The 55,515-nt window shown below is 71.1% G+C and carries 59 protein-coding genes and 1 tRNA gene; 36 read left to right on the top strand and 24 right to left on the bottom strand.

Going from position 1 to position 55,515, the window contains the following annotated elements; genetic code table 11:
• Together WBN91_RS07230 and WBN91_RS07235 are read left to right on the top strand one after the other, a co-directional pair.
• Positions 1-818, top strand: an 818-nt coding sequence (locus WBN91_RS07230) for a tetratricopeptide repeat protein (RefSeq protein ID WP_337729368.1), incomplete at its 5' end; no start/stop codon positions are given.
• Positions 819-1,256: 438 nt separating this feature from the next.
• On the top strand, positions 1,257-1,550 hold the full coding sequence (locus tag WBN91_RS07235) for a hypothetical protein (protein ID WP_337729339.1): 294 nt from the start codon (positions 1,257-1,259) through the stop codon (positions 1,548-1,550).
• A gap of 495 nt (positions 1,551-2,045) precedes the next feature.
• On the opposite strand, the gene WBN91_RS07240 is transcribed toward WBN91_RS07235, so the two are convergent.
• Positions 2,046-2,807, bottom strand: coding sequence for a GntR family transcriptional regulator (locus WBN91_RS07240; protein WP_337729316.1), 762 nt, complete (start codon positions 2,805-2,807; stop codon positions 2,046-2,048).
• Positions 2,808-3,207: 400 nt separating this feature from the next.
• On the opposite strand from WBN91_RS07240, the gene WBN91_RS07245 reads away from it, so the two are divergent.
• From WBN91_RS07245 to WBN91_RS07265, 5 genes are read left to right on the top strand one after another with little or no spacing between them, the layout of a single operon-like run.
• On the top strand, positions 3,208-3,648 hold the full coding sequence (locus WBN91_RS07245; RefSeq protein WP_337729315.1) for a hypothetical protein: 441 nt from the start codon (positions 3,208-3,210) through the stop codon (positions 3,646-3,648).
• Complete coding sequence (locus WBN91_RS07250) at positions 3,645-4,055, top strand: hypothetical protein (RefSeq protein WP_337729314.1); 411 nt, start codon at positions 3,645-3,647, stop codon at positions 4,053-4,055. The genes WBN91_RS07245 and WBN91_RS07250 overlap by 4 nt, the downstream gene beginning before the upstream one ends.
• Positions 4,056-4,069: 14 nt before the next feature.
• Complete coding sequence (locus tag WBN91_RS07255; protein ID WP_337729318.1) at positions 4,070-5,407, top strand: replication initiator; 1,338 nt, start codon at positions 4,070-4,072, stop codon at positions 5,405-5,407.
• Positions 5,404-5,631 carry an excisionase family DNA-binding protein gene (locus WBN91_RS07260; protein WP_443217673.1) on the top strand — a complete coding sequence of 76 codons (228 nt, stop codon included), beginning with the start codon at positions 5,404-5,406 and terminating at the stop codon, positions 5,629-5,631. The genes WBN91_RS07255 and WBN91_RS07260 overlap by 4 nt, the downstream gene beginning before the upstream one ends.
• Positions 5,631-6,803 carry a tyrosine-type recombinase/integrase gene (locus WBN91_RS07265; protein WP_337729313.1) on the top strand — a complete coding sequence of 391 codons (1,173 nt, stop codon included), beginning with the start codon at positions 5,631-5,633 and terminating at the stop codon, positions 6,801-6,803. Before WBN91_RS07260 ends, WBN91_RS07265 begins: the two co-directional genes overlap by 1 nt.
• A 95-nt stretch (positions 6,804-6,898) precedes the next feature.
• Here WBN91_RS07265 and WBN91_RS07270 read toward each other — a convergent pair.
• Positions 6,899-6,969, bottom strand: a tRNA-Gly gene (locus tag WBN91_RS07270).
• A gap of 37 nt (positions 6,970-7,006) precedes the next feature.
• On the opposite strand from WBN91_RS07270, the gene dcd reads away from it, so the two are divergent.
• The gene (dcd, locus tag WBN91_RS07275; RefSeq protein WP_337724748.1) at positions 7,007-7,588 is read left to right on the top strand and encodes a dCTP deaminase; all 582 of its coding nucleotides are present in this window, start codon (positions 7,007-7,009) and stop codon (positions 7,586-7,588) included.
• A gap of 7 nt (positions 7,589-7,595) precedes the next feature.
• Here dcd and WBN91_RS07280 read toward each other — a convergent pair whose 3' ends face one another.
• Positions 7,596-8,600, bottom strand: a complete 1,005-nt coding sequence (locus tag WBN91_RS07280) for a cation diffusion facilitator family transporter (protein ID WP_337724747.1) — start codon at positions 8,598-8,600, stop codon at positions 7,596-7,598.
• A gap of 84 nt (positions 8,601-8,684) precedes the next feature.
• On the opposite strand from WBN91_RS07280, the gene WBN91_RS07285 reads away from it, so the two are divergent.
• The gene (locus WBN91_RS07285) at positions 8,685-9,065 is read left to right on the top strand and encodes a phage holin family protein (RefSeq protein ID WP_337724746.1); all 381 of its coding nucleotides are present in this window, start codon (positions 8,685-8,687) and stop codon (positions 9,063-9,065) included.
• Positions 9,066-9,121: 56 nt separating this feature from the next.
• Here the strand turns inward: WBN91_RS07285 and WBN91_RS07290 are convergent, their stop codons facing one another.
• Positions 9,122-11,398 carry a (Fe-S)-binding protein gene (locus WBN91_RS07290; RefSeq protein WP_337724745.1) on the bottom strand — a complete coding sequence of 759 codons (2,277 nt, stop codon included), beginning with the start codon at positions 11,396-11,398 and terminating at the stop codon, positions 9,122-9,124.
• 129 nt (positions 11,399-11,527) lie between these two features.
• On the opposite strand from WBN91_RS07290, the gene WBN91_RS07295 reads away from it, so the two are divergent.
• The 3 genes from WBN91_RS07295 to WBN91_RS07305 are packed head-to-tail and all read left to right on the top strand — an operon-like array spanning position 11,528 to position 13,024.
• Positions 11,528-11,854: a DMT family transporter gene (locus WBN91_RS07295; protein WP_337724744.1), complete on the top strand. Its 327-nt coding sequence runs from the start codon at positions 11,528-11,530 to the stop codon at positions 11,852-11,854.
• Positions 11,847-12,428, top strand: coding sequence for a TetR/AcrR family transcriptional regulator (locus WBN91_RS07300; RefSeq protein WP_337724743.1), 582 nt, complete (start codon positions 11,847-11,849; stop codon positions 12,426-12,428). Before WBN91_RS07295 ends, WBN91_RS07300 begins: the two co-directional genes overlap by 8 nt.
• Positions 12,429-12,451: 23 nt before the next feature.
• Positions 12,452-13,024, top strand: a complete 573-nt coding sequence (locus tag WBN91_RS07305) for a hypothetical protein (RefSeq protein ID WP_337724742.1) — start codon at positions 12,452-12,454, stop codon at positions 13,022-13,024.
• Positions 13,025-13,160: 136 nt separating this feature from the next.
• Here WBN91_RS07305 and WBN91_RS07310 read toward each other — a convergent pair whose 3' ends face one another.
• Positions 13,161-16,616 (bottom strand): glycosyltransferase, encoded by a 3,456-nt coding sequence (locus tag WBN91_RS07310; protein ID WP_337724741.1) that lies wholly within the window; start codon positions 16,614-16,616, stop codon positions 13,161-13,163.
• 352 nt (positions 16,617-16,968) lie between these two features.
• Here WBN91_RS07310 and WBN91_RS07315 point away from each other — a divergent pair, with 352 nt between their 5' ends.
• A complete protein-coding gene (locus WBN91_RS07315) occupies positions 16,969-17,754 on the top strand; it encodes a DUF4097 family beta strand repeat-containing protein (RefSeq protein WP_337724740.1) in 786 nt (261 codons plus the stop codon).
• Here WBN91_RS07315 and WBN91_RS07320 read toward each other — a convergent pair.
• On the bottom strand, positions 17,751-18,314 hold the full coding sequence (locus WBN91_RS07320; RefSeq protein ID WP_337724739.1) for a DUF5655 domain-containing protein: 564 nt from the start codon (positions 18,312-18,314) through the stop codon (positions 17,751-17,753). The genes WBN91_RS07315 and WBN91_RS07320 overlap by 4 nt on opposite strands.
• 168 nt (positions 18,315-18,482) lie before the next feature.
• Here WBN91_RS07320 and dnaK point away from each other — a divergent pair, with 168 nt between their 5' ends.
• From dnaK to WBN91_RS07340, 4 genes are all read left to right on the top strand, one after another.
• Positions 18,483-20,333: a molecular chaperone DnaK gene (gene dnaK / locus WBN91_RS07325; RefSeq protein ID WP_337724738.1), complete on the top strand. Its 1,851-nt coding sequence runs from the start codon at positions 18,483-18,485 to the stop codon at positions 20,331-20,333.
• Positions 20,330-21,034: a nucleotide exchange factor GrpE gene (gene grpE, locus WBN91_RS07330; RefSeq protein WP_337724737.1), complete on the top strand. Its 705-nt coding sequence runs from the start codon at positions 20,330-20,332 to the stop codon at positions 21,032-21,034. Before dnaK ends, grpE begins: the two co-directional genes overlap by 4 nt.
• Positions 21,035-21,055: 21 nt before the next feature.
• Complete coding sequence (dnaJ, locus tag WBN91_RS07335; protein ID WP_337724736.1) at positions 21,056-22,234, top strand: molecular chaperone DnaJ; 1,179 nt, start codon at positions 21,056-21,058, stop codon at positions 22,232-22,234.
• 84 nt (positions 22,235-22,318) lie between these two features.
• A complete protein-coding gene (locus WBN91_RS07340) occupies positions 22,319-22,747 on the top strand; it encodes a heat shock protein transcriptional repressor HspR (protein ID WP_337724735.1) in 429 nt (142 codons plus the stop codon).
• A 169-nt stretch (positions 22,748-22,916) separates the two neighbouring features.
• On the opposite strand, the gene WBN91_RS07345 is transcribed toward WBN91_RS07340, so the two are convergent.
• From WBN91_RS07345 to WBN91_RS07355, 3 genes are all read right to left on the bottom strand, one after another.
• The gene (locus WBN91_RS07345; protein ID WP_337724753.1) at positions 22,917-24,020 is read right to left on the bottom strand and encodes an FAD-binding oxidoreductase; all 1,104 of its coding nucleotides are present in this window, start codon (positions 24,018-24,020) and stop codon (positions 22,917-22,919) included.
• Positions 24,021-24,506: 486 nt separating this feature from the next.
• Positions 24,507-24,887, bottom strand: coding sequence for a VOC family protein (locus tag WBN91_RS07350; RefSeq protein WP_337724734.1), 381 nt, complete (start codon positions 24,885-24,887; stop codon positions 24,507-24,509).
• A 42-nt stretch (positions 24,888-24,929) separates the two neighbouring features.
• Positions 24,930-25,307 (bottom strand): VOC family protein, encoded by a 378-nt coding sequence (locus tag WBN91_RS07355; protein WP_337724733.1) that lies wholly within the window; start codon positions 25,305-25,307, stop codon positions 24,930-24,932.
• A 131-nt stretch (positions 25,308-25,438) separates the two neighbouring features.
• Between WBN91_RS07355 and clpB the strand changes: the two genes are divergently transcribed.
• The 6 genes from clpB to WBN91_RS07385 all read left to right on the top strand — a co-directional run bounded on the left by clpB (position 25,439) and on the right by WBN91_RS07385 (position 31,548).
• On the top strand, positions 25,439-28,021 hold the full coding sequence (gene clpB, locus WBN91_RS07360) for an ATP-dependent chaperone ClpB (RefSeq protein WP_337724732.1): 2,583 nt from the start codon (positions 25,439-25,441) through the stop codon (positions 28,019-28,021).
• A 117-nt stretch (positions 28,022-28,138) separates the two neighbouring features.
• A complete protein-coding gene (locus tag WBN91_RS07365) occupies positions 28,139-28,834 on the top strand; it encodes a hypothetical protein (protein ID WP_121224211.1) in 696 nt (231 codons plus the stop codon).
• Positions 28,831-29,610, top strand: a complete 780-nt coding sequence (locus tag WBN91_RS07370) for an SDR family NAD(P)-dependent oxidoreductase (protein ID WP_337724731.1) — start codon at positions 28,831-28,833, stop codon at positions 29,608-29,610. The genes WBN91_RS07365 and WBN91_RS07370 overlap by 4 nt, the downstream gene beginning before the upstream one ends.
• A gap of 278 nt (positions 29,611-29,888) precedes the next feature.
• Positions 29,889-30,242: a hypothetical protein gene (locus WBN91_RS07375; RefSeq protein ID WP_337724730.1), complete on the top strand. Its 354-nt coding sequence runs from the start codon at positions 29,889-29,891 to the stop codon at positions 30,240-30,242.
• On the top strand, positions 30,239-31,126 hold the full coding sequence (locus tag WBN91_RS07380; protein WP_337724729.1) for a WXG100 family type VII secretion target: 888 nt from the start codon (positions 30,239-30,241) through the stop codon (positions 31,124-31,126). The genes WBN91_RS07375 and WBN91_RS07380 overlap by 4 nt, the downstream gene beginning before the upstream one ends.
• A complete protein-coding gene (locus tag WBN91_RS07385; RefSeq protein ID WP_337724728.1) occupies positions 31,123-31,548 on the top strand; it encodes a hypothetical protein in 426 nt (141 codons plus the stop codon). Before WBN91_RS07380 ends, WBN91_RS07385 begins: the two co-directional genes overlap by 4 nt.
• Before the next feature lie 390 nt (positions 31,549-31,938).
• On the opposite strand, the gene WBN91_RS07390 is transcribed toward WBN91_RS07385, so the two are convergent.
• The gene (locus tag WBN91_RS07390; protein ID WP_337724727.1) at positions 31,939-32,511 is read right to left on the bottom strand and encodes a hypothetical protein; all 573 of its coding nucleotides are present in this window, start codon (positions 32,509-32,511) and stop codon (positions 31,939-31,941) included.
• A gap of 53 nt (positions 32,512-32,564) precedes the next feature.
• Between WBN91_RS07390 and pyrE the strand changes: the two genes are divergently transcribed.
• The 6 genes from pyrE (at position 32,565) to WBN91_RS07420 (ending at position 37,200) form a co-directional block, all read left to right on the top strand.
• On the top strand, positions 32,565-33,119 hold the full coding sequence (gene pyrE / locus WBN91_RS07395; RefSeq protein WP_337724752.1) for an orotate phosphoribosyltransferase: 555 nt from the start codon (positions 32,565-32,567) through the stop codon (positions 33,117-33,119).
• Complete coding sequence (locus WBN91_RS07400) at positions 33,119-33,808, top strand: hypothetical protein (RefSeq protein WP_337724726.1); 690 nt, start codon at positions 33,119-33,121, stop codon at positions 33,806-33,808. The genes pyrE and WBN91_RS07400 overlap by 1 nt, the downstream gene beginning before the upstream one ends.
• 56 nt (positions 33,809-33,864) lie before the next feature.
• Entirely contained in the window at positions 33,865-34,254 is a 390-nt protein-coding gene (locus tag WBN91_RS07405; RefSeq protein ID WP_337724725.1) for a DUF2784 domain-containing protein, read from the top strand.
• A 246-nt stretch (positions 34,255-34,500) separates the two neighbouring features.
• The gene (locus tag WBN91_RS07410; RefSeq protein WP_337724724.1) at positions 34,501-35,286 is read left to right on the top strand and encodes a hypothetical protein; all 786 of its coding nucleotides are present in this window, start codon (positions 34,501-34,503) and stop codon (positions 35,284-35,286) included.
• 131 nt (positions 35,287-35,417) lie between these two features.
• The gene (locus WBN91_RS07415) at positions 35,418-36,104 is read left to right on the top strand and encodes a TrmH family RNA methyltransferase (protein ID WP_337724723.1); all 687 of its coding nucleotides are present in this window, start codon (positions 35,418-35,420) and stop codon (positions 36,102-36,104) included.
• Between the two features lie 25 nt (positions 36,105-36,129).
• On the top strand, positions 36,130-37,200 hold the full coding sequence (locus WBN91_RS07420; RefSeq protein WP_337724722.1) for a glycoside hydrolase family 76 protein: 1,071 nt from the start codon (positions 36,130-36,132) through the stop codon (positions 37,198-37,200).
• On the opposite strand, the gene WBN91_RS07425 is transcribed toward WBN91_RS07420, so the two are convergent.
• Both WBN91_RS07425 and WBN91_RS07430 read right to left on the bottom strand, forming a co-directional pair.
• Positions 37,181-37,951 carry a sugar phosphate isomerase/epimerase family protein gene (locus tag WBN91_RS07425; protein ID WP_337724721.1) on the bottom strand — a complete coding sequence of 257 codons (771 nt, stop codon included), beginning with the start codon at positions 37,949-37,951 and terminating at the stop codon, positions 37,181-37,183. The two genes, WBN91_RS07420 and WBN91_RS07425, sit on opposite strands and share 20 nt — an antisense overlap.
• Before the next feature lie 13 nt (positions 37,952-37,964).
• The gene (locus WBN91_RS07430; RefSeq protein ID WP_337724720.1) at positions 37,965-38,921 is read right to left on the bottom strand and encodes a LacI family DNA-binding transcriptional regulator; all 957 of its coding nucleotides are present in this window, start codon (positions 38,919-38,921) and stop codon (positions 37,965-37,967) included.
• A gap of 67 nt (positions 38,922-38,988) precedes the next feature.
• Between WBN91_RS07430 and WBN91_RS07435 the strand changes: the two genes are divergently transcribed.
• Complete coding sequence (locus WBN91_RS07435) at positions 38,989-39,813, top strand: PfkB family carbohydrate kinase (RefSeq protein WP_337724719.1); 825 nt, start codon at positions 38,989-38,991, stop codon at positions 39,811-39,813.
• Positions 39,795-40,430 carry a nucleoside/nucleotide kinase family protein gene (locus WBN91_RS07440; RefSeq protein WP_337724718.1) on the top strand — a complete coding sequence of 212 codons (636 nt, stop codon included), beginning with the start codon at positions 39,795-39,797 and terminating at the stop codon, positions 40,428-40,430. Before WBN91_RS07435 ends, WBN91_RS07440 begins: the two co-directional genes overlap by 19 nt.
• A 1-nt stretch (position 40,431) precedes the next feature.
• Here the strand turns inward: WBN91_RS07440 and WBN91_RS07445 are convergent, their stop codons facing one another.
• A complete protein-coding gene (locus tag WBN91_RS07445; RefSeq protein WP_337724717.1) occupies positions 40,432-41,100 on the bottom strand; it encodes a DedA family protein in 669 nt (222 codons plus the stop codon).
• A 92-nt stretch (positions 41,101-41,192) separates the two neighbouring features.
• On the opposite strand from WBN91_RS07445, the gene WBN91_RS07450 reads away from it, so the two are divergent.
• A complete protein-coding gene (locus WBN91_RS07450) occupies positions 41,193-42,563 on the top strand; it encodes an FAD-binding oxidoreductase (RefSeq protein ID WP_337724716.1) in 1,371 nt (456 codons plus the stop codon).
• Here WBN91_RS07450 and WBN91_RS07455 read toward each other — a convergent pair.
• The 6 genes from WBN91_RS07455 to WBN91_RS07480 all read right to left on the bottom strand — a co-directional run bounded on the left by WBN91_RS07455 (position 42,556) and on the right by WBN91_RS07480 (position 47,454).
• A complete protein-coding gene (locus WBN91_RS07455; protein WP_337724715.1) occupies positions 42,556-43,491 on the bottom strand; it encodes a hypothetical protein in 936 nt (311 codons plus the stop codon). The genes WBN91_RS07450 and WBN91_RS07455 overlap by 8 nt on opposite strands.
• A gap of 185 nt (positions 43,492-43,676) precedes the next feature.
• Positions 43,677-44,420 (bottom strand): DedA family protein, encoded by a 744-nt coding sequence (locus tag WBN91_RS07460; RefSeq protein WP_337724714.1) that lies wholly within the window; start codon positions 44,418-44,420, stop codon positions 43,677-43,679.
• Positions 44,421-44,429: 9 nt separating this feature from the next.
• Complete coding sequence (locus tag WBN91_RS07465; RefSeq protein ID WP_337724713.1) at positions 44,430-44,618, bottom strand: hypothetical protein; 189 nt, start codon at positions 44,616-44,618, stop codon at positions 44,430-44,432.
• A gap of 21 nt (positions 44,619-44,639) precedes the next feature.
• On the bottom strand, positions 44,640-45,791 hold the full coding sequence (gene nagA, locus WBN91_RS07470; RefSeq protein WP_337724712.1) for an N-acetylglucosamine-6-phosphate deacetylase: 1,152 nt from the start codon (positions 45,789-45,791) through the stop codon (positions 44,640-44,642).
• Positions 45,788-46,681, bottom strand: a complete 894-nt coding sequence (locus WBN91_RS07475) for an ROK family protein (protein ID WP_337724751.1) — start codon at positions 46,679-46,681, stop codon at positions 45,788-45,790. Before WBN91_RS07475 ends, nagA begins: the two co-directional genes overlap by 4 nt.
• Before the next feature lie 194 nt (positions 46,682-46,875).
• Complete coding sequence (locus tag WBN91_RS07480; RefSeq protein WP_337724711.1) at positions 46,876-47,454, bottom strand: SigE family RNA polymerase sigma factor; 579 nt, start codon at positions 47,452-47,454, stop codon at positions 46,876-46,878.
• 68 nt (positions 47,455-47,522) lie between these two features.
• Here WBN91_RS07480 and WBN91_RS07485 point away from each other — a divergent pair, with 68 nt between their 5' ends.
• Positions 47,523-47,807 carry a YciI family protein gene (locus tag WBN91_RS07485; protein WP_337724710.1) on the top strand — a complete coding sequence of 95 codons (285 nt, stop codon included), beginning with the start codon at positions 47,523-47,525 and terminating at the stop codon, positions 47,805-47,807.
• A gap of 20 nt (positions 47,808-47,827) precedes the next feature.
• Here WBN91_RS07485 and WBN91_RS07490 read toward each other — a convergent pair whose 3' ends face one another.
• Together WBN91_RS07490 and WBN91_RS07495 are read right to left on the bottom strand one after the other, a co-directional pair.
• Positions 47,828-48,712, bottom strand: a complete 885-nt coding sequence (locus tag WBN91_RS07490) for an SDR family oxidoreductase (RefSeq protein ID WP_337724709.1) — start codon at positions 48,710-48,712, stop codon at positions 47,828-47,830.
• 82 nt (positions 48,713-48,794) lie between these two features.
• Complete coding sequence (locus WBN91_RS07495; protein WP_337724708.1) at positions 48,795-49,724, bottom strand: aldo/keto reductase; 930 nt, start codon at positions 49,722-49,724, stop codon at positions 48,795-48,797.
• A 107-nt stretch (positions 49,725-49,831) separates the two neighbouring features.
• Here WBN91_RS07495 and WBN91_RS07500 point away from each other — a divergent pair, with 107 nt between their 5' ends.
• The gene (locus WBN91_RS07500) at positions 49,832-50,659 is read left to right on the top strand and encodes an LLM class F420-dependent oxidoreductase (RefSeq protein WP_337724707.1); all 828 of its coding nucleotides are present in this window, start codon (positions 49,832-49,834) and stop codon (positions 50,657-50,659) included.
• Between the two features lie 319 nt (positions 50,660-50,978).
• Here WBN91_RS07500 and WBN91_RS07505 read toward each other — a convergent pair whose 3' ends face one another.
• Positions 50,979-51,263 (bottom strand): DUF427 domain-containing protein, encoded by a 285-nt coding sequence (locus WBN91_RS07505; protein WP_337724706.1) that lies wholly within the window; start codon positions 51,261-51,263, stop codon positions 50,979-50,981.
• Positions 51,264-51,356: 93 nt separating this feature from the next.
• Between WBN91_RS07505 and fbaA the strand changes: the two genes are divergently transcribed.
• Entirely contained in the window at positions 51,357-52,391 is a 1,035-nt protein-coding gene (fbaA, locus tag WBN91_RS07510; RefSeq protein ID WP_337724705.1) for a class II fructose-bisphosphate aldolase, read from the top strand.
• Positions 52,392-52,448: 57 nt separating this feature from the next.
• Here the strand turns inward: fbaA and WBN91_RS07515 are convergent, their stop codons facing one another.
• Both WBN91_RS07515 and WBN91_RS07520 read right to left on the bottom strand, forming a co-directional pair.
• Positions 52,449-53,618 carry a serine hydrolase domain-containing protein gene (locus WBN91_RS07515; protein WP_337724704.1) on the bottom strand — a complete coding sequence of 390 codons (1,170 nt, stop codon included), beginning with the start codon at positions 53,616-53,618 and terminating at the stop codon, positions 52,449-52,451.
• 63 nt (positions 53,619-53,681) lie between these two features.
• Positions 53,682-54,812, bottom strand: a complete 1,131-nt coding sequence (locus tag WBN91_RS07520) for a hypothetical protein (protein ID WP_337724703.1) — start codon at positions 54,810-54,812, stop codon at positions 53,682-53,684.
• A gap of 289 nt (positions 54,813-55,101) precedes the next feature.
• Here WBN91_RS07520 and WBN91_RS07525 point away from each other — a divergent pair, with 289 nt between their 5' ends.
• Complete coding sequence (locus WBN91_RS07525; protein WP_121224264.1) at positions 55,102-55,509, top strand: DUF3151 domain-containing protein; 408 nt, start codon at positions 55,102-55,104, stop codon at positions 55,507-55,509.
• Positions 55,510-55,515: the final 6 nt, after the last annotated feature.

Consider the following 55,515-nt stretch of genomic DNA (forward strand, 5'->3'; position numbering starts at 1 on the left):
GCTTGCCGGGTGAGGCGCGGCCGTTGGCTGAGCGTGCGCTGGTCATCGATGAGGCTGCCTACGGTCCCGACCACCCGAGCGTCGCCATCAGCCTGAACAACCTCGCCCTCGTGCTGAAAGGTCTCGGCTTGCCGGGTGAGGCGCGGCCGTTGGCTGAGCGTGCGCTGGTCATCGATGAGGCTGCCTACGGTCCCGACCACCCGGACGTGGCGATCCGCCTGAGCAACCTTGCCCTCGTGTTGCAAGATCTCGGCCTGCTGGGTGAGGCGCGGCCGTTGGCTGAGCGTGCGCTGGCCATCGGTGAAGCCGCGTACGGCCCCGACCACCCGAGCGTCGCCATCAGCCTGAACAATCTCGCCCTCGTGTTGCAAGATCTCGGCTTGCCGGGTGAGGCGCGGCCGTTGGCTGAGCGTGCGCTGGCCATCGATGAAGCCGCGTACGGTCCCGACCACCCGACCGTCGCGATCCGCCTGAACAACCTCGCCCTCGTGCTGCAAGATCTCGGCCTGTCAGGCGAGGCGCGGCCGTTGGCCGAGCGCGCGCTGGCCATCGGCGAAGCCGTGCACGGCCCCGACCACCCGGACGTCGCCATCAGCCTGAGCAACCTTGCCCTCGTGTTGCAAGATCTCGGCCTGCTGGGTGAGGCGCGGCCGTTGGCTGAGCGTGCGCTGGCCATCGATGAAGCCGCGTACGGTCCCGACCACCCGACCGTCGCGATCCGCCTGAACAACCTCGCCCGCATGCTGCAAGATCTCGGCCTGCCCGGTGAAGCGCATCCCCTTGTTGTCCGCGCTGACAGGATTCGCGCAGGCAGCTAGCCGTTGCACCCTGCCTTCGGTGCCTCGCGTGTCGCACCCCGTGGGTCTTCAGGCACACGTCGGCGCGACCGAGGACATCGCCGGAGGCTGTGCGGATGCCGGCGCGGGCCATGTGCGAGCGGTTCAGAGAGGTGGGGCCGGGCGAGGGTGATGAAGACGACGGCGCGGCGGGCTGGGATGCACGCGAGTTGCACGGTGGGCTTCGGACCCGATCACGCCGAAGGCCCAGATCAGACCGGTGAACCGGGCTTGACCTGGGCCTTCGGCGTCCGAGCGGGTGACGGGAATCGAACCCGCCTCTACAGCTTGGGAACCCGATCTTGCGACCCTGGTAGAAGCGGTGACCTGCGGAGGAGTTCGGTCCTGAGTGTCCGGTGCTGACCGCTGTTGGCCAGTGCTTACAGCACGCGAGCAGCACGAACCCAATAGCCTGACCAGATGGAGCTGCAACTGACCCTACGGTTCAACATCGATGATCCGGCAAGTGGCACGACCAGGCGCTTCGTCAAGTCCGTAAACGTCAGGATGCCGCACGTGCCCCGCATCGGGGAGGCGGTTGTCATTCCAGGCGACACAGTGGGGACGAACCTCGGAGCTCGACGGGTTGAGGATGTGATCTACGCACCGGACGGAACCGTGATCTTGGACTTGAGGCTTGACGGCCTCACGAACGATGTCGAATCGCAGGTCACGGTGTTACGGGCTGGAGGGTTCCGCGAGCTTGAAAAGTGAGGGGCTTCGTGTCATCCCGTCGGCCTGGCGTAGCCCTATCACGCGAGTTGGGGGCCTGCGACATGCCCGGTTGACCGGCGGGTGCGGTGTCAGGCTCGCAGGCCCCCGGCTCGCGTGATAGCCCTTCGGGAGGCCGTCGGGATGACACGGACCCCGGTCCCCGCTGGGTCGGGAGTGGACCGCTGCTCTTGGTCATCCTGTTGGTCTGCCGCGCGGCGAGCGCTTCTTTGATCTTTCTTCCCATTGCGGTGGCTGGTGGGGTCGGTCGGCCGCTGTCCCGCTCGCCCGGTCCCGGCCCTACCTCCCGTCGCCGGGCGCGGGTGGGGTGGCGGAGCCGGGGCCCCGCCCGCTTGCCCGAGCGACACAGGGGCGGGGCCGATAAAGGACCTGGCGAGCGGGGACGGCACAGTGCGGCCGAGCGGCCCCGCCAGGGGCCGCCTTGAACCAGTAGAGAAAGTCCTCACCAAAGTGAATCGCCTGTTGGCGGCGAGATGATCACTCGTCCACAACGGGGATGCGGTAGGTCAGGCCGTAGCGGTCGCCAGGCACGACGATGTCGCAAGTCTCCACCGGGCGGTCGTCGGCGAGGAACGTTCGCTCGATGCTGAGGACGTGGACGCCTGGTGGGATCGCAAGGGCCTCGACCTCCCAGGGCAAAGGCGCTCGGGTTGTCACGGACTCGGTGGCCTCCGTGACGCGAACGCCGATCCTGTCCATGCGTCCGATCACGCCGAGTCCGGCGAAGGGGCCTTCCTCGGGGCGCTCGATCGGCGTGCCCATCGTCAAGGCCGCTGGCTCGTAAGAGGTGGAGACCTGGATCGGACGCCCGTTGGCGAGGAACCGGTAGGAGGTCTCCATGACCGGGTCGTCCGGCTCGATCTTGAGCCTCGCGGCGATGCTCTCGGACACTTGGGTCAGGCGTGAGCTGGCTTCGATGTCGGCGGTCGCACCCGCGCGCTTGGCGTCGTCGGCGAACTCTCCGGTCTGCTTGCGCCTGCGGTAGCGGTCGCGGGCCAGTCGCTCGATCTGCTGACGTGGACGAACGAAGCTGCCCTTGCCCGAGTGGCTGATGACCAAGCCTTCGCTGCGCAGCACGCCGATCGCTTGTCGAGCAACGATTCTCGACACGCCGTACTCGCTCATCAGCTCCGACTCCGAGGGCAGCTTCGTCCCGGCCGCGAGCGTGCCGTCAATGATCTTGCTGCGGTAGTCGTTTGCGATCTGCGCGTACGCCGGGGTGCCGGTCCAGCGGGTCACCTGGTTGGCCTCCTCTTAGGTGCAGCCTGTCATACCAAGTAGCTTAGCTTCACCCGTTCGGCCTACTGCGACAGCTTAGCTGTCATACCTATTATGATAGGTGTCAGTTGGTGGCTGGCCACCAACAAAACGGCCCGGACGGGGCGGCTACCCCGAACCGGGCCACGGGCTCGACGGGCGGCTACCCGTGAGACCTACGCGCAAACCTGGACGGCAAGCGCTCAACTGAGCGTACAGCGCGTAGTGGATCGGGACCAGCCGTGTCGTCCTTCGTGAGGGGCTGGACATGTCGGCTGTTTTGGCTGGTCAGGTTGTAGAGGTGACGTTCGCGCAGGAGCGGGCGGTGCCGGATACGTGCAGGGTGATCGGGTCGCCTGTGGTGCCCGGGTGTGCGTGTGAGGTGGGGACGCGGTCGGCGTTGGAAGCGTTCTACGCGGCGGTGATGGTGCGGCTGGCGGACGGGTCGCAGCACTTGCTGAACAGCGGGGTGATCCGCGCGGCGCTGCACGCTTCGGGCCGCAAGCTCCCGATCCCGTCGTGCGGTGAGACGGCGTTGGTGGCCCTGGTGGAAGGCGTCGAGAACGCTGGGGTGGAGCGGCTGCGCGAGTTGGGTCGGCGGGACCGGGAGAACAACGCGGCCGTGCTGGCGAACCGCATTGACGCGGCCCGGTACCGGCAGGTTGAGCGCGAGCTGTGGGGTTCGGCGAACCGTCAGGGCGAGGTGACGTTGGCATCGCTCGCCCTGTTCAAGCTGCTGACGGACCGGCTGACGGTGGCCTGCGTCGAGCACGAGATCCCGGCTCCGCGTGCGGCGGTCGAGTCGCTGGCGGTGGCCCGATGACCGCTGTCCTGGGTGGTGGGCGTGTTGCCCATGATGTCGGGTGTCTGCGGTTCCGGTTCAGCGACACGAACCCGATCACGGGCAGGGCGTACTGGTGGTCGCGGTTCGACGACCTGCCCTACTGCGTGTCGCTGGTGGTCGAGGACGAGTTGGGCCTGTCCGAGCACGCCTGGAACAACCTGGTGCGCCAGGAGGCGGCGGAGAAGTTCGTGGGCACGGGCTACTACTCGTTGCCGTTGACGGTGGACCGGCCGCTGCGTGCGCCCCGGTCGGGGGACGGTCCGGCGGGGCTGTGCCCGGACTGTTGGGGAACGTGCGAGCAGATCGACACCGACGGGTCGATGACCGGCACCGTGGGGGCCACGTTCGTGTGCTCCTGTGCGTCGCTGTCCCGGAGTTCCCGATGACCCCGGCCGCACTTGTGTCGCGCTTGTCCACTGAGGACGAGCGGCTGACGAACTTCCTGCGCTCCAACGGGTATCGGTCGTGGCGGGACCGTGTCGAGTCGGTGGGCGGTTGCGCCCGGCCGGTGCGGCTGGTCGGCTCCACCCGGATGGAGACCGGCTCGACCGGGACCGTGGTGGACGGGTTCGAGGGAACCATGTTGGTGCCCTGCGGCAACCGGCGTGAGGCGGTGTGCGAGCCGTGCTCGGCGCGGTACGCCTCGGACACCTTCCACCTCGTCCGGGCGGGGTTGACCGGTGGCAAGGGCGTCCCGGAGACCGTGACGGAGCAGGTGCGGGTGTTCGCCACGCTCACGGCCCCGTCGTTCGGGCCGGTGCACAACCAGCCGCGTACCCGGTCGGGGAAGGCCCGGCGGTGCGCGTGCGGGGAGTTCCACCACGACGCGGACACCCGACTTGGGACGGCGTTGGACCCGGCGTCGTACGACTACGTCGGGGCGGTGCTGTGGCAGGCGCACTCCACGGAGTTGTGGCGGCGGTTCACCATCACCGTGGCCCGCCAGCTCGCGGCGGTGCTCGGCATCCCGGCCGGTGAGCTGCGGGAGCACGTGCGGGTGTCCTACGCCAAGGTCGCCGAGTACCAGCGGCGCGGCCTGGTCCACTTCCACGCCGTGATCCGGGTGGACGGTCCCGGCGGTCCCGGCACACCGGCGCCGGTCGCGGTGACGGCGGACCTGCTGTGCGCGGTGGTGCGTTCCGCGGCTGCCTCGGTCACGGTCACCACCAAGGACACCCCGGAGCTCGGGGCGCGGACGCTCGGCTGGGGCGACCAGGTGGACGCAGAGCCCATCGCCGCGCACACCCCGGACGACCCTCAGGCGGTGCTGCACGACCGGCGGGTCGCGGGGTACATCGCCAAGTACGCCACCAAGGGCACCGGGGCTACCTCCGGAGTGGACTCGCGCATCAAGCGGGAAGAGGCAATCGCGGACCTGGACGTCTCCGAACACCACCGCATCATGATCGCCACCGCCTGGTGGCTGGGCGGCCTGGTCGAGTTCGAGGCGCTGAACCTGCGGCGCTGGGCGCACATGCTCGGCTTCCGGGGCCACTTCCTGACCAAGTCCCGCTACTACTCGACCACCTTCACCAGCCTGCGTGCCGCCCGCGCCGCACACCGGCTCGCCGAACACCTCGACCGGCTCGGCATCACCGACACCGACGACGTGGTGATCGTCAACGACTGGGCCATGACCGGCGTCGGCTACCGCACCGACGCCCAACGCGAGTTGGCCCACGCCATCGCAACCCGCAAGCTCGCCCGACGCATCGGCGCTGACGGAGGTGCGGCATGAAGTCCGTGACGACTGAGCACTACTCGGTGTCCGAAGCGGCGGCGTACCTGAACACCTCCGTCCGGTTCGTCCGGCGGCTGATCGCGGACCGCCGCGTGACCTTCTACAAGGTCGGCCGGTACGTGCGGTTCAAGCGGGCCGACCTGGAGGCGTTCGTGCAGGCCGGGAAGGTCGAGCCGATCACCGCTGCCTCCGTGCGGCGCGACCTGAGGAGGGCCGGCTAATGGGGCGGAAGGGACGCCGGCGGTTCGGCTGGATCCGCAAGCTGCCCTCGGGCCGCTTCCAGGCGAGCTACCTGGGGCCGGACGGCCAGCGGCACAACGCGCCGAACACCTTCGCCACCGAGCGTGAGGCAGAGCGCTGGTTGGTCGAGGTCGAGAGCGCGATCATGCGGCGCGAGTGGCTGGACCCGGACCGCGCCAAGGTGACCTTGCAGGAGTATGCGGAGAGCTGGGTGGATGAGCGGCCCGGCCTTCGTCCCCGGACGGTTCACCTGTACGGCTGGCTGCTGGAGAAGTACGTGACGCCCCACCTCGGCGGCGTCCAGCTCGGCCAGCTCGACACCCCGATGGTCCGGCGCTGGCGGGCGGACCTCCTGCGGTCGGGCGTGTCGGAGACCGTGACCGCGAAGGCGTACCGGCTGCTGCGGGCCGTACTCATGACAGCGACCAACGAGGACCGGATCATCCCGCGCAACCCGTGCCAAGTGCGCGGAGCGGGTTCCGAGAACCCGGACGAACGGCCAGTGCTGACCGTTGCCCAGGTGTTCGACCTGGCCTCGCGGATGGCTGACCGCCGCTACCGGGCGTTCGTGCTCCTGGCGGCCTTCGCCACGCTCCGGTGGGGCGAGATCACGGCGCTGCGGCGGGTGGACATCGCGCCCGACGCCAGCTCGGTGCGGGTCGCCGGGGCGTTCGTGGAGCTGCCCGGTCGCGGCCTGGTGTACGGGCCGCCCAAGTCGCGGGCTGGCCTGCGGTCGGTGGCGATCCCGGAGGCGATCCGGGCTGACCTCCTGGCGCACCTGGACGAGTTCACCGGCCCGGCCCCGGACGCCTGGGTGTTCGTCGGCCAGAAGGGCAACCCGCTTCGTCGTGGCGACTTCAACCCGCGCACGGGGTGGAAGAAGGCGGTCGCGGACATCGGAGTGCCTCATCTGCACTTCCACGACCTGCGGCACACGGGCAACACCCTCGCCGCGCGCACGAAGGCCAGCACCAAGGACCTGATGGCGCGGATGGGGCACGACAGCCCGAGGGCGGCGCTGATCTACCAGCACGCCACCACGGAGGCGTCGCGGGAGATCGCCAACGCGCTTAGCGAGCTGGTGGAGCGCGAACGTGGCGGAGGTAACGATGACGAGGAGGGCGGCGCTGCGGTGCCCGTTCCGGTCGGCTGACCGCACGTGGACAGCACGGTGACGCTCAGACCCGATCACGCCGAAGGCCCAGATCAGACCGGTGAACCGGGCTTGACCTGGGCCTTCGGCGTCCGAGCGGGTGACGGGAATCGAACCCGCCTCTACAGCTTGGGAAGCTGTCGTTCTACCAATGAACTACACCCGCGTGCTGCGGCACCGATCATACACATAGGCTGTCCCCCGTGTTGTTGAGTGACCGAGACTTGCGCAAAGAGGTCGACTCGGGCCGCCTGGTGCTGGAGCCGTTCGACGACGTCATGGTGCAGCCGTCCAGCATCGACGTTCGTCTCGACCGGTTCTTCCGGGTGTTCAACAACACCCGGTACACCCACATCGACCCGGCGGTCCAGCAGGACGACCTGACCTCCGTCGTCGAGGCGCAGGACGACGAGCCGTTCGTGCTGCACCCCGGGGAGTTCGTGCTCGGCTCGACGTTCGAGCTGGTCACCCTGCCCGACGACCTCGCGGGGAGGTTGGAGGGGAAGTCCTCGCTGGGACGTCTCGGCCTGTTGACGCACTCGACCGCCGGGTTCATCGACCCCGGGTTCTCCGGACACATCACGCTGGAGCTGTCGAACGTCGCCAACCTGCCGATCACGCTGTGGCCGGGCATGAAGATCGGGCAGCTGTGCCTGTTCCGCCTGACCAGCGCCGCCCAGCACCCGTACGGGTCGGCGCAGGCCGGCAGCCGGTACCAGGGGCAGCGCGGGCCGACGCCGTCGCGGGCCTACCTGAACTTCCACCGCACGGACACCCGCCGCTAGAGCGGGGCTAGAGCAGGTTGCCGTATCGGGCCAGGACGCGGGAGCGCAGTTCCGGGTCGGTGCGCGGCACGGGCTCCAGGAAGACCTCGTCGAGGTCGGGCCATCGGGCGCGCAGGTCGGCGTCGATGCGCACGCACGCGCGTTCCAGATCGGCGGCGCCGAGGGCGTCGTCGAAGTCGAGGCGTGCGCACAGCAGGACGCGGTCGGTGCCGACGGCCATTGTCAGCAGGTCCACGACCTGCTCGACCTCCGGCACGTCCCGCAGGTACGCCCACACCGCCCGCACCAGCTTCGGGTCGGCCTGGCGACCGATCAGCAATCCCCGGTTCGTGCTCGCCAGCACGAACGCCGCGACCGCGAGCAGCAGGCCGATCAGCAGCGACGCCACGCCGTCCCACACCGACGACCCGGTCAGGTGGTGCAGGCCCAGGCCCGCGAACGCCAAGAGCAGACCGGTCAGCGCGGCCGAGTCCTCCATGAACACGGTCTTCACGGTCGGGTCGTCGGACACGCGCAGGAACGCGAGCGCCGACCGGCCCTCGGTCCGCGCCTCCCGCCGCACCTGCCGCACGGCCTGCGTCCACGACACCGACTCCAGCGCGAACGCGATCGCCAGCACCACGTACCCGACGCCGGGGCTGGTCTGCTCGACCGGCTCGCCGAACACCGTGCTGAACCCCTCGTAGAACGCGAACACCGCGCCGGACACGAAGATCGACACGGCGGCCAGCAGCGACCAGAAGTACCGGTCCTTGCCGTACCCGAACGGGTGCCGCCGGTCCGCCGGCCGCTCGGACCGGCGCAGCGCGGTGAGCAGCAGGCCCTCGGTGAACGTGTCCGCGACCGAGTGCCCGGCCTCGGCCAGCATCGCGGCCGACCCGGTGATCACGCCCGCGATCGCCTTCATCACCGCGATGGCGAAGTTCATCGCCAGGGCGAGCAGCACGGTGAGCGTGCTCTCGCTCTTCACCGGCTCAGTGGCGGCCTCAGCCGGGTCGGGCGTGGTGGTCATGGGACCGAAGGTAGGACCGGATGCCCCGATCCGCAGGCCGCGCCTGCCCCGTTCGGAGCACACCGGCGGCTAGCCTTCCGCGGCATGGGCATTCTGGTGCAGGTGCTGGTGACCGCGATCGCGGTCTGGTTCTCCACGGTCATCCCGGGCATCGACCTGGGCGAGGGCTCGACCCCCGCGAAGATCGGCACGCTGATCGGCGTCGCGCTGCTGATCGGTCTGGTGAACGCCGTGGTGAAGCCGCTGGTCAAGTTCTTCGGCTGCGTCTTCTACATCGTGACGCTCGGCCTGATCGGCCTGGTGGTCAACGGCCTGCTGTTCTGGCTCACCGGCTGGCTGGCGGGCGAACTGGGCCTGCCCTTCACGGTGACCGGCTTCTGGCCCGCGTTCTGGGGCGCGATCATCGTGGCCCTGACCAGCTGGATCCTGAACATCGTCTGGGACCGCGTCCGCAGCGACGACTGAGACACGCGAAAGGCCCCGGTCCACAGTGGACCGGGGCCTTCTCGCGTACAGCGGGCTCAGTGCTGGGTGCCGGCCTTGTCCTCTTCGGTCAGCGGAGTGCCGGAGCCGACCTCGTCGGTGGGCACGTCCGGGCGTTCCAGTTCCTGGCCCCGGCGCACGGCCGTGAGCAGGAGTTGGGCCACGTCCACGACCTCGACGTGACCGCCGGCGATGCCCTCGTTCTGGCGGGCCGTGACGCCGTCGGTCAGCATCACGCGGCAGAACGGGCAGCCGGTCGCGATCTTCGACGGGGCCGTGCCGAGGGCCTCGTCCACGCGGTCGATGTTGATGCGCTTGCCGATGCGCTCTTCCATCCACATCCGCGCGCCGCCGGCGCCGCAGCACATCGAGCGTTCCTCGTGCCGCGGCATTTCGCGCAGGGTCGCGCCCGACGCCCCGACCAGTTCGCGCGGGGCCTCGTAGACCTTGTTGTGCCGGCCGAGGTAGCACGGGTCGTGGTAGGTGACGTCCTCCGCGACCTCGGCCACCGGCACCAGCCGCCGCTCGCGCACCAGGCGGTTGAGCAGCTGGGTGTGGTGCACGACCTCGTACTGGCCGCCGACCTGCGGGTACTCGTTGGCCAGCGTGTTGAAGCAGTGCGCGCAGGTCACGACGATCTTGCGCTTGCCGGGCTCACGCCCCTCGAACACCGTGTTGAGGACCTCGACGTTCTGCTGCGCCAGCATCTGGAACAGGAACTCGTTGCCCGCGCGCCGCGCCGGGTCGCCGGTGCAGGTCTCCTCCGGCCCGAGGACCGTGTACTTCACGCCCGCGGTGTGCAGGAGCTCGGCCACCGCCCGGGTGGTCTTCTTGGCCCGGTCCTCGAACGCACCCGCGCAGCCGACCCAGAACAGGTACTCGGTGTCGCCCAGCTCGCCCTCGAACACGGGCACCTCGAAGTCCAGGCCCTCGGTCCACGCCAGGCGGTCCTTGGCGTTCTGGCCCCACGGGTTGCCCTTGTTCTCCAGGTTCTTGAACATGCCGCCCAGCTCGGACGGGAAGTTCGACTCGATCAGCACCTGGTAGCGGCGCATGTCGACGATGTGGTCGACGTGCTCGATGTCCACCGGGCACTGCTCGACGCACGCGCCGCACGTGGTGCAGGACCACAGCACCTCGGGGTCGATGACGCCCAGCTCGTCCGCACCGCCGACCAGCGGGCGGTCCGCCTCGGCCAGGGCCAGGACGTCGATGGACTCCAACCGCTTCTTGTAGTCCTCGTACTTGTCCTCGGTGATGCCGACCTCGTCGCCGGCCATGTCCCGCCGGCCGCCGGCCAGCAGGTAGGGGGCCTTGGCGTAGGCGTGGTCGCGCAGCTGGGTGATGACCAGCTTCGGGGACAGCGGCTTGCCGGTGTTCCACGCGGGGCACTGGGACTGGCAGCGACCGCACTCGGTGCAGGTGCTGAAGTCCAGCCAGCCCTTCCAGGTGAAGTCCTCGACCTTGCCGACTCCGAAGGTGTCCTTGTCGGGGTCGGCTTCCTCCAGGTCGAGGACTTGGCCGCCGCTCATCATCGGCTTGAGCGCGCCCAGGGCGACGCCGCCGTCGTCCTCGCGCTTGAAGTAGATGTTGAAGAACGCGCTGAACCGGTGCCACGCGACACCCATCGTGAGGTTCTTCGCCACGACGATGAGCCACACGATCGCCGACGCCAGCTTGATGAACGCCATGATCGAGATCCAGTTGGGGCTCGACGGCAGGACGGTGCTCAGCGGACCGGTGACGAAGGACGACCACAGCGGCGGGTCCTCCAGGCCGGCGGCCTGCTTGAACGCCTTCACGCCGAGGATGCCCAGACCCTCGATGATGACGACCGCCTCGACGAAGTAGGCGGCGCGGAAGTTCGAGCCCGCGAACCGGGACACGCGGTCGGCGCGGCGCGGGTGGTTGAGCTGGCGGATGACCGCCAGCGCCACGCCACCGACGACGGTGCCGAGGCCGAGCAGTTCGATCAGCAGCGCCCAGACGGACCACGTGCCGATGATCGGCCAGTGGAAGCCGGGATAGAACACCTCGCCGTAGGCCTCGAACAGCACTGCCGAGCCGATCAGGAAGCCCCACATCACCATCCAGTGCCAGGGGGCGACCTTGCGGAACTTGGCCATCCGGGTGTGCGCGACGAACTCGACGATGAGAGTGCGCAGGCGGGGCAGGAACGGCCCGTTGCGCGTCGAGTCGGGCTGGCCCAGGCGGATGATCTTGATCATCCGGACCACACCGGCGACGAACAGACCCCAGGCGTACACGCTGACGGCGACGCCGATGGCGCCGAGGGTGAGCTGGAGGGCTCCCATGTGGTGGCGGCCTTTCTCGTCAGTCTCCTGGCTGGGCAGACTACGCCGGATTACTGGTCGGTAACCACTCGAGCGTGGCCGATCACATAAACTAGTTGAACGTTCGTTCCACTAGTCGGAGGGCATCCCGTGGCGTATCTGCTGCTCGCGCTGGCCATCGTGGGCGAGGTGACCGCGACCGTCTCGCTCAAGCTCAGCGACGGGTTCACCCGTCCGTTGCCGGTGGTGGCGGTCGTCGTCGGGTACGTGGTGGCGTTCGCGTCGCTGGGGTTCGTGCTCAAGCTCGGCATGCCGCTCGGGATCGCCTACGCGATCTGGTGCGCGTTCGGCATCGCGGCCGTGGCGGCGATCGGGGTCGTGCTGTTCAAGGAGCCGCTCAACCCGACCGTCGTCGTCGGGTTGGTGCTGGTGGTGGCCGGTGTCGTCGCCATCGAGGTGGGCAGCGCCAGTGGCTGACGCCGGCCGGGTCACGCCGGTCGACGCGCGGCGGAGCCGGGGCGTGCCGGCCGACGGCCGCCGGGCGCGCGGTGACCGGCGGCGGCGGGCGATCCTCGCGGCGACGCTGCGGGTGATCGAGCGCGAGGGCGTGTCCGGGGTGTCGCACCGGTCGGTGGCGCGGGAGGCGGACGTGCCGGTGTCGTCCACGGCGTACTACTACGCCACGTTGGACGACCTGCTGATCGCTTGCCTGAAGTGGTCGGCCAGCGAGATGGCGGTGGCCTTCGGATCGGTGAGCCCCACACCGTCGTCGGTGGCCCGGTTCCTGGCCGACGCGGTCGGGCCGCACCGGGGTCGGACGCTCGCCGAGTACGAGCTCTACCTGTTCGCGGCCCGGCGGCCCGAGCTGCGGCCGGCGGCCCGGCGGTGGATCACCCTGCTGTCGTCGGTGTTCGGCACCATGCAGCCCGCGGCGTTCCTGGGGTTCGTCGCGGCGCTGGACGGGCTGCTGATCCAAGGCCTGATCGCGGATTTCCCCCCAACGGCGGAACAGTTGGAGCCGGTCGTGTCCCTTCTGATGCCACCACGATGACCTTCACGCGGGACACTGGTGTCATGAGGTTCGCCGGGCGTGAGTCGTGGCAGGTGTCCCACGGCACGAACCAGACGGTCAACACCGCTCTGTTCCTGCGGGACACGCTGGCGCTGTCGGTCGACACCGTCCCGGAGCTGCCCGGCCTGGACCCGTCGGTCCCCGTCTTCGTGCCACCGGGCGTCGACCGGGCGGGCGCGACGGAGGAGTGGCTCGGCTGGTGGGCCGACGTCCTGGACTACGCCCGCACCGAGGTGCCGTCCGTCGCCCCCATCGACCCGGCCGGTCCCTCGCTGGCGGTCCGCCCGGCCCTGCGCGCGGCCGTGCTCGCCCTCCAGGACGCCGCCGCCGAGTACGACCGGCGGCACGCGAACCGGACCCCGGGCGCCCTGCCGATCGGCGAGGTGGTGCGCGGGGTGGAGAACCGGATCGGCCGGTACGTGAAGCCGTTCCGGCTGGTGATCACCGTCGTCTCGGTGCAGGGGCTGGTGTGGGAGCGGATGACCGAGTCCCACGTGATCGCCTCCGAACGCTTCCTCGGCGACCCGGCCCGCTGCGCGCCGGCCCTGCGCACGGTCGTGGAGTCACTGGCCTAACCGCAGTCGCCACGCGGCCCGACCTGACCGAGGTCGCCACGCCCACCGGCCCAGCCCGACCGCGGTCGCCTGCGCACCGGCCCGACCGACCCCGTCCCTGGCGGCCCTCCAAGCGGTCCGCGCTCCCGCCGACCGCCTACTCGCAGTCGGCCAGCAGCTGCTTCGCGGCGCCCGCCCAAGTCAGCTTCTCCGCCAGCCGGCGGCGCAGCCACGCCGCGTCCTCGAACGCCGCCCGCCTGTTGCGCAGCACCGCCGACACGGCCCGTTCCCAGGCCTCCGCGTCCACGTCGACAGCGCCGGTCACCGGCACCACGAACCGCTCGGCGTCCTCCGGGAGCAGCTCGACCAGCAGCTCGCCCAACCCGCTCTCGCCGCTCACCAGCACGGGCGTCCCGGCCACGATCGCCTCCAGCCCGACCAGCCCGAAACCCTCCGCCCGCGAGGGCATCAGCACCAGGCTCGCGGTGTGCAGGTCGTCCGCGAGCTTCGCCGCGTCGGTCGAGTAGGTCCGCACCACCGGTCGCAGCGAGGGGTCCGACCAGGCCACCAGCCGGTCGCGGAGCTGCTCGGACGTGTTCGCCGGCGCGCCGCGCACCTTCAGCTCCAGCCGTGCCGCGTTCTGCGCCCGCCGTCGGATGGCGCCGGCCACCGCGCGGGCCGCGATGTCGAGGCCCTTGAGCTCGGCGTCCTCGGCCCGCCCGAACACCAGCACCGACCACGGCGTGCCCGGCGGTGGCTCCCGGACCGCGTGCTCCGCGTCGTCGAAGCCGGGGTCCATCCGCAGCACCTTCGTGCCGGCCGGGGAGAAGTCGCGCACGTAGCGCCCGTGCAGCCGCGGTCCGACGGCGACCACGCGGTGGGCGTCCCGCCCGAGGTCCAGCTCCTCCTGGTGGCGGGTCTCGGCGAGCACACCCGTGTCGTCGTCGCGGCCGGTCTTGAACCACTCGATCTCGTCCGGCGCCATGTGGATGAAGTGCAGCCGGCGCGCTTCGGGGAAGTCGTCCAGCAGTCCGTCCGCCGCGCGCCCGGTGATCCGGCCGTGGCCGATCACGAGGTCGGGCACGACGCCCGGCGGCAGCTCGGGACGGCGTCCGATGACCTCCAGCGCGGAGCCGCCGCGCCCGCGGGCGGGCTTGACCAGCGTCACGCCCAGCTCGGCCGCCGCGGCGATCTCCTGTTCGGTGGCGTGCGGGGCGGTGCAGAAGACCCGTGCCCCGGCCGTCGCCAACGCCACGCACAGCCGCCGGTTGAACGTGCTCAGGCCGCCGTGCGCGGAGGACCACTCGGTCGCGACGGCGAGCACGGTCGGCCTGCCGTCGGCGGCGGGCTCGGTGGTCACGGGTTCCTCCGTGCGGTGTTGCGGCAGCACCGGGCCGCCGTACTGGGGGCGGTGGACGTTGCCCGGCTGCCCGGTGATCGCGGGCGGCAGCACCGGGATGTGGAACGACGGGTTGAACTCGCCCTCCGTCGCGATGTGGTGGTCCCAGAGGTGCAGCAGCCGGGACTTGATCTCCCGCGGCTTCGTCGGGACGTCGTCGGTGTCGAGGTACTCGCCGAGCTTCCGCGACGCCTGGACCGCGTTCCCGTCGGACAGCTCGACCAGCGCGGCCAGCCAGGTCTTGCCCTCGCGGGGCATGCGGCGGTTCGAGGTGTCCCGCGCGCCCCGCAACGCCGCTCGCGCCTTGTCCGGCTCACCCTCCGCGAGCCACCCGACGGCCTCGGCGACGTGGAAGTGCACCAAGGGCTTCGAGTCCGCGGCGACCGCGCCGTGCGCCCGTTCCGCGCTCTCCCGCCACCGGCCCCGGTGCTGGAGCAGCAGGATGTCGCCGAGGATGGCCTGCGGGCCGAGCCCGTCCAGCCCGCGCAGCCACTCGCACACCTCCTCCAGCAGCGCCGGGTCGCTCTCGCCCGCCGCGTAGAACAGGGCGTGCTGGGCCAGCCGGTAGCGGTCGTGCCGGGGCACCGCACGGCAGCCCTTGCGCAGTTCGGCGACGGCTTCCGCCGGGCGCCCGTCGGCGGCCAGCGCCGCGCCGACGGCCGTGTAGACGCGGTACAGGTAGTGGCGGACGTGCCGGGCCGCCTCGCGCCCCGCCTGGACGGCGGCCTGCAAGCCCTCGACCTGCCGCACCAGCTGCACCCACAGGATCCACGGGTAGCTCGTCGTCTTGCCCCGGGTCGCCCGCTCGGCCTGCGCGAGCGCGCGCGGCAGGTCGCCGGGCCGGCCCCGGCCGCGCAGCAGCGAGGCCAGGTGGTAGCTCAGACCGGGGTCGTCGACCTCGCTCAGGTAGGCGGTCAGCAGGGTGATCCGGCCGTCCCGCTCGGCCTCCAGGAGCCGTTGCGCGCGCTCGTCGGAGTACTGGCCCAGGTAGCGCGCGAGCTGCTCGTGCACCTCGGCGAGGACGTCGTCGGCCGCCGCTTTGCGCAGGTGCCGCTGGGCGCGTTCCAGCGCGGTGCCCAGGCGGGACTCGCTGGTCCGCGAGAGGTCCTTGGCGCGCAACGGTCGCGCGTACCACTCGCCGGCCCGCCGGTGGGCGTCGCGCCACTCGGTCTCCCGGCCGTGCCGGCGGAACAGGTCCAGCTCGCGGACCACCGGGTGCACCTTGCACGAGGACGCGCGGCCCTCCAGCAGGTACCGGCCCAGCAGCTCGCGGGTCAGCTCCTGGGCGTCGCCGTACCGCCCGATCATGGCCTCGCGCAGGTCGGCGTCGGCCCCGTCGTCCAGGACGGACAGGTCCTCCAGCGCGCGCCGGGCGCCGTCGTCGGGCAGCCCCTCCGTGGCCTTCGCGACGAGGGCGCGCTCGATGGCCTCGACCAGGTCCGGCTCGGCGGGACCGGCGTCGGGGTCGAGGTCGGGGCCGAGCAGCTGCGCCAGCTCGTGCACGCCCAGCAGGGACCCCAGCAGCCGCAGCACGCGGGGGTTCGCGCCGAGGCGCTCCACGGTCCGCTCCCGCAGCTCGACCGGGAACAGCTGCTCGGGGTCCACCCCGGACGGCATGCCGTCGAGCACGATCCGGACGGCGTCGGCCACTCCCGGCCTGGGCAGGGTGGCGACGTGGAACGGCTCGGTCCACACCGGGTCGACCGTCCGGTTGGACACCAGCCACAGCCCGCCGCGGCCGGGCCGGTCGACGAGCTTGGCCAGCTCGTCCGCGAACGGCTGCTCCGGCCGCCCGTCGGCGCCCAACAGCCGCTGGAACTCGTCGATGACGACCAGCGCGCCACGGCGCAGCAACGTCGACAGCGTGATGAACAGCCCCCGCCGCCGCTGCACGTCCTCGGCGACGTCGATGCCCACGTGCTCCATCTCGGTGCGCAGGCGCTCGAGCAGTTCGGCTTCCAGGTCGACGCGCGTCCCCTCGTCGACGCGGCGCGGCGGCACCTCGATCGACAGCGTCTGGATGCCGAGGACGTCGGCGCGCTTGCGCAGCGGCCCCACCACGCCCTGGGACTTGCCGATGCCGGACAGCCCGGTCAGCACCCCGGAGCGCCGGTCGACCCGCCAAGCCCGCCACAGGGCCGCTGCCACCTGCTGCCGTTCGCGGCCGTCCAAGCCGGCGAGCGGTTCGTCGACGTCCTCGCGCTCGTCCGCCACCAGCGCATTTTTCCACACTGGCCGCGGTCCACGGCTTCGCCGCGCAATTCGGCGCGGTCGGCGGCCGATCGGCCCACGCTGTTCGGCCGAATGTCGCCAACGGTCGTGATCAGGGCGCTGAGCAGCGGTGACAGTGCCGGTGGAGGACGCTCCGCGCACCTTTCCGCCGGATGCCTCCCGATTGTTCCCGGCGTTTTCGTGGAAAGCCGAAACCCGAAAGCCGGGCGCGTTCCGCCCGGCCGGGGGGTGGGGACAGCCCTACCGCGGGTCGGGGGTCCTCCTGGTGTCGGCGGGGGTGGGCGGCGCTTACGTTTGTCGTGTCGAACGTGGTCGTAGTCCGAGGGGGGCAGTGGTGGTCAAGCGGGTCGTGTGGGCGGTGGTCGGGGTCGTTGCGCTGGTGGGGGTGCTGGCCGGGTGCGTGCGGTTGGTGCAGGAGAGGTTCTCCGACCAGGGCAGCGTGACCGAGAAGGTGGTCGCCGTCCGCGTGCAGAACGGCTCCGGGCGGGTCACCGTGCGCGGTAGTGACGGGGCCACCTCGGTCGAGGTCAAGCGGAACGTCGAGTACGCGCGCAACTCCGACAAGCCGTCCATGACCTACCGCGTGGAGGGGGACACCCTCGTGCTGGACGACTGCGGTCGGAACTGCTCGGTGGACTACGAGGTCACCGTGCCCGGCAAGGACGTGAAGGTCGTCGGCAACAACGGGTCCGGCGACGTCACCTTCGAGCGGGTCGCCAGTGTGGACATCGAAGTCGGGTCCGGCGACGTGCACGTCCGGGACGTCTCCGGCGCGGTGAAGGTCCTGAACGGGTCCGGGGACGTGGACGCCTCCAACATCGGCGGGTCGTTCAAGGGTGAAGTGGGGTCCGGTCGGGCCAAGGTGTCCGACATGCGCGGCGAGGTGGCGATCGTGAACAGCTCCGGGGACGTCGAGGTCGGCATGGCGGCCGTGCAGCCGGTGCGGGCCGAGTCCGGGTCCGGTGACGTGCAGGTCCGGTTGCCGAAGGGGACCTACCGGGTGGAGGCCGAGACCGGCAGCGGCGACCGGACCGTGGGGGTGGCCACCGACCCGGCCGCGCAGATCGCCGTGCTGGTGAAGTCCGGTAGCGGGGACGTGAGCGTGGAGCCCGCGCTCTAGGCGTTCTGCTCGTACGCGGCCCGCAACAGGGCCTCCACCTCGCCGTCCACCTCGTCGGTCCCGGCCAGAGACAGCTTGTGCGTCGACTGGCCGGGACCGCCTGGCGTGAGGCGGTCGCTCGCCGGGGCGTCTGTGAACCGCAGGCCGAGGACCACGTGGGTGGTCAGCGCCTGGACGGCCGCGAACTGCCGGCCGCGCACGAACGGGACGTAGGTCGACCGGCCCTCCACGCGGACGTCCTCGCCCAGGCCCAGCGCGAGGACCTCGACCCGGTCGTACACGGGTCGCAGGGACGCCTTGCGACCGGTGTACTGGGAGTCGACGTACTCCGCGGTGGTCGGCTCGACCCACCCGGCGGCGCGCGCGGCGGCGTCGGCGATGGTCCACTGCGAGTTCTGCTTGACGCCGTGGGTGTCGCGCAGCCACGCCCGCACGGCCTTCTGGTCCAGCGGGTCGAGGCCGGACGCGGCCACCAGGTCGACCCATTCGTCCAGCGTGCGGCCGGTGCGCTCCTTCATGGACGCGGCGATGGCGGACATCATGTCGGCGGGTGAGTCCATGCCGAGAGTGTCCCGGATCACGTCCGCTCGGGAACACCCGAAGGCCCCCGCCCGTTGGACAGGCAGAGAAATTGAGCCCAGTGGACTCAAGTCCGCAGATCCTGGCAAACTTGAGCGCACGCCGCTCAACGCGGGGCTCTCACAGACGCACTACCAGGAGGAATCCAAATGGCGCGAGCGGTCGGCATCGACCTGGGGACGACCAACTCCGTCGTCGCGGTTCTCGAGGGTGGCGAGCCGACGGTGATCGCCAACTCCGAGGGTTCGCGCACGACCCCGTCCATCGTGGCGTTCGCCAAGAACGGCGAGGTGCTCACCGGTCAGCCCGCCAAGAACCAGGCGGTGACCAACGTCGACCGGACCATCCGGTCGGTCAAGCGGCACATCGGCACGAACTGGACGACCGAGATCGACGGCAAGCAGTACACGCCGCAGGAGATCAGCGCGCGCGTGCTGATGAAGCTCAAGCGCGACGCCGAGGCGTACCTGGGCGAGGAGATCACCGACGCCGTGATCACCGTGCCCGCCTACTTCGAGGACGCCCAGCGCCAGGCCACCAAGGAAGCCGGCCAGATCGCGGGCCTCAACGTGCTGCGCATCGTCAACGAGCCGACCTCCGCCGCCCTGGCCTACGGCCTGGACAAGGGCGAGAAGGAGCAGACCATCCTGGTCTTCGACCTCGGTGGCGGCACCTTCGACGTCTCCCTGCTGGAGCTGGGCGACGGCGTGGTCGAGGTCCGCGCGACCTCCGGTGACAACCACCTCGGCGGTGACGACTGGGACCAGCGCATCGTCGACTGGCTGGTGGAGCGCTTCAAGCAGTCCAACGGCATCGACCTGACCAAGGACAAGATGGCCCTCCAGCGGATCCGCGAGGCCGCCGAGAAGGCCAAGATCGAGCTGTCCAGCTCGTCGCAGGCCACCATCAACCTGCCCTACATCACGGTCGACGCGGACAAGAACCCGCTGTTCCTGGACGAGACGCTGTCCCGGGCCGAGTTCCAGCGCATCACCAACGACCTGCTGGAGCGCACCCGCGCCCCGTTCAACAACGTGATCAAGGACGCCGGCATCTCCGTCGGCGACATCGACCACGTGGTGCTGGTCGGCGGTTCCACCCGCATGCCGGCCGTGGCCGAGCTGGTCAAGGAGCTGACCGGCGGCCGTGAGCCGAACAAGGGCGTGAACCCGGACGAGGTCGTCGCGGTCGGCGCGGCCCTCCAGGCCGGTGTCCTCAAGGGCGAGGTCAAGGACGTCCTGCTGCTCGACGTCACCCCGCTGTCCCTGGGCATCGAGACCAAGGGCGGCGTGATGACCAAGCTCATCGAGCGCAACACGACCATCCCGACCAAGCGGTCCGAGATCTTCACCACGGCCGACGACAACCAGCCGTCCGTGCAGATCCAGGTCTTCCAGGGCGAGCGCGACTTCGCGGCGGACAACAAGAAGCTCGGCATGTTCGAGCTGACCGGCCTGCCGCCCGCCCCGCGCGGCGTCCCGCAGATCGAGGTCACCTTCGACATCGACGCGAACGGCATCGTGCACGTGTCCGCGAAGGACATGGGCACGGGCAAGGAGCAGCGGATGACGATCACCGGCGGCTCCGCGCTGCCGAAGGACGACATCGACCGCATGATCAAGGACGCCGAGGCGCACGCCGAGGAGGACAAGCGCCGCCGCGACGAGGCCGAGGTCCGCAACCAGGCCGAGACGCTGGTCTACCAGACCGAGAAGGTCGTCAAGGAGAACGACGACAAGATCCCGGCCGAGGTCAAGGACAAGGTCAAGGCCGCGATCGACGAGACCAACGAGGCCCTCAAGGGCACGGACATCGCGAAGGTCCGCACCGCGGTGGAGAAGCTGGCCACCGAGTCGCAGGCGATCGGCCAGGCCATGTACGCCAACGCCCCCACCGCGGGCGCGACGGCCGGTGACGGCGCCTCCGCGCCGGGCGCCGGTGACGCCAAGGCCGACGACGTCGTGGACGCCGAGATCGTGGACGAGGACGAGAAGAAGTGACCCAGCCCGAGGAGCAGCCGCACGTGGTGGTGCGGGACCGGCGGCGCATCGACCCGGAGACGGGTGAGGTGCGCACGCCGGCCGCGGACGCCGAGACGCCCGTGGACGAGACCCCGGCCGAGGGCGGCCGGCACGCCGCCCCCGAGGCGGAGCCGCCCGCGGAGGTCGACCCGGCCGCCGAGCTGAAGGCCCAGCTCGACGAGCGGACCGCGGACCTCCAGCGCCTCACCGCCGAGTACGCCAACTACCGCAAGCGCGTCGAGCGGGACAAGGAGCTGGTGATCGCCTCGGCCAAGGCCCAGGTGATCAACGAGCTGCTGGCCGTCCTGGACGACGTGGAGCGGGCCGACGCGCACGGCGACCTGACCGGCGCGTTCAAGGCGGTCGCGGACAAGCTGGTCGCGACGCTGACCAGGTCCGGGCTGGAGCCGTTCGGGCACGAGGGCGAGGAGTTCGACCCCACCGTGCACGAGGCGGTCCAGCACAGCACGTCGCCCGACGTGAGCGGGCCGACCGTGACGGCCGTGCTGCGGCGCGGCTACCGGCTCGGCGAGCGCGTCGTGCTGCGGCCGGCGCTGGTGGCGGTCACCGACCACGAGCCCGCGGCCGAGGCGGCGTCGGGTGACGGGGCCGAGCCGTCCGGGTCTGGTGCCGAGTCTGGTGCCGGGGCGTCCGGGTCCACTGAAGAACAGCAAGGCTGAGCGAGAGGGGGCGGCGTCCGGATGAGTGCTCGGGATTGGATCGAGAAGGACTTCTACCGGGAGCTGGGCGTCTCCTCCGACGCCTCGGCCGACGAGATCAAGAAGGCGTACCGGAAGTTGGCGCGGGAACTGCACCCCGACGCCAACCCCGGTGACGCCAAGGCCGAGGCGCGCTTCAAGGCGGTCTCGGAGGCGTACGGCGTGCTGTCGGACGCCTCCAAGCGCAAGCAGTACGACGAGGCCCGCCGCCTGTTCGCGGGCGGCGGCGGCTTCCCCGGCGGGTTCGGGCAGGGCACCGGCACCTTCGACGTCGGCGACCTGTTCGGCCGCGCGGGGCAGCAGCCCGGCGGCATGGGCGGCCTGGGCGGCCTGGGCGACCTGCTCGGCGGCCTGTTCAACCGGCGCGGCGGCACGTCCGGCTCGGCGACCCGGCCCCGGCGGGGCGAGGACGTCGAGACCGACGTGCGGATCGACTTCACCGAGGCGGTCCGCGGCGCGACCGTGCCGATGCGCCTGTCCAGCCCGTCGACGTGCTCGACGTGCTCGGGCTCGGGCGCGCGACCGGGCACCGCGCCGCGCACCTGCACCAACTGCGGCGGCGCGGGCCTGGTGACCCGCAACCAGGGCGCGTTCGCGTTCTCCGAGCCGTGCGCGGACTGCCGGGGCACCGGCCGCCTCATCGACGACCCGTGCCCGGAGTGCGGCGGCGACGGCGTGTCCACCAAGACGCGCACGCTCACCATCCGCATCCCGTCGGGCGTGGACGACGGCCAGCGCATCCGCCTGGGCGGCCAGGGCGAGCCGGGCCGCAACGGCGGTCCCAGCGGCGACCTGTACGTCCGGGTGCACGTCAACCCGGACCCCGTGTTCGGCCGCAGCGGCAACAACCTGACCGTGACCGTGCCGGTGACCTTCCCCGAACTGGCGTTGGGCACCACGTTGACCGTGCCCACGCTGGACGGCAAGGTGACTTTGAAGGTCCCCGCCGGCACGGCGTCGGGCCGGGTGCTGCGCGCCAAGGGGAAGGGCATCGCCAAGCGCGACGGCCAGGTCGGAGACCTGTTGATCACGTTGCAGGTGGCGATCCCGAACAACATGGACGCGACGGCCCGCGAGGCGCTGGAGGCCTACGCCTCGGCCACCGCGGAGCACGACCCTCGGGCCGACCTCAACGCGTTGGTGGAGAAGAGGTCGACGTGAGGGCCGGGGCCGGTTCGGCGTGATGGTGGTCTTGGTGTGATGGGTTCGGCGTGGTGGTGAGGTCGGCGTGAGGGTGAGGTGGACATGACGTTTCCGTTCCCGCCGGGGACCGATGAGGACACCCCGTTCTTCGTGATCTCCGTGGCGGCTCAGCTGTCGGGCCTGCACGCCCAGACCCTCCGCTCCTACGACCGGATGGGACTGGTCTCCCCCGGGCGCACGTCGGGCGGCGGTCGCCGGTACTCGATGCGCGACATCGTCCTGTTGAGGGAGGTTCAGCGGCTCTCCCAGGAGGAGGGGGTGAACCTCGCCGGGATCAAGCGGATCATCGAACTGGAGAACGAGGTCGGGGCGCTGCGGGCGAAGGTGTCGGAGTTGGCGGAGCAGTTGGCCCAGGCTTTGGCGGCGGCCGAGCACGCGGCGGCTTCCGTGCACGCCTCGTTGCGGCGGGACCTGGTACCGGTTCGCCACGAGACCGCGTTGGTGGTCTGGAAACCAAACCGCAAACGCTGATCCGCGTCGGGGTGAGTTCCTGCTGGTAGCGGGGATGACGCAAAAAGCCCAGCTTGGGTTGTGCACGCGCTTCGCGCGTGCCAGAGCGGAAGAGCCCGCGCTGCGCGCGTGAAAGCGGTATGCCTCGGGCCGTTCCAGGGCTTCCCCGCCCTGGAGGCCGGTGCGGGGGTCAGTCCAGGGTGAAGGGGTCGTACTTGATGCGGTCCAGGGGGGTGCCGGCCACGAGCATGCGGGAGACCGTCGCGCGGATCATCGACGGGGAGCCGCAGACCAGCACGTCCCGGTCCTCCCACGCCCCGTAGCGGGTGACCACGTCGGCCAGGGTGCCCTGTTCCACGCCTCGTGCGCCCGGGTCCGACTCCAGCACCGGGACCACCGTGAGCCACGGGTTGGTCATCGCGAAGCGTTGCAGGTTGTCCAGGTCGTACAGGTCCTCGCGGGTCCTGCCGCCCACGAAGAGGTGCGTCCTCGGGTTTTCGCCCCACTGCGCCATCTCGTCGATGATCGCGTGCATCGGGGCCACTCCGGTGCCGCCGGCGACCATGAGGACGTCGTTGCCGGACTTGCGGTCGACGTGGAGCCTGCCCATCGGGGGGCCGATGCGCCACACGTCGCCCGGTTGGGTGTGGCCGACGATGGAACGGCTCACCCAGCCGCCCTCGACGGAGCGGATGTGGAACTCGATGATGCCGTCTTCGCGCGGGGCGTTGGCCGGTGAGAAGTAGCGCCAGAGTCTGGCTCGTTGGGGCGTTTCCACGCTCACGTACTGGCCCGCCCGGTAGCCGACCGGGTGGTCGGGCTGGAGGCGCACCACGGCCAGGTCCCAGCTCACCCGCTGGTGCTCGAGCACGGTCGCGTGCCAGTAGGCGGGGCCGTCGTCGGCTGCCGCCGCCTCCTGCATGGCGCGGGCCATGATCGTGTAGGCCTCGGCCCAGGCCATTTCGACCTGGGGGGTCCACGCGGGGCCGGCGTGCTTCTTCACCGCCGCGAGCAGGGCGGTGCCGACCGACTCGTAGTGGACGTTGACCACGCCGAACTTGCGGTGGTCGCGGCCGAGTTGGCGGAGGAAGGGGATCAGGTCGTCCGGTCGGTCGACCATCTGGACGACGTGGACCAGTGCGCGCAGCAGGCGGCTGCGCTGCACCTCCATGTTCGCCGGGAACATCTCACGGGTGGCCGGCGCGAGGCTGAAGAGCATTCCGTAGAAGAACTTGGCGACCTCTTCGGCGCGCGGCTCGACGACCGCCCAGCTTTCCCTGATCAGGCGCACCATTGCGGTGACACCCGGTGGGGGTTCTCGGTGGGGCGGGCTCGGGATGGGGCTCAACACAGCGTTCGCAGTCATGGTCCGGGCGCAGTCTCCACGTTTCCAGCGCCGTCAGCAAGGCGCATCGTCCTCGTCAAGCTTCCATCCCCGACGAACCGAGGCTAACCCGTCAACTGGCCGACTGACTCCTTGATGCCACCTTCGAGTGCTGTGCGATCACGGTCGGTCGCGGAGCGTTCGTCCCATCGGGCGAACATTCGCGATGACCTGTACCGGGTCTGCGGATTGCGGCCAACCGTGAGGCGAGTACCCCGCCCGAGCACGCCTTTAACGGGCACTGGAGATCGCGTGAGGCGGGGGTCTCACCCTGTTGGCCGCACGCTCCCCGCACCGGTGCGGAGATCGGCTTCGGCCTGTGGATTCACACCTGCGGATTGTGGATAAGCGCGGTGCGCGTGTGGACAAACACGCTGCTACATGTGGGTGACACGGTCAGCTCGTGGCGGCGCGTTCGGCTGCGCTGCGTTCCACGCAGAACTCGTTGCCCTCGGGGTCGGCGAGCACGACCCAGCCGGTGCCGTCGGGGCGGCGCCGGTCGGCGACCACGATCGCGCCGAGGCCCCGGAGGCGCTCGACCTCCTCGTCGCGGGTGGTGTCGGGCTGGAGGTCGAGGTGGATGCGGTTCTTGATCGTCTTGTCCTCGGGGACCTGGATGAACAGCAGGTCCGGGCCGGCCGGCAGGGCGACGAGGCACTCCGGGTCGCCGGGCTCGTCCTCGTCGGAGACGGGGTGGCCGGTGACCTGGCTCCAGAAGGTGGCCAGCGCGTACGCGTCCTTGCAGTCGACGGTGATGTGGTGCACGAGTGAACTCATGCGCTGATCTTCAGGTGGCCGCCGGGACGGGCGCACCCGATTTCAGCCGCCGTAGGGGACGGTGATGATCTCCAGGCGGTGGCCGTTCGGGTCGTCGAAGTACACGCCCCGGCCGCCGTCGTGGGTGTTGATCTCGCCGGGTTGCCGGTGGAACGGGTCCGCCCAGTAGGGCAGCCCGCGCTCCCGGACGCGGCCGAAGATGGCGTCGAAGTCGTCGTTGCCGACCAGGAACGCGTAGTGCTGCGGGGTGATGTCGCCTTCGACGGCCATGACGTCGAGGGACACCTCGTTGTCGGTGGCCACGACGAGGAACGGGCCGTAAGGCGTGGCGGGGGCGAAGCCGAAGACCTCGGTGAGGAAGTCGGCGGTGGCGCGGGGGTCGTGGGCGGACACGATCGTGTGGTTCAGCTTGACGGTCATGGCACTGACGCTAGGACTTCGTGGCGGGCGTCACAGCACTTGGGCTAGGTTGAGTGGAACGGACTCAACTTTTCTGACGTTGAGCTGAGTGGTAGCCGGTGGTGCGCCGGAACACGCGACCGAGGTGAGGAATGGACGCTTTCAACCCGACCACGAAGACGCAGCAGGCCGTGTCCGCGGCGGTGCAGGCGGCGACGATCGCGGGCAACCCGGACGTGACCTCGGTCCACCTCCTGGGCGCGCTGCTGGCGCAGGGCGACGGGCTGACCGCGCCGCTGCTGTCGGCCGTGGGCGCCGACCCGAAGCAGGTGCACAAGGAGCTGGAGCAGCTCAGCCGGTCCCTGCCGGCGGCCAGCGGGGCGAGCGTGTCCGCGCCGCAGTTCTCCCGGGACGCCGTGCGCGTGCTCGGGCGGGCGCAGGAGCTGGCCACCGAGATGGGCGACGAGTACGTGTCCACCGAGCACCTGCTGGTGGGCCTGTCCCAGCACGGTGGCCAGGTGGCCGACCTGCTCCGCCGGCACGGCGCGACCCCGGAGTCGCTGCGCGAGGCGTTCGGGCGGGTGCGTGGGTCGGCGCGGGTGACCAGCCCGGACCCGGAGGGCACGTACAAGGCGCTGGAGAAGTACGGCGTCGACCTGACCGAACGGGCGCGCAAGGGCGTGCTCGACCCCGTCATCGGGCGGGACACCGAGATCCGGCGGGTCGTGCAGGTGCTGTCCCGGCGCACCAAGAACAACCCGGTGCTGATCGGCGAGCCCGGCGTCGGCAAGACCGCGATCGTGGAGGGCCTGGCGCAGCGCGTCGTGGCCGGTGACGTGCCCGAGTCGCTGCGCGGCAAGCGCGTGGTGGCGCTGGACCTGGGCGCGATGGTGGCCGGCGCGAAGTACCGCGGCGAGTTCGAGGAGCGGCTCAAGGCCGTGCTCAAGGAGATCACCGACTCCGCCGGCCAGGTCATCACGTTCATCGACGAGCTGCACACCATCGTGGGCGCCGGCGCGACCGGCGAGTCCGCGATGGACGCGGGCAACATGATCAAGCCGATGCTGGCCCGCGGCGAGCTGCGCATGGTCGGCGCGACCACCCTGGACGAGTACCGCGAGCACATCGAGAAGGACGCCGCCCTGGAGCGCCGGTTCCAGCAGGTGCTGGTCGGCGAGCCGTCCGTGGAGGACACCGTCGGCATCCTGCGCGGCCTCAAGGACCGGTACGAGGTGCACCACGGCGTCCGCATCACCGACTCCGCGCTGGTCGCGGCGGCGTCCCTGTCCGACCGGTACATCACCGCCCGGTTCCTGCCGGACAAGGCCATCGACCTGGTCGACGAGGCCGCGTCCCGGCTGCGCATGGAGATCGACTCCCGGCCGGTCGAGATCGACGAGGTCGAGCGGGCCGTGCGCCGGCTGGAGATCGAGGAGATGGCGCTGGCCAAGGAGTCCGACCCGGCCTCGATGGAGCGGCTGGCCGCGCTGCGCGCCGAGCTGGCCGAGAAGCGCGAGACCCTGGCCGCGCTGACCGCGCGCTGGCAGAACGAGAAGACGTCGATCGAGAAGGTCCGCGACCTCAAGGAGCAGCTGGAGCAGCTGCGCGGCGAGTCCGAGCGGGCCGAGCGCGACGGCGACCTCGGGCGGGCCGCGGAGCTGCGCTACGGGCGCATCCCGGCGCTGGAGAAGGAGCTGGAGACGGCGACCCGCACCACGCAGGACGCGGCCGTGATGCTGAAGGAGGAGGTCGGGCCGGACGACGTGGCCGACGTGGTGTCGGCGTGGACCGGCATCCCGGCCGGGCGGCTGCTGGAGGGCGAGACCGCCAAGCTGCTGCGCATGGAGGAGGAGCTGGCGCGGCGGGTCGTCGGCCAGGCCGAGGCCGTGCGGGTGGTGTCCGACGCGGTGCGCCGCACGCGCGCAGGCGTCGCCGACCCGGACCGGCCGACCGGCAGCTTCCTGTTCCTCGGGCCGACCGGCGTGGGCAAGACCGAGCTGGCCAAGGCGCTGGCGGAGTTCCTGTTCGACGACGAGCGGGCGATGGTCCGCATCGACATGAGCGAGTACTCCGAGAAGCACTCGGTGGCCCGGCTCGTCGGCGCGCCCCCCGGGTACGTCGGCTACGACCAGGGCGGCCAGCTGACCGAGTCGGTGCGGCGGCGGCCGTACAGCGTCGTGCTGCTGGACGAGGTGGAGAAGGCCCACCCGGACGTGTTCGACGTGTTGTTGCAGGTCCTGGACGACGGCCGGCTGACCGACGGCCAGGGCCGCACGGTCGACTTCCGCAACACCATCCTGGTGCTGACCTCGAACCTGGGCTCACAGGCCATCGCCGACCCGGCGCTGGACGAGCGGCAGCGCACCGACGCGGTGATGAACGTGGTCCGGCGGCACTTCAAGCCGGAGTTCCTCAACCGGCTGGACGACGTGGTGGTGTTCCACTCGCTGGCCACCGAGGAGCTGACGTCGATCGTGGACATCCAGGTCGAACGCCTGGGCAAGCGCTTGGCACAGCGGCGGCTGTCCCTGGAGGTCACCCCGGCGGCCCGCGACTGGCTGGCCCTGAACGGCTTCGACCCGGTGTACGGGGCCCGGCCGCTGCGGCGGCTCGTGCAGTCGTCCATCGGCGACCAGCTGGCCAAGGAGCTGCTGTCGGGTGAAGTCCGCGACGGCGACACGGTGAAGGTCGACGTCGTCGACGACCAGTCGGGGCTCATCGTCGGGAGGGCTTGATCCGCAGGTCCGGGGAGGTGGCCCGCGCCACCTTCCCGGTAACGGGTTGGTCCGATCGCGGGAGGCACGCCCCAAGTGATCTTCGTTTGGTCGGTGTCTGCCGCTACCCTCGCACCCGTGGGCATACCGGCGTGGGTCTGGTTCACCGTCGCCGCGGTCGCGGGGGTGGCGGGGTTCGCCCTGCTCGCCACCGACCGGGCGCAGAGAACCGCGCGTAACCGGGAGCGGCGCAGGTGGGCCGCTCTGCGTGGTTGGCAGTTCGAGGAGACCGACCACGTGCTGCCCACACGGTGGGAGAGCGGGGCGATCGCCTACTACGGCACCGGCGTGGCGAAGGACGTGGTCGCCGGGTCGACGTTCACCGCGGACGGCCGCCGCCAGGTCTACGTGCTCGACCACGAGACCGGGGGCAAGGTCAACTCGGTGCTGGTCGGCGTGCGCTGCCGCCGGCCGGTGAACGTGGTGGTCGAGCTGTGGCTGCCCAGCGTGCCGTTCCAGCGCGACCAGATGCCCGACCTGCTCGGACCGGTCGGCTCGCGGTACGCGTTCGTCAGCGAGCTGCCCGCCGCCCGCAAGCTCATCACACCGGACCTGGTGGACGCCGCCGAGGAGATCGGCGCGGACGTCACCGTGGTCTGGCTGGAGAACGACTGGGTGATGGCGGCGGCGCCGCCGAACTCCTCACCCGCCCGACTGGAACGACTCCTGCGCGACCTGGGGGAGCTGGCCGACGTGGTCGACCCGTTCGACGCCGATCCGGACACCGACACCGGTGGCGAGGTCCACCGCCCGCAGTTCGGGCGCAAGCCGTGACGCCGCCGCTGGCCCTGGTCACGGGCGCGACCGCGGGCATCGGCGCCGCGTTCGCCCGCCGGCTGGCCGCCGAGGGGCACGACTTGGTCCTGGTCGCCCGGGACGTCGAACGGCTGGAGCGCACCGCCGCCGAGCTGCGCGAACGCCACGGCGTGCAGGTCGAGGTGCTGCCCGCCGACCTCGCCGACGACCCCAGTCGGGTGAAGGTCGAGCAGGTGCTGGCCGAGCGGCCGTTCGACCTGCTGGTCAACAACGCCGGGTTCGCGCTGTCCGGGGAGTTCTTCGCCTCCGACGCCGACCGGCTGGAGAGCCAGCTGTCGGTCAACGTGAAGACCGTGCTGCGGCTGACCCGGGCGGTGCTGCCCGGCATGGTGCAGCGCGGGCGCGGTGACGTGGTGAACGTATCCAGCATCGCGGGCTTCCTGCCTGGTCGGGGGTCGACCTACAGCGCGGACAAGGCGTGGGTGACGGCGTTCTCCGAGGGCATGGCCCAGGCGACGGCGGGCACCGGCGTGCGGGTGCTGGCGCTGTGCCCCGGCTTCGTGCGGACCGAGTTCCACCAGCGGGCGAAGATCGACATGTCCGGCACGCCCGCGTTCCTGTACCTCGACGCCGACCGCGTGGTGCACGACTGCCTGGCCGACCTGCGCGCCGGCAAGCAGCTGTCCATCCCGGGCTTCCAGTACAAGGCCATCGCGACGATCAGCCGGCTGATCCCCCGGCCGCTGCTGCGCCGCATCGCCGCCCGAGCCGGTAACGCCCGCGGTCGGACCTGACCTGACGCGTGCGGGGGCGTGGCCTCCGGCCCCCGCTTCGATCGTCGCACGCGCCACCGACATCCGGCCGCGTGCAGGTCCGTGAAGAGTTGCCGCGCGCCCGCTGCGGGCGGGTCGCCCCGAGTCGCCGAAAACCTGCCGCCCGACCCTCCGCGGGCCTGCTGTCCGCCCCCCGCTCCCGTCGCCTGCCACTCCGGCGAAATCTTCCAAGATCAGCGGGAACCCGGCACCCATCCGGCCCGTCCCACTCCCCGAACTGGAGGAGGAGGGATCCGTCAATGGGTGAAGGCTTCCACGTCGAGCCGGCCGAGCTGCGGGGGTACAGCGAGCTGCTGACCCGCAACGCGCAGCACTTCATGACCATCAAGGAGCACGCGGTCACGAAGGGTGGCGACACCTCGGGCTTCACCGGGCTGCTCTCGCTGCTCCAGCCGATCGTCACCGGCGTCGCGAACCTCTACGGGGAGACGCTGGACTTCGCGAACCAGATGATGACCAAGGAAGCCGAAGGGCTGGCCAAGGCCGCGGACATGTACCAGAAGGGCGAGGAGATGGCGATGAGCATCCTCGACCAGGTGCTCGCCGAGCTGGCCAACGCCGCCGAGGCGCCGATCCTGGGTGGTGGCAAGTGACCGCGTACGCCGACGTCGAAGACCCTCAGGTCGCCCTCAACGCCGCCGCCGAGGACCGGCCGGGCCGGCAGTCCACCAAGGAGCTGATCGAGAAGGCCGGGTGGAAGATCCAGGGCGTCAACTGGATCTACGAGAAGGTCACCGGCGAGAACCTCCTCGACGCGCTGATCAAGCCGCTGCTCGGCGACTTCGAGAAGATCGACGAGAACGCCAACGCGTGGGACCGGACCGCGAAGGCCCTGGACTCCGTGCGGCACAACGTCGACGCGGGCGTCGACCAGCTCAACCCGCACTGGAACGGCGACGCCGCGCAGGCGTTCGAGGCCCGCATGAAGACCATGTGGGCGCTGGCCATCGAGGCCGACTCGCAGATCGCGCGGATCATCGGCAACAAGTTCCGGTCCACCGCCAACACCTGCCGCAAGGCGTGCGGCCTGGCGCTGACCCTGCTGGACATGCTGATCAGCAAGCTGCTCGAAGCGGCGATGACGGCGTGGATCCCGGTGGTCGGGTGGGGCCGCGCGGTGTGGATGGTCTACGACGCCATCCAGATCGTCGACGCCATCCGCAAGATCATCATCTCCATCCAGACGCTGATCGAGGGCGTCCAGGGCATGATCGACGGCATCGTCGCGATGGGCACCGCGCTGTCCAAGCTCAAGGACGTGCGCGACGTCAACGACCTGCTCGACGTGGTCGACGGCTACCAGGACGGCAAGGAGAAGTTCGACAACGGCATGGCCGCGGCCAAGTCCGGCGCGTTCGGCGTCGCCTGGAACGGCTACAAGCTCGGCAAGGCGGGCCACTCCGCGAGCAACCGCTACAACCAGGCCCCGCCGCCCGCACCCGAACCCGCACCCGCGCCGTCCGGAGGTGGCCAGTGACCTTCCCCTACGACCGCGATCGGCTGAACGCGCTGGTCGCCGAGGTGGACGCGCGCCTGGAGAACGTGGACAAGGTCTCCCGCGAGGCGAGCCAGGTCCAACTGCGCTCCTCGGGCCTGTCCCAGTCGGACCTGGCCGAGATCAACCGCGCCGCCCACGGCCCGAACGCACCCCGCGAACTGCGCGAACTGGCCCGCCGGGTCGACTCGGGCGAGATGTCCTGGGAGGACATCGCGTCCGGCCGCGCCCTGGCCGACGAGGGCGTGCAGCAGGCCCTGGCGACCGGCTTGCCCGACCTCCAGCGCGCCTACACGCAACTCCAGGAGGGCAACGACCCGGAGGACGTCATCGAATCCGGCCGCCCACGCCGTGGCGGCGATGACGACGACGAGCCGAGCAGCTTCACCGAAGACGCCTGGTAACCCGGAACCGACGACACCCGACAGGCCGAGTCGACGACGCCTGGCGGGCCGGGACCGAGGACGCCTGGTCGGCCGGATCGAAGACGCCTGGTCGGCCGGATCGAAGACGCCTGGGCGGCCGGAACTGCGGGAATTGTCGGTGGCGCGTGAGATCATGGAAGCGGGGGCCGGAGGCAAGCCCTCCGGCGACCCGCCGCCGCTCTCGCCACGCCGGCAACCCTCCGCCACTCACCGCGCCGCGCCGCCCACCGCGCCGCGCCGCCCACCGCGCCGCGCCGCCCACCGCGCCGCGCCACTCACCCCGCCGCCCACCGCGCGGCTCCGGCGACGAGCCACCACGCCGCGCCGGCAACCGGCCGCCACTGACCGCGACCGCGCGCACGGCCGCTTCTAGGCGCTGGTCGGGAAGTCGAAGCCGCCGCCGCTGGTGTGGTTCGTGCCGATGCCCCGCACCACGTCGAACGCCAGCGCCGCCGCCACCGCCAGCGACCGCAGCGGCTCCGGCGTGCCCGGCCGCAGCCGCAGCACGTCCCGCCGCACGCGCCCACCCGCGCCCTTGGCGATGGCGCCGGCGCTGAAGGTCGCCACGTCGGTCCAAGAGCACAGCCGCTGCCCGTGCGGGTCGAGCAGCGCGTAAGCCCCGCGGCCCTCCCGGCGCACGGAGCCGACGACGGTGCCGTCCGGTCGGGACACGCGCGTCGGCGGCCGGCCCGGACCCTTGTGCACCAGCAGCAGGACCTGGCCCTGCGGCGACGTCACCGCCAGGTCGTAGGTTGTGCGCCCGGACAGGCCCGTGGCGCGCAGCAGTTTCCGCAGGGGACCCAGGAAGCCCCGGTCGGCCGCGGTCGCCAGCGGCACGCCGTGCTCGGTCAGGGCGGTGGTCTTGTAGCGCGTCCCGAACAGGTGACGGCCTGCGCCCCAGGGCTGCTCGATGACGAGCGTGTCGGTGCCGAACAGGTTCACGGTGTGCCAGCGTACGGACGCGTATGACAGTCTTGGGACCCGTGCGAACTGAAGTGGTTCTGGACGCCGGTGCCAAGGCCGAACTGGCCCGGCTGGTGAGCGAGCTGGCCGTGGTGCACGGCAAGGTGACGTTGTCCTCCGGCGCGGAGGCCGACTACTACATCGACCTGCGCCGCGCGACGCTGCACCACGCCGCCGCGCCGCTGATCGGCAAGCTCCTGCGGCAGCTCACCGCCGACTGGGACTACGTCGCGGCGGGCGGCTTGACGCTGGGCGCGGACCCGGTGGCGTGCGCGATGATGCACGCCGCGGCGGCGGCCGGCGAGGTGCTCGACGCGTTCGTCGTGCGCAAGGAGACCAAGAAGCACGGCATGCAGCGGCGCATCGAGGGCATCGAGGTCGCGGGCCAGCGGGTGCTCGCGGTCGAGGACACCTCCACCACCGGCGGCAGCGTGCTGACCGCCGTGGAGGCGTTGCGCGAGGCCGGCGCGACCGTGGTGGGCGTGGCGACGGTCGTGGACCGCGGCACGGTGGCCCGCGAGGTCATCGAGGCGCAGGGCCTGTCGTACCGCTACCTGCTGGACCTGGCGGACCTCGGCCTGGTCTGATGGCTTCCCTCCTGTTGTTGCTGGTGATCGTGGCGATCCTCGGGGTGGGCGTCGCCGTGGGGTTGTCGCGGCGCAAGCGCAACCCGTTCACGAACCCGCAGTTCGTGAACCAGTGGGAGCAGCAGATGCGCGCGCTGGAGGCGGCCCTGGGCTGGCGGTTCGTCGCCGAGGACCAGGGCTTCCAGGAACGCGTGCCCCAGATCGGGCGGATGCTGGAAGCCGACCGGAGCCGCGTGCGGTTCCAGCTGGTCGGCCACTGGCGCGGCGTGCCCGTGCTGGCCGTCGAGGTGGTGCTGCGCACGGACAACACGGTGACCACCGAGTACCGCACGTACTCGGTGGTCGTCGTGCCACGCCCGATGCCCGGCCCGTGGGTGCTGATCAGCCCCCGCGAGGACAGCGTGTGGGGCATCTTCGAGCAGTTCACCGCGACCGGCGACCCGGCCTTCGACGCCCGCTACGAGGTGCGCCGCAAGAACCCGGCGTTCGCCGGCGCCCTGCTCGCCTCGGGCCTGCCCCAGGCCCTGCTGACCGACCCGCGCGCGGCCGGGGTGGCGATCGCCTTCGACGAGCACAACCTGGCGGCGGCCGTCCCCGTGCCGCTGCTCCAGGCGCCGTTGGGCCACTTGGCGGACCTGCTGCTGGACATCGCGGGCCGGGTGCCCTGGCAGGGGCTGCCGCGCGGTTGATTAATGGCGAGCGCCCGATCGGGGTGCGGCCTACTCTGGGGTACAGGGAGGTCGTGATGGTCGCGCGGGCGCTCGCCGAGCTGGTCATGGTGATCCACTACGGGGTCCTGGTCTTCCTGGTCGTCGGCGGCTTCGTGGCATGGCGCTGGCCGCGCGCGCTCTGGTTCCACGTGGCGATGGCGGCGTGGGGACTCTCGATCGTCACCTTCCCCCTGGCCTGCCCCCTGACCTGGCTGGAAAACGTCCTCCGCACGGCGGCCGGCCAGGCACCGCTGGTCGACGGGTTCATCGACACCTACATCGACGGGGTCCTGTACCCGGAGTCGGCGGCGCGCACGGTGCAGCTGGTGGTGGCGCTGTGCGTGGTCGTCTCGTGGGTCGGGTACTACGTCAAGCGGCGTGCTGAACAAACGTGTAATTCGGTGCAGTTCACCAATCAGCGATAAAGCGGCCATTCGCCGATCACCGGACCGGCCCAATCGGTCTACCCGACCGTACCAATTTCAATTTACGGGCTGTCGCGTGCCTTACCCTTCGGTTATGGGTCGGGGAAGGGTGGGACGGCGATGGGGGTGGCTCGGACACGTCTTGAGGTAGGTGGGCACACGCGCCGGGTAAGGCGCGGGTCGCCGTTGTCGGCGACCTGGTCCTGGTTGCGTGGGCGGGCTGCTTCCGGTGCGCTGGGAACAGCCGTGGCGGTACTGCCGGCGGTGGGGTTCTGGGTGTCCTTCAGCGGGTCGCAGCTGGCAGGCTTCGTCCTGGTGGTGGCGGGTGGGGTGGGGTTCGTCGCGGTGTTGCGGTCGAGTCGGACCGAATGGGACTCCAGCACCGCGCGGTTGAGTCGGCTGGTGCTGCACTACTGCGACATCCTGGAAAAGCGGCACGGCCGGAAATGGGCCGTGAAGGACTGGCGCCAGGACGTCGACATCGAAGCCAACGGGGACGTCCGGCAGCGCATTGCGTTCACCATTGTGGTCCGTTGTGACGAGCTGGCCTTCTGCAGTTTCACCGACCGGGTGAACTGGGACTGGCCGGCCCGGCTCAAACGGCGGGTTCGGGTGCACGTGCGCAGTGTCGAAGTGGGAGGGGAAGGCGGCACCCGGTTCGGCGTGACCTCGTCCTGGTTGGACGACAAGCGGCTCAAGACGGTGGTGCACCTGGACGACCCGGTGCAGCGTGACGCGGAGGTGAGCTTCGTGGTGGACATGTTCTGGCCGGCGAAATGCCGGCCCCTCATGCGCGGGCAGGCTCCCGACGAGATGCTGGTCCGGTTCGGGGAGCCGATCCCGTTGGCGCAGTATGTGATCACGTTCCCCGTGGGGTGCCGGGTCCGAGTGGACAAGGTGGGGTTGTCGCCGGGTGACGACTACGCGCTCAGTCACGTCCTCGATCGGTCGGGAAAACCCGAGATCACGCTATCGGCTGAAGGTGTTGGGGCATACCAACTGATCGGCTTGAAGCTGGATGTCGGGTTGTAGGCTCCCCCGGTGATCAATTCGACCTCACCTGTACTTGTCCACCGCGGCGGCGAAACCGGAAGTGGCGGTGACACCGACAAGTAGACGTATGCCCTGCCGGGTCGGGGGGCAGGGCTCGTCATGATGGTGCGGTGAAGGTGGTTCTCGAGGGGTTTCACGCGGTCAAGCACGCGGTTCGGTTTGGGGCTGTCGTGGAGACCGTGGTCGTGCGGGATCGGGATGTGGCTGTGGCGTTCGCGCGGTCGCATGCGCCTGACCTTGTCGACTGGTTCGGGGAGCGGGCCGTCGAGGTGGGGGCGGACGAGTTCGTTCGGGTGATCGGGAAGAGTCACCCGACCGGGGTTGGGGGGATCGTCGAACGGCCCGAGGTGGGGATCGGGGAGCGGAGAGCGCCGCTGGTGTTCTTGGACAACCCGCGGAACCTCGGGAACTTCGGGGCCGTGATCCGGGTGGCGGCCGGGTTGGGGGCCGGGGGTGTCGTGTCTATCGGCGACGTTGATCCGTGGCACCCGAACGTGTTGCGTGGGAGTGCGGGGTTGCACTTCGCGTTGCCGGTGTTGCGGTTGGACGATGTGGACGACATCGCGGGTGAGGTCATCGCCTTTGACGCGGACGGGGAGGATCTGCGTGACGCGCGCATCCCGGACGACGCCGTCCTCGCCTTCGGGTCCGAGCGGCACGGGTTGTCGGATGCTGTGCGTGTGCGGGCTGACCGGATCGTGTCGTTGCCGATGCGCCCGAAGGTGTCCAGCTACAACCTGACGACCAGTGTCGCGATGGCGCTGTACCACTGGGAGCTCTTCCGCCGCGCTTCTTGACCGGTCAAGTCGGGAAGCTTGATCCGTGACGACGCCGAAGCTCCTCGCCGCCCGCGCGGGCGTGGCCGAACGGGCCGTCGAGTCGCGGCACCTGCGCCGCGTCTGGGGGCTCCCGGGCACCGCCCTCGGCTCGGTCGCCTGGCCGGTGGACTGGTCCGCCCGCCTGCACGTCCGCTTCGGCTACTGGTGGCAGGCGCACCTGCTCGACTGCGTCCTCGACGCCCAACTGCGCTCCCCGCGCGAAGCCCGGCTCAAGCTCATCCGCCGGCTCGTCCGCGGCATCCGCGTGCGCAACCTCCTCGGCTGGACCAACGACTACTACGACGACATCGCCTGGCTCGGCCTCGCCCTCCAGCGCGCCGCCCGGGCCGGAGTCGACAAACCCGACGTCATCGCCACCATCGCGCAACGCCTCCGCGAGGGCTGGACCGACCACGGCGGCGGCGGGATCTGGTGGAAGCGCAACGACGACTTCAAGAACGTCCCCGCGAACGGTCCCGCCGCGATCTTCTTTGCCCGGCTCGGCGAGAAGGGCGGCCGGGCACGGTCCATTGTGGACTGGATCGAGGAGTCGCTGCGGGACGAGGAAACCGGCCTGTTCTTCGACGGCCTGCACGTCAACCCCGACGGCACGGTCCGCGAGGTCGAGCGCAACCTCTACACCTACTGCCAGGGCGTGGTCCTCGGCGCGTGCGTCGAACTCGGCTCCACGCAGTACAAGGACCGCGCCGCCCGGATCATCTCGGCCGTGGACAAGCACCTCGCCGACGACGGCGTCCTGCGCGGCCACGGCGGCGGTGACGGCGGTCTGTTCACCGGCATCCTGGCCCGCTACCTCGCCCAGGCCGCGCTGCGACTGGACCGGCCCGAGGCGGCCAAGGCGGCGGACCTCGTGTTCACCTCGGCGGAAGCGTTGTGGGGCAACCGGAACAGCGCCGTCAGCGGTCCGCTGTTCGGTCCTCAGTGGACGGAACAGGCGGGCGAGCCGACCCGGGCGAGCGCCGAGCGCGACCTGTCGGTCCAACTCGGCGGCTGGATGACGCTGGAGGCCGCGGCCCTGTTGGAGCGCAACGACCTCACGCCGCCACGGCGCTGATCCACCCCAGCAGCACGGCCGCGTCCTCGCGGAACCGCGCGGGCGAGTCGTCGGCCACGAACTCCAGCAGCACGTGCCGGTCCACGCCGTCGCGCGCCAGTTCGCCCAGCACCGGCCGCCACAGGTCTTCCCGCGCCGCAAGGGGAAGCCGGTCCGTGCCACCGCCCGGACCCCACGAGAACACGTGCGCCGTCGTCAGGCGCGGCAGCAGCGTCCGCACCTCCTCCACCGCGCTCGGCACGTCCTGCCCGCCGCGCGGCTGCCAGTACGGCACGACGGAACCGTGCCCGACCTCCGCGTACAGCCGGGTCGCCGACTCCAGCGTGTCGGTCAGCGTGTTCCGGTGGTGCTCCACGGCGATCCGGATGCCGTAGTCCTCCGCGCGCACCGCCGCGTCCCGGATCGCGCCCACCACCCGCGCGCGTTGCTCCGGGGAGGTCTGCGCGGAACCGGTGTCCCCGGCCCACACCCGGACCCGCGGCGCACCCAGTTCCGCCGCCGTCGCCAGCACCCGCGGCCACTCGTCGAGATCGGTCACGCCCGCCCGGTAGTACGACCCGTAGGCCGACACGCTCAGCCCGGCGTCCGCGCACCGGTCCCGGGCGTCCCGCGCGGCCGGCAGGTCGTGCAGCGGCACGTGCACGTCCCCGCCCCACTCGACGGCCCACAGACCGCACGACCGCGCCAGGTCCACCACCTCGGGAACGGGGAGCGCGCGGAAGGTCACCGAAACCAGGCCGGGTACCAGCACGAGCCCCACGCTACTAGTGACAACCGCAGGATTGGCGGTGTTTCAGAGCGGGCGCCAGCCGGATCGTCTCGGGCGCGCGCTCGGGGTCGGCGATGCGGGACAGCAGCAGCCGCACCGCCGTGCGCCCGATCTCCTCCACCGGCTGCGCCATCGTGGTCAGCGGCGGGTCCACCAGCTCGGCCCACTCCACCTCGCCGTAGGTGACCAGCGCCAGGTCGGTCCCGATCCGCACGCCGTGCGCCCGCGCCGCGCCGAGCACCGCCATCAGCACCTGGTGGTCGCTCACGACCAGCCCGGACACCTTCCCCAGCAGCGGTTCCAGCGACTGCGCCACCAGCTCCTCGTCCCACTTGAGCCCCGCCCGGCCCAGGCCCAGCCGGTAGCCCAGGACGCGCTCGTCCGTGGTCGGCACGCCCGGCGCGCCGGTGACCAGCCCGATCCGCCGGTGCCCGAGGTCGGCCAGGTGCCGCACGAGGGTGGAGGTGGCCTGCACGTTCTCCGGGCCGACCTGGTCGGTGTCCTGGGCCAGCGACAACCGGTCCACCAGCACCGTCGGCACGCCCAGCCGGCGCAGCTCGGGCAGCGCCGCCGAGCCCGACGTGGGCGTGAGCAGCACCCCGTCCACCCGGCGCGACCGCAGCATCCGCACCGCCGCCTGCTCCGACTCGGCCGACTCGCGGGTGTCGATCAGGACCAGCGAGTACCCGGACTGCGTGGCCTCGTTCTCGATGGCCGCGATCAGCTCCGCGAAGTAGGGGTGCGACACCAGCGACACCGCGAGGCCCAGCGACTTCGTGCCGCCGGTGACCAGGGAGCGGGCGATCGCGTCACCGGTGTACCCGGTCTCCTCGATCGCCTTGAGCACCCGTTCCCGCGTGCTCGCGGCCACCGGCCTGGTCTCGTTGATCACGTGTGAGACCGTGGTGATGGAGACGCCGGCCAGCGCGGCGACCTCCTTCATGGTGACCATGTACCCGTCCCCCGTCGGCCGTGCGCAAGCGATTGCGGGGGACGATACCGGCTCGGAGGTGCACGTCGTGGCAGCCGTCCTGTGTGTCGGGCTGACGACCCTGGACGTGTCTCAGCTGGTCGCGGAGTTCCCCGCGCCGGGCGAGAAGGTGCAGTCCCTCGGGGTGCACCTGGCGCCCGGCGGTCCGGCGGCCAATGCGGCCCGCGCGGTGGCGGCGCTGGGCCACCGGGCCGTGCTGCTGACCTCGCTGGACGGCGAGTTGGGGCCGCTGGTGCGCGGGATGCTGCGCGGTGTCGAGGTGCGCTCGGTCGGGCCGGGCGGTCCGGCGCTGAGCATGGTGGTCGTGCGCGAACGGGACGGTGAGCGGACCGTCGTGTCCCGCAACGCCTCCGGGTTCGCGCTGGAGGCCGAAGTGGACCTGGCCGGCTGCGACGTGGTGCTGGTGGACGGTCACCTCGGCCCGGTGGCGCTGGCCGTGGCCCGCCTGGCGAGACGCGCGGGCGTGCCTGTGGTGTTGGACGCGGGGAGCTGGAAACCTGTGCTCGACGACCTGCTGCCCCTCGTCGACGTCGCCGCGTGCTCGGCCGCCTTCGAGCTGTCCGAGCCCGAGGTGCACGCCCGCGGCGTGCCGCTGGTGATCCGCACCCGCGGTCCCGAACCGGTCACCTGGTCCCGGGACGGCGCGACCGGTGCGGTGCCGGTGCCCGCCGTGCCCGTGCGCGACACCAACGGCGCCGGCGACGTGTGGCACGGTGCGTTGGCGGTCGCGGTGGCCCGGGGCCTCCCGGTGGAGGACGCCGTGCGGTGGGCGAACGCGGTCGCGGCGGTGCGCGTGCGCAACACCGCGTGGGACTGGGTTGAGGAGCTGGAGCGGTGGCGGGACAGCGGGTGAGGTTCGACGACCTGGTCGACCGGGCGCGGCGGCTGGCGGAACCGGGCGAGCGGCGGCTGCTGGGCATCGGCGGCGCCCCCGGTTCGGGCAAGTCCACCCTGGCCCGCCGCCTGGTGGACGCCCTCGGCCCGTCGGCGGCCCTGGTGGAGATGGACGGCTTCCACCTGGCCCAGAAGGAGCTGGACCGGCTGGGCATCGCCGACCGGAAGGGCGCGCCGGACACCTTCGACATCCCCGGCTACGTCGACCTGCTGGGCCGGCTCAAGGCGTGCGGACCCGACGTCGTCTACGCCCCGGAGTTCCGGCGGGAGATCGAGGAGCCGGTGGCGTGCGCGGTGCCGGTGCCCCCGGAGGTGCCCCTCGTGGTGACGGAGGGCAACTACCTGCTCATGCAGTACGACAAGTGGAAGCGTGTCCGCGTGGTGCTGGACGAGGCGTGGTTCCTCATGATCGACGAGGACCTGCGGGTGGCCCGCCTGATCGACCGCCACGTCCGGTACGGGCGCTCGGTGGAGGACGCCCGGGAACGCGTGCTCAACGGCACCGACCACGTCAACGCCCTGATGGTCAACGCCTCGCAGTCGGCCGCGGACCTGCTCATCGCCGAGGTCCTGTGACCTACTGCTGCTGGGCGCCGACCTCTTCCTCGACCGGCTTGCGCATCTCCTGCCGGTAGCGGAACAGGCCGTAGGCGGTGCCGACGACGAAGAAGGCCACGCTGACGATGACGGCCGCCGTCTGGAGCCACGGCACCGCCGTGAGCAGGCCCGCGCCGTAGTAGCCGGCCAGCACCAGGGTCGGCACCCAGGCCAGCGCGCCGATCGTGGTCGCCAGCATGAACCGGCGGGGGTCCATGCGGGCCGCGCCGGCGATCATCGGGGCCAGGGTGCGCACCCACGGGATCCAGCGGGCCAGCACGATGGCCCAGAAGCCGCGTCGGTCCAGGAAGTCGCGGGCCTTGGCCAGGTTCTCCTTGTTCAGGACCCGGCCGCCTCGGCGGGCCAACAGGCGCGTGCCCGTGTGCCGGCCGATGTAGTACCCGATCTGGTTGCCGACGACGGCGACGATCATCGCGGCGAGCGACAGCAGCCACGCGCTCAGCTCGCCGTCGTGCTGCGCGAGCACCACGCCGGCCGCGAACAGCAGCGAATCGCCGGGCAGGAAGAGGCCGAAGATGAACGCGCACTCGAAGAAGACGAAGCTCAAGGTGATGAGCCACACGGCCAACGGGCCTGCGGTCTCCAACGGGGCGAACGCGAGTACTTCGGACGTTGCGGACAACACCACGGGGGCCAGCCTACGTGGCGCGCCGGCACCAACAGGGCGACTCCGGACTAACGGTTGCCGAAAACCTGGGGTCCCGGCGCTAGCGTGAAGGCATGGACGCCCTGCTCACCAGGCTGCGCGAGGCTGTCGGACCGGCCGCCGTGCTCACCGATCCCGATGTCACGGACGCGTACCGGCGGGACATGATGCCGCTGGCCCCGCACGGTCGTCCGCTGGCTGTGGTCCTGCCGACCGACGCCGGGCAGGTGCAGGAGGTGGTCCGGGCGTGCGCCGCGCACCGGACGCCGATCGTGCCGCGCGGGGCGGGCAGCGGGCTGTCCGGGGCGGCCAACGCCATCGAGGGTTGTGTGGTGCTCGTCACAACGCGGATGAACCGGATCGTCGAGATCGACCCGGACAACCGGCTGGCCGTCGTCGAGCCCGGGGTGGTGAACCTCGACCTGCGGGGTGCGGTGGAGAAACACGGGTTGTTCTACCCGCCGGACCCGTCCAGCTACGACTGGTGCACGATCGGTGGCAACCTGTCCACCAACGCGGGCGGGCTGTGCTGCGTGAAGTACGGCGTGACCACCGACTCCGTCCTCGGGCTGGAGGTGGTCTTGGCCGACGGCGAACTGCTGCGGACCGGCCGCCGCACGGTCAAGGGCGTCGCCGGGTACGACCTGACCAAGCTGTTCATCGGCAGCGAGGGCACGCTGGGCGTGATCACCAAGGCCACCCTGGCCCTGCGCCCGCTGCCACAGGCCCCGTCCACGCTGGTGGCCGCGTTCAGCCGGACCGCCGACGCGGGTGTCGCCGTGGCCCGCGTGGTGCGGGAAGGCGTGGTCCCGTCGCTGATGGAGATCATGGACCGGACGTCCATCCGGGCCGTCGAGCAGTACCTCAAGACCGACCTGAACGCCGACGAAGCCCTGCTGATCTGCCAGTCCGACGCGGGCGGCGAGGCGGCGCGGCGCGACCTGGCCGTCATCGAGCAGGTGTGCCGCGACTCCGGCGCGGACCTCACCTACGTCACCGACGACCTCGGCGAGGGCCGCGACCTGCTCGCCGCCCGCCGGGCCGTGCTGAACGCGCTGGAGGCCTACGGCGCGTGGCTGACCGACGACGTCTGCGTGCCGCGCACCAGGATCGCCGACCTGATCGCCGGGTGCGAGCGGATCGGCGCGGAGCTGGGGCTGCGGATCGCCGTCGTCGGGCACGCCGGCGACGGCAACATGCACCCGACGATCGTCTACGACCCCACGTCCGAGGACGAGTTCGCGCGGGCGCGCCGGGCGTTCGACGAGATCCTGGCGGTCGGGCTCGCGCTGGGCGGCACGGTGACCGGCGAGCACGGCATCGGCAAGATCAAGCGGGAGTGGCTGGCGAAGGAGATCGGCCCGGTGGGTCTCCGGGTCCACCGCGAGATCAAACGCGCGCTGGACCCGGAGAACCTGTTCAACCCGGGCTCGATGTTCAGCTAGCCACGGCGAACCGGTAGCTGTACCAGTTCGACCCCACCCCGTCCGCCCGCACGGCCCGCACCAGCAGTTCCGTGCGGCCGGCGCGGGTCGGGGTCAGTTCGAGGACCGCGGTGCCGGGCGCTTCGGCGGTGATGGAGCGCAGCTCGTCCTCGAACCGGTACTCGAAGGCGACGGTCTCGGGCACCGAGCTGTACAGCTCGAACACGCCGGTCACGCCCACGCCGCCCGCCTCGGTCTCGTACGGGTAGTCGGAGCTGTGCGCGTACGCGTAGCCCGGCACCGCCTCGTAGCTGCGCAGGTGCTCGGCGGTCCGGGTGCCGTCCGCGGTGACCCCGAAGACCCGGACCTCGTTGCGACCCACCAGGTCCGACCCGATGGTCACGCTCGCCCGGCCGTCCGCGCCCGCGTCGACCGTCACCGGCTCGCCGCCGTTGACGCGGTAGGTGTAGCGGACGATCGGCCCGAGGTGGTTCCATCGCGGCGCGAACTCGGCGGTGCGCGGCGTCCCGACGAGCGCGGACCACGGCGTGACCTCGGTGTCGGGGCCCGTGTAGGCCACGTGCGTCTTGTACGTGCGCACGGCCGACGCCACACCGTCGCGGTTCACGCTGTAGACCTTCAGGTCCAGCTCGCCGGGCCACCCCGGCGTGATGACGGCACTGGCCTTCCCGTCCGCGTCCGCCGCCACCGACCCGCTGACCCGGTAGGCGGCGTACCGGAACTCCACGATGTCCGCGAACCCGTTGGCGTCGAACGAGAACACCCCCGGCACGAACTCACCGCCGACCCCCGGGTACCGCGCGTTCTCGGTGTACACGGCCGACGACACCAGCGGCGCCGCCGGTTCCGCCGACGCCGGCGCGGCGACCGCGGTGAGCGCCGCGGTCACGGCGACGAGCGTGCCCAGGGCACGCCGAAGAAGACTCATTTCCCTTGCCCCCCAATGACTTCAGGCACCCCCCTGGTGCCCGTGGGGCGATTATGTCGGCACCCGCCCCGGCGTGGCTACCGGAATGGCGAAGCACCCGGCGTGCTCACTGCCGAGTCCACCGACGGCGACCCGTACGACATCTCCCCGCGACCCGTCGAGGGGAGGTCGACACCCGTTACCGCTCAGTCGATGCGCTTGAACTGCTGGGTGGCGTCGTCGGCGCGGTCGAACTGCTGGGTGATGTCGTCCGCCTCCTGCACCGGCAGGGACTTCTTCTCGCGGCGGGCCTTGATGACCTCGATGATGATCGGGACGATCGAGAGGAAGACGATCAGCAGCAGGACCATCTCGAGGTTGTCGCGCACGAACGCGATCTGGCCCAGGAAGTACCCCAGCACGGTCAGGCCGGCCGCCCACGCCACGCCGCCGATGAACGAGTACGTGAAGTACTTCCGCGCATCCATGCGGCCCACGCCGGCCATCGCGGTGATGAAGGTGCGGACGATCGGCACGAACCTCGCCAGGACGATCGCGCGCGCCCCGTACTTCTCGAAGAACTCGTGCGTCTTGTCGACGTACTCCTTCTTGAAGATCTTGGACTCCGGCTTGTTGAACAACGCCGGTCCCGCGCGGTGGCCGATCCAGTAGCCCACGACGTTGCCGAGCATCGCGCACGCCGTCAGCAGCAGGCACACCAGCCACAGCGGGTAGTCCAGCAGGCCGCTCGCCACGAACAGGCCCGCCGTGAACAGCAGCGAGTCGCCGGGCAGGAAGAAGCCGACCAGCAACCCGCACTCGGCGAAGATGATGAAGCACAGGCCGACCAGCATGTACGGCCCGAGTCCCTTGAGCAGGATCTCCGGGTCGAGCCAGTCCGGGCCGAGGGCGAGGGTGGTGGTGGTGAGCGCGACCGTCACGCGGACCACGGTACAGGCTCAGCGGAGCGTGATAACCGCCACGACCGTGCCGGCGGCCAGGCCCAACAGCACGGCGAGCAGCAGCACCCACCCCGCGCCGAGCGCCGGGCGCGCCGGGCCGGGCGACGGGGTGGGGAGGCTGCTCCCGGTGCCGGCGACCTGCGCCCGGAGGGCGTCGGCCACCAGGCGTTCGTGCTCGTCGGGCATGGGGTCAGTATCGGCCAGGGGTCAGTCCTTGACCCACTCGCCCCGGGCCATCACCTCGCGCGGGCGGAGCTCCGCGTCGAGCACGACCAGGTCGGCCGCGAGGCCCGCGCGGATCTCGCCGGCCTCGATGCCGAGCAGCTGCGCGGGGCGGGTGGCGGTCGCGTGGACGGCCTCCTGGACGGTCAGCCCGCATGACTGGACGGCGTTGCGGAACGCCGTGTCCATCGTGAGCGTGCTGCCGGCCAGCGAGGCGCCGCCCGCGAGCGTCGGCACGCCGTCCACGACCCGGACCTCCAGCCCGCCCACGTCGTACACGCCGTCGCCCACGCCCGCCGCCGCGATCGCGTCCGTGACCAGCACGGTTCGCCCGACCCCGGCGTGCCGTGCGGCCAGCCGGACGGCGGTCGGGTGCAGGTGCACCAGGTCGCAGATCAGCTCCACGGTCACCCGCTCGTCGTCCAGCAGCGCCCCGATCGGGCCGGGTTCGCGGTGGTGCAGCGGGCGCATGCCGTTGAACAGGTGGGTCGCGACGCTCGCTCCGGCCTCCACAGCGGGCCGGATCTGGGCTTCGGTCGCGTCCGTGTGCCCGATGGCGGCGAGGACGCCGTGGTCGACGAGGCGGCGGACCGCGTCGACACCGTGCTCCAGCTCGGGGGCCACGGTCACCATGCGGACGGTGCCCCGGCCGGCCTTGAGCAGCGCGTCCACGGAGGCGGCGTCCGGCGGGCACAGGATGGCGGGGTCGTGCGCGCCGCAGCGGGCGGCGGACAGGAACGGGCCTTCGAGGTGGATGCCGGCCACGACACCGTCGTCCACCAGTTCGGCCAGCGCTTTGACCTGGTCGGCCAGCTCCGGGATGGGCCGGGAGACCAGGCTCGCGAGCATGGTCGTCGTGCCGTGCCTGCGGTGCGCGGCGGCGGCCTTGCGCACCCGGTCCGGGTCGGCGCTGGTGAACGCCTCGCCGCCACCGCCGTGGCAGTGGATGTCCACGAACCCCGGCACCAGCCAGGCGCCGCCCAGGTCCGCGGTCGGTCCCTCCGGCGCCGCGCCGTCACCGACGGCGGCGATGCGGCCGTCGCGCACGGCGACCCAACCCCGGTCGAGCACCCCGTCGGGCGTGACGACCCGACCGCCGGTCAGGGTCACGTCCACCGGTCCACCCCACGTGCTCATGTCTCCTCCAGCATGTCGATGGCCAGCAGCGCGGCACCGAGGCAGCCCGCCTCGTCGCCCAACGCCGCCAGCCGCAGTTCCGGACGCCGCTGGAAGGTGATCAAGCCGTCCAGCCGGTCCCGCAGCGGGTCCACCAGCAGCGGCCCCGCGAGCGCGAGACCGCCGCCCAGGACCACCGCCTCCGGACCCAGCAGTGCCGCCACCAGCAGGATGCCCCGTGCCAGAGCGTCCACCGCCTCGTGCCACACGGCCACCGCGTCGGCCTCGCCCGCTCGGACCAGCGCCGCCACCTCGGCGGCGCCGGCGACCGGGCGGCCGGAGCGCTCGGTGTAGCGGCGGGCGATCGCGGCGGAGGACGCGCGGGCCTCGACGCAGCCGGTCTGGCCGCACCCGCACGGGTCGCCGTGACCGACGTCGACGTGGCCGACCTCGCCGACGCTGCCGTCGCCCCGGTAGACCCGGCCGTCCAGCACGAGCGCGGCGGCGATGCCGGTGCCGATGGGCATGATCACGGCGTCGCGCAGGCCCTGGGCGTTGCCGATGCGGAGTTCGGCGAGCCCTCCCGCGCGCACGTCGTGCCCGAACGCGGTGCGCAGGCCGGTGCGGGCCTCGACCTGCTTGACGAACGGGTATTCCTGCCAGCCGAGGTTCGCGGAGTAGACCCCGATGCCGTTCTTCTCGTCCACGACGCCGGGCACGACGAGACCGACGGCCTCGACGTCGCCGTCGCCGGCACGCAGCTCCTCCACCAGGGCGGCCACATCGTCGACCACGGCCTCGGCGTCCCGGGTCGTCGCCCGCCGCCGCTGCCGCACCGCGCGCACGTCGGCGACGGTGCCCGCCACCAGGGCGGCCTTGGTCTCGGTGCCGCCGACGTCGACGGCTATCACGTGTCTTGTGCGTGCCACGAGGACCGATAGTGCGGCATCGAGCCGCCATTGGTCTATACCAAGTGCCTGATTGCCCCTCCCGGTACACATCCGGACGCGCCGCGCACCCGACCCCTCCCACGGTTCGGGACGGTCGTTGGTAAGCGCTTTCCAGGTCGCAGGGCAGCATGGTTCGGTGTGCCGGTGGCGGAAGGTCAGGCGGTGCCCATGATCTTCTGGAGGGCGTCCAGCGCACGGCTCGCGGTGCTCTTCACGGTGCCCTTGGAGATGCCGGTGGCCTCGGCGATCTCGGCCTCCGAGAGGTCGCCGTAGTACCGCAGCACGAGCACCTCGCGCTGGCGCGGCGGCAGTTGGGACAGCGCCTTCACCACGGCCTGGTGCTCGGCGGTCAGCATGGCCAGGCTCTCCGCCGACCGGGCGTTGGCCACGTGCGGCGGGGTGTAGTCGCGGGCGGTCTTGCGGCGGCGCAGGACGCTGCGCGAGCCGTTCACCACGGCGGTCCGCAGGTAGCCGACGGCGGCCTGCGCGTCCCGCAGCCGGGACCAGTTGCGGTGCAGCCCGGTGAACGCCTCCTGCACCACGTCCTCGGCGGTGGACGGCTCGTCGACCAGCAGCAGGGCCAGCCGGACCAGCCTCATGCGGTGCTGCCGGTACAGGTCCTCCAGCGTGAGGGGACCGGTCGGCGCGGGAGCGACGCCGTCCTGGATGCGCAGGTTCGTCAGCGTGTCCTGCACGCGCACGATGCCGCTGTTGGTGTGTTCCGAACCGACCACGGAAAAGACGGTACCCGGTGCGGGGGTAGCTTCGGTGCCGGCGTTGACGTTCTTCGTGGAGGTGCGGGGTGGCTCGGTTCGCGGTCGAGTTGGTGTTCGGGGAGGATCAGGAGGCGCGATTGGCCGTCCGCCCGGCGCACCGGGAGTACCTGGGCACGCTGGTCGAGCAGGGCAAGCTGCTGGTCTCGGGCCCGTACGCGGACCAGTCGGGCGCGATCCTGGTCTACGAGGTCGAGGACGAGGCCGAGCTCAAGGAGGTGCTGGCGGCCGACCCGTACACGCCCGCCGGCGTGGTCGCCGAGACGCGCGTGCACGAGTGGCTGCCGTTGATGGGCACCTGGCTGAACGACTAGCGCTCCAGCGCCCGGCCCGGCTAGCGCTTCTTCGGCGCGCCCTGGGCCGGCTTGCGCGTGCCCGCCGCCTGACCACCGGGTCCGACCAGGCCGGACAGGTCGTTCGCGGCCATCTCCCGGTCGGCGGCGGGCACCTGGCGCGCGGCCTGCTGGTCCACCACCTTGGGCGTGAAGGCCCGGAAGATCTTCAGACCGCCGACCCAGCCTGGGACGTGGACCGCCTTGGCGCGCTTCTCGATGCCCCGGACCACCGCCTTGCCCACGTCGGAGACCGGGTACTTCTTGCCCGCCAAGCCCGGCATGCCGCTGCGCATCGGGCCGAAGACCGGGTGCTGGTCGGCGCTGTTCACCATGTCGGTGGAGATCCACGAGAAGTACGCGACGCCGACGTCCACGCCCAGGTGGCGGACCTCGGCGCGGAGGCTGTCGGCGAAGGCCTCGCAACCCGCCTTGGCGGCGGAGTAGGCGGCGTTGCCGGGGATGTGGACGATCGCCGCGAGCGACGACACGACCAGGCAGTAGCCCCGGCTGGCGATCAGGTGCGGCAGGGCCGTGCGGACGGTCCGCCACACGCCCAGCAGGTTGACCTCGATCACGCGCTCGAACGCGGCGGGGTCCATCGAGCGGATGAACCCGGTGGCGGCGATGCCGGCGTTGGCCACGACCACGTCGATGCCGCCGAAGTGCTCGACCACGCCGTTCACGGCGGTCTCCAGGGCCTGCCAGTCGGTGACGTCGGCCTCCCACGCCCGGCCGTCGCACTGCTCGGCGACCTGGCGGAGCTGGTCGCCCTCCAGGCCGACCAGCGCGACCCGGGCGCCCTTGGCGGCGAGCCGCCGGGCCACCTCCGCGCCGATGCCCCGAGCCGCGCCGGTGATCAGGACAACCTTGCCCGCAACGTCCACGGTGACCTCCTCGAACGGGTTCTCCGGAGGTCACCGTAACGCAACTTACCGCCAGTAAGCTACTGGAGAGTTAAGTGGATTCTCAGGCGCTCGCCGCCGTCAGCCGCTCGACCTCGTCGGCCTTCAGCTCCAGCTCCAGGGCCGGCAGGAGGTCGGCGAGCTGCTCGACGGTCCGGGCGCTGGCGATCGGCGCGGTCACCGTGGGCTGCGCCGCCAGCCAGGCCAGGGCCACCGCCGCCACGGTCGTGTCGTGGGCCGCCGCGACCTCGTCCAGGGCGGCCAGGACGCGCAGCCCGCGCTCGTCCAGGTACTTCGACGCGGCGGCGGCGCGGACGCTGTCCACCTCGACGCCCGGCCGGTACTTGCCGGTCAGGAAGCCCTTCGCCAGGCCCCAGTACGGCGCCGTCGCCAGACCCGCCGCCTCGACGGCCGCCGACAGCTCGCCCTCGTAGGACCGCTCGACCAGGTTGTAGTGCTGCTGGAGCGCCACGTACCGCGCCAGGCCCTCCCGCTCGGACAACTCCACCGCCGAGGTCAGCCGGTCGGCGGTGAAGTTCGACGCCGCGATGTGCCGGACCTTGCCGGCGCGGACCAGCGCGTCGAACGCGGCCAGCGTCTCCTCCTGCGGGGTGTCCGGGTCGTCCTGGTGGGCGTAGTAGAGGTCGATGTGGTCGACGCCGAGCCGGCGCAGCGAGGCCTCCGCCGCGGTCTTGATGGTGTCGGCCTTCAGGTCGTCCAAGCCGGTCAACATGCCGACCTTCGTCGCCACGACCACGGCGTCGCGGTTGCCGCGCGACTTCAGCCACCGGCCCACGACCGTCTCCGACTCGCCGCCGGAGTGGCCCGGCGCCCAGGCCGAGTACACGTCCGCGGTGTCCACGAAGTTGCCGCCGGCGGCCGTGTACGCGTCGAGCACCGCGAAGGACGCCTCCTCGTCCGCGGTCCACCCGAACACGTTGCCGCCGAGGGCGAGGCGGGACACGTCGAGGTCGCTGGTTCCCAAGTTCGTCATGCCGCGAACCTAGCCGGTCCCGTCCGGTCCACGGCGAATCTCACAGCGAGGACTAAATCGTGGGACGCGTCGGTTGTCCCTGGTCGGAATCTTCGAGAGGAGTCGAAATGACGGTGGAGCTGGGGCGCTACGGGGTCTGGAGCCACTACACCGGCTGGGAGGGCCGCGCCGAGGCCGCCGCCCGGCTCGAAGAACTGGGGTTCGGCACGTTGTGGCTGGGCGGGGCGCCGGACGGCGGCGTGCTCACCCTGGTGAAGGAGTTGCTGGGCGCGACCGACCGGCTCGTCGTCGCGACCGGCATCCTCAACGTCTGGACGACCTCGGCGGACGTGGTCAACACGAGCTACCGCGACCTGGCCTGGACCGACCGCTTCCTGGTCGGCGTGGGCGCGGGGCACCGGGAGATCAACGGTGAGGTGTACCACAGCCCGTACCAGAAACTGGTCCACTACCTCGACGAACTGGACGTCCCCCGCGACCGCCTGGCCCTGGCCGCCCTCGGCCCACGCGTCCTGCGCCTGGCCGCCGCCCGAACCAGCGTCGCCCACCCGTACCTGGTCACGCCGGAGTACACCGCACAGGCCCGCGAGACCATCGGCGAGGGGACCGTGCTGGCCCCCGAGCAGCACGTCGTGCTGGAAGAGGACCCGACCAGGGCCCGCGAGGAGGCCCGCCGAGGCCTGGCGCTGTACCTGGAGCTGGAGAACTACACCAACAACTGGCTCCGCACCGGCTTCACCGAAGACGACCTCCGCAACGGCGGCAGCGACCGCCTGGTAGACGCCCTGGTGGCGTGGGGCCCAGCCGACCGCATCGCCACCCGCCTCCGCGCCCACCTGGACGCCGGCGCGGACCACGTCTCGGTGCAGTTGTTCGGCGACAACAAGGACACCTCCCCGGCCTTCACCGACCTGGCCGCCGCCCTGGCCGGGTGATCCCGACCGGGTGAAATGTCGGCGCCCCCTGGGAGAATGATCCCCAGGGGGCGCTCAGCCGGAATTGTCGGTACCTCGTGGGACAATGGAAACCGGGGGCGCAGCCCGCCGCCTAGCGCCGCGAGGCAAGGCCCGCCGACCCCCGCAGAACCGAGAGGCGACGGCATCCGGCCTGCGGAAACTGCGAGCACACCTGCGGCCCTAGGAGCTGGGAACCGGAGCCCCGCGGAACCCGCCGGCCCGCGAGCCGTGGAACCCCGAGACCGAGCCCGTGGAGCCGAGCCCCTAGAGCCGTCGAGCCGAGCCCGTCGAGCCGCGGCTAGTCGGTCACCTCGACGCCCCGCCAGAAGGCGACGCGGCCCTTGATGCCGGCCGCCGCTTCCTTCGGTTCGGCGTAGTACCAGACCGCGTCCGGGTTGTCCTTGCCGTTCACGTGCAGGTTGTAGTAGTTCGCGGTGCCCTTCCACGGACACACCGAAGTGGTGTCCGATGGCCTGAGGTACTGGGCGTGCACCGACTCCAGGGGGAAGTAGTGGTTCCCCTCCACCATCTCCGTGTCGTCACTCTCGGCGATGATCTCGCCGTTCCACCGTGCGATCGCCATGACTCCACTATGCCGGTGATCGACTTCTCCCGTCGGGCCGTGGCCGTAGGATGCCCTCGACACCGCGTTCCGGGCACCCGAGGAGGACCACCGATGCCCATCGCAACCCCCGAGGTCTACGTCGAGATGCTTGATCGGGCCAAGGCGAACGAGTTCGCCTACCCCGCCATCAACGTCACCTCGTCCGAGACGCTCAACGCGGCGCTGCGCGGCTTCGCGGAGGCCGAAAGCGACGGGATCATCCAGGTCTCGACCGGCGGCGCCGAGTTCGCCTCGGGCACCAAGGTGAAGGACATGGTCACCGGCGCGGTGGCGCTCGCGGAGTTCGCGCACGTCGTCGCCGAGAAGTACCCGGTGAACATCGCGCTGCACACCGACCACTGCCCGAAGGACAAGCTGGACGGCTACGTCCGCCCGCTGGTCGCCATCAGCCAGGAGCGCGTCGACCGCGGCCTGAACCCGCTGTTCCAGTCCCACATGTGGGACGGCTCGGCGGTGCCGCTGGACGAGAACCTCAAGATCGCGACCGAGCTGCTCGACCTGGCGGCCAAGGCGAAGATCATCCTCGAGATCGAGGTGGGCGTCGTCGGCGGCGAGGAGGACGGCGTCGTCGCCGAGATCAACGAGAAGCTCTACACCACCCCCGAGGACTACCTGAAGACGGTGGACGCCCTCGGCGCCGGTGAGAAGGGCCGCTACCTGGTGGCGGCGACGTTCGGCAACGTGCACGGCGTGTACAAGCCGGGCAACGTGAAGCTGCGCCCGGAGATCCTCAAGCAGGGCCAGGAGGTCGTGGCCGAGAAGCTGGGCCTGCCGGCCGGCTCGAAGCCGTTCGACCTGGTCTTCCACGGCGGCTCGGGCTCGCTGCTGGAGGAGATCCACGAGGCGGTGTCCTACGGCGTCATCAAGATGAACATCGACACGGACACGCAGTACGCGTTCACCCGTCCGATCGTCGGGCACATGTTCGCCAACTACGACGGTGTCCTGAAGGTGGACGGCGAGGTGGGCAACAAGAAGGCCTACGACCCGCGTTCCTACCTGAAGGCCGCCGAGCAGGGCATGGCCGCCCGCATCGCGCAGGCGTGCGAGCACCTGAAGTCCTCCGGCCGCATGATCGCCGGCTGAGTCTTCCACCGCCGAACGGCCCCTCCAGACGCTGTCGGGAGGGGCCGTTCGCGCACGTCAGCGGCCGTACATGCGGCAGACGGCCGCGTTGACCACGTCCTCCTGCGCGGCTGCGGCCTCGGGGGCGTAGAGCTTGAACATCGTGGTGGCGAGCACGGTGACGGTCCGGGTGCCGGTCGCGTCCACGTAGTTGTGGCTGCGGTAGCCCGGGAAGCCGCCCGAGTGGCCCCACACCGTGCCGCACGGGGTGTTGATCTCCATCAGGCCCAGGCCGTAGCCGTCGCCGTTGCCCTGCGGCACGGCCTGCTTCATCTCGTCCAGCAGGTGCGCGGGCAGCAGGTCGCCGCCGAACAGGGCGCGCAGGAACTTCGGCCACTCCTGCGCCGTGGACACCAGGCCGCCGGCGGCCCACGCGGCGCTCAGGTCCATGCCCTCGGTGTTCACGTGGTCGTGCAGCTGGGGACCGGCGAAACCGTCGCCCACGGGCGTGCCGGGCGGCAGCAGCGGGCCCAGGTGCTCGGCGTCGGGCTCGTAGCCGTGGGCGTGCCGGCCGCGGAAGCCTTCGCCGTCGCTGAGGTAGGTGTGCGCCATACCGAGCGGCTCGATGATCCGCTGCCGGACCAGGTCGGCGTAGCTCTGGCCGGACACGGCTTCGAGGATGATCCCGAGCGAGATGTAGTTGGTGTTGCTGTAGTTCCAGCGCTCACCGGGCGCGAACAGCGGCGGGTGCTCGAACGCCACGGCCAGCAGGTCCCGCGGCGACCAGCGCTTCGACTCGCGTCCCAGCAGCAGGGGAGTCAGGCGCGGGTCGTTGAGGAAGTCGAAGAGGCCGCTGGTCTGGTTGAGCAGCATCCGGACGGTGATGCCGTCCGGGATCTGCGGCAGCCACCGGTTGGCGGGGTCGTCCAGGCCCAGGCGGCCTTCGTGCACCTGCTGGAGGACCAGTACGCCGGTGACGACCTTGGTGTTGGAGGCGAACTTGTACTCGTCGCCCAGGCGGAGCCGGTGGTCGCGGCGGGACCAGGTGTTCTGGCGGACCAGTTCGGTGGTGCGCCGGCCGTCGTCGACGCGCACCGCGACACCCGGTGCACCCGCGTCGACCAGGCGCTGTGCCGCGCCGTGGACGTCGGACTGCGCGGGTGCGGCGGTGGCGGTCGTCGTGACCAGGGTCAGCGCCAGCGCCGCGGCCAGGACTGCGGCCAGCGGGCGGCGGAAACGTCCACTCATGCGAGGAATCCCCCCAAGATCGGTGACACACCCGATCCTGGGGGGATTCCGACGCGCGCAGAATCAGGCAGCCACCCGGGACCGCAGTGGGGGCAGCCCCACCCCGATCTTGCGGGCCGCCGGCCCCGCGGCCGTCCACAGCACCGCGAGCAGCACGAACGTCACCGCGGCGGACCCGAACAGGATGGGCGGCGCGGCGTCGACCTGCTGCTGAGCCCAGATCCCGCCGTAGCCCAGGCCGGTCACCGCCGCCGCGCCGAGCACCGCCGCGACCGGCTCGGGCACGCGGCCCAGGTGCGCGGCGTCCACCGCGAAGCCGACCAGCACGAGGAACAGCGGCACCGCCGACAGCGGGAAGTCCATGCCGGCCAGCAGCGGCCAGATCAGGCACCGGTAGGCGACGTACCCGGCGGCCACGGCCGTCGCGGCCCACCGGCGGCCGATGCTGCGGCGCGCCACGACCAGCACCAACGCGGCGGTGACCAAGCCCCACACCGGGTACACCCAGTCCGCGATGGGCAGCGAGAACTGTACGATCGACTCGCGGTCCACCGGCCGCCCGATCTGGTCGGCGGCGAACTGGAGCAGGATCGGCTCCGCGTACGGGTCGCCGCGGTCCCACGACGCGATCTCCAGCACCCCGTACTCCTGGTGCTGGTTGGGGAACCACATGTTCTCCAGGAAGAAGAACCACAGGGCGGTCAGCCCGAACAGGCGCCACCGGGACGGTTCGGCGTGCTGGGCGAACCCGCGCAGCGCGCCCGCGAGCATGATCGCCGTGCCCAGGTAGAGCAGGGCGTGCGAGCCGCTCCAGGAGGTGATGTCCAGGCCGTTGATCCGGTGGTTGATCAGGTCGATCGGCAGGGCGATCAGGAAGATCCCGGTGCCCCACTGCATCAGGCGCAGCGCGGTCTTGTCGGCGCCGTAGCCGGTGTAGGTGTGGAAGATCGTCAGGCCGACCACGATCACCGTGCCCACGGTGTTGATCATGTGCGGCGGGGCCAGCTCGTCGCGCAGCCACTTGAAGTGCCAGGCGACGTCCCAGGACGACCCGATGAGTTTGAGCAGCAGTCCCAGCAGCCAGAGCCGGTAGAGACCGGCGGCCAGCGCCGGAGGGGTCCGGCGACCCGGCTCGCCCCGCTCCCAGTACTGGTCGCGGAACCGCGCGACGCGTTCGACAACCCCCGTTTTCACCCGAACATGATGCGTCTCAGGTGGACGGTCGGGAAGCCGGGTCCACCCTGGTCTTTACCGATTTGTCCCCTAAGGGGTGGTGGCGACCAGCACTTTCGGGGTGACGTTGATGCGAACGGGTGACCGCCGTTGATCTGGTCGGACCAACGCGGGACAGTGCGTGCCTGAGAGATCGCTGAGAGCCCGAGGAGTGGTGGGATGGGCAAGAAGGTCGTCGCCGGGGTCGTCGTGTCGGCGCTCGTGCTGGCACTGGTCGCTGCCGTGGCCCGCGTATTCCTATCCTGAGCGCATGGAGAACCTGCTCGGTCCCGACCCGACGCTGCTGCCCGACCGACCGGAGGCGCAGGCCGCCGCCGAGGCGGGCACCGACCCGGCCAAGATCGTCCGCGCCTACCCCGACTTCAGCGAGGCGTGGGCACTGCTCGCCGAACGGGCGTTGCAGACCGGCGACCCCATCGCGGGCTACGCCTTCGCCCGCACCGGCTACCACCGCGGCCTGGACCAGCTGCGCCGCGCCGGCTGGAAGGGCTTCGGCCCGGTCCCGTGGTCGCACCGCGCCAACCAGGGCTTCCTGCGGGCGCTGGCGGCGCTGGCGCGTGCGGCCGACGAGATCGGCGAGACGGAGGAGTACGAGCGCTGCAAGAAGTTCCTGGCCGACAGCGACCCGGCCGCCCCGGCCGCCCTCGGCCTGTCCTGACGACGG

It is taken from the genome of Saccharothrix sp. CCNWYY140 (assembly GCF_037401995.1).
GTDB lineage: Bacteria > Actinomycetota > Actinomycetes > Mycobacteriales > Pseudonocardiaceae > Actinosynnema.

Coding starts and splice junctions, on each gene's coding strand:
- WBN91_RS07235 (WP_337729339.1), top strand. CDS start 1,257: ATGGAGCTGCAACTGACCCTACGGTTCAACATCGATGATCCGGCAAGT.
- WBN91_RS07250 (WP_337729314.1), top strand. CDS start 3,645: ATGACCGCTGTCCTGGGTGGTGGGCGTGTTGCCCATGATGTCGGGTGT.
- WBN91_RS07260 (WP_443217673.1), top strand. CDS start 5,404: ATGAAGTCCGTGACGACTGAGCACTACTCGGTGTCCGAAGCGGCGGCG.
- WBN91_RS07265 (WP_337729313.1), top strand. CDS start 5,631: ATGGGGCGGAAGGGACGCCGGCGGTTCGGCTGGATCCGCAAGCTGCCC.
- WBN91_RS07280 (WP_337724747.1), bottom strand. CDS start 8,600: ATGACCACCACGCCCGACCCGGCTGAGGCCGCCACTGAGCCGGTGAAG.
- WBN91_RS07285 (WP_337724746.1), top strand. CDS start 8,685: ATGGGCATTCTGGTGCAGGTGCTGGTGACCGCGATCGCGGTCTGGTTC.
- WBN91_RS07290 (WP_337724745.1), bottom strand. CDS start 11,398: ATGGGAGCCCTCCAGCTCACCCTCGGCGCCATCGGCGTCGCCGTCAGC.
- WBN91_RS07305 (WP_337724742.1), top strand. CDS start 12,452: ATGAGGTTCGCCGGGCGTGAGTCGTGGCAGGTGTCCCACGGCACGAAC.
- WBN91_RS07320 (WP_337724739.1), bottom strand. CDS start 18,314: ATGGACTCACCCGCCGACATGATGTCCGCCATCGCCGCGTCCATGAAG.
- dnaK (WP_337724738.1), top strand. CDS start 18,483: ATGGCGCGAGCGGTCGGCATCGACCTGGGGACGACCAACTCCGTCGTC.
- dnaJ (WP_337724736.1), top strand. CDS start 21,056: ATGAGTGCTCGGGATTGGATCGAGAAGGACTTCTACCGGGAGCTGGGC.
- WBN91_RS07340 (WP_337724735.1), top strand. CDS start 22,319: ATGACGTTTCCGTTCCCGCCGGGGACCGATGAGGACACCCCGTTCTTC.
- WBN91_RS07345 (WP_337724753.1), bottom strand. CDS start 24,020: ATGGTGCGCCTGATCAGGGAAAGCTGGGCGGTCGTCGAGCCGCGCGCC.
- WBN91_RS07350 (WP_337724734.1), bottom strand. CDS start 24,887: ATGAGTTCACTCGTGCACCACATCACCGTCGACTGCAAGGACGCGTAC.
- WBN91_RS07355 (WP_337724733.1), bottom strand. CDS start 25,307: ATGACCGTCAAGCTGAACCACACGATCGTGTCCGCCCACGACCCCCGC.
- clpB (WP_337724732.1), top strand. CDS start 25,439: ATGGACGCTTTCAACCCGACCACGAAGACGCAGCAGGCCGTGTCCGCG.
- WBN91_RS07375 (WP_337724730.1), top strand. CDS start 29,889: ATGGGTGAAGGCTTCCACGTCGAGCCGGCCGAGCTGCGGGGGTACAGC.
- WBN91_RS07400 (WP_337724726.1), top strand. CDS start 33,119: ATGGCTTCCCTCCTGTTGTTGCTGGTGATCGTGGCGATCCTCGGGGTG.
- WBN91_RS07405 (WP_337724725.1), top strand. CDS start 33,865: ATGGTCGCGCGGGCGCTCGCCGAGCTGGTCATGGTGATCCACTACGGG.
- WBN91_RS07430 (WP_337724720.1), bottom strand. CDS start 38,921: ATGGTCACCATGAAGGAGGTCGCCGCGCTGGCCGGCGTCTCCATCACC.
- WBN91_RS07450 (WP_337724716.1), top strand. CDS start 41,193: ATGGACGCCCTGCTCACCAGGCTGCGCGAGGCTGTCGGACCGGCCGCC.
- WBN91_RS07455 (WP_337724715.1), bottom strand. CDS start 43,491: ATGAGTCTTCTTCGGCGTGCCCTGGGCACGCTCGTCGCCGTGACCGCG.
- WBN91_RS07465 (WP_337724713.1), bottom strand. CDS start 44,618: ATGCCCGACGAGCACGAACGCCTGGTGGCCGACGCCCTCCGGGCGCAG.
- nagA (WP_337724712.1), bottom strand. CDS start 45,791: ATGAGCACGTGGGGTGGACCGGTGGACGTGACCCTGACCGGCGGTCGG.
- WBN91_RS07495 (WP_337724708.1), bottom strand. CDS start 49,724: ATGACGAACTTGGGAACCAGCGACCTCGACGTGTCCCGCCTCGCCCTC.
- WBN91_RS07500 (WP_337724707.1), top strand. CDS start 49,832: ATGACGGTGGAGCTGGGGCGCTACGGGGTCTGGAGCCACTACACCGGC.
- WBN91_RS07505 (WP_337724706.1), bottom strand. CDS start 51,263: ATGGCGATCGCACGGTGGAACGGCGAGATCATCGCCGAGAGTGACGAC.
- fbaA (WP_337724705.1), top strand. CDS start 51,357: ATGCCCATCGCAACCCCCGAGGTCTACGTCGAGATGCTTGATCGGGCC.
- WBN91_RS07515 (WP_337724704.1), bottom strand. CDS start 53,618: ATGAGTGGACGTTTCCGCCGCCCGCTGGCCGCAGTCCTGGCCGCGGCG.
- WBN91_RS07525 (WP_121224264.1), top strand. CDS start 55,102: ATGGAGAACCTGCTCGGTCCCGACCCGACGCTGCTGCCCGACCGACCG.